Source organism: Luteibacter sp. (assembly GCF_036500425.1).
Classification (GTDB): Bacteria; Pseudomonadota; Gammaproteobacteria; order Xanthomonadales; family Rhodanobacteraceae; genus Luteibacter.
Map to the genome: position 1 here is coordinate 56,143 of NZ_DASYCB010000066.1, position 57,671 is coordinate 113,813.

At 61.6% G+C, this 57,671-nt stretch carries 49 protein-coding genes (2 of these 49 only partly in view); 28 read left to right on the forward strand and 21 right to left on the reverse strand.

Features of this window, described 5'->3' with window-relative positions:
* Positions 1 to 351, forward strand: the 3' portion of a protein-coding gene (locus VGN46_RS16505) for an ABC-type transport auxiliary lipoprotein family protein (protein ID WP_331645174.1). Its footprint begins 255 nt before the window's first position; only the last 351 of its 606 coding nucleotides appear in the window; the start codon falls outside the window, past its left edge; it ends in the stop codon at positions 349 to 351.
* A 95-nt stretch (positions 352 to 446) separates the two neighbouring features.
* Here VGN46_RS16505 and VGN46_RS16510 read toward each other — a convergent pair whose 3' ends face one another.
* Positions 447 to 1,850, reverse strand: coding sequence for an amidase (locus tag VGN46_RS16510; RefSeq protein ID WP_331645176.1), 1,404 nt, complete (start codon positions 1,848 to 1,850; stop codon positions 447 to 449).
* A 152-nt stretch (positions 1,851 to 2,002) separates the two neighbouring features.
* On the opposite strand from VGN46_RS16510, the gene VGN46_RS16515 reads away from it, so the two are divergent.
* The 3 genes from VGN46_RS16515 (at position 2,003) to VGN46_RS16525 (ending at position 7,897) form a co-directional block, all read left to right on the forward strand.
* Positions 2,003 to 3,610, forward strand: a complete 1,608-nt coding sequence (locus tag VGN46_RS16515) for an electron transfer flavoprotein-ubiquinone oxidoreductase (RefSeq protein WP_331645178.1) — start codon at positions 2,003 to 2,005, stop codon at positions 3,608 to 3,610.
* 254 nt (positions 3,611 to 3,864) lie between these two features.
* A complete protein-coding gene (locus tag VGN46_RS16520) occupies positions 3,865 to 4,866 on the forward strand; it encodes a glycosyltransferase (protein WP_331645180.1) in 1,002 nt (333 codons plus the stop codon).
* A gap of 229 nt (positions 4,867 to 5,095) precedes the next feature.
* Complete coding sequence (locus VGN46_RS16525; protein ID WP_331645182.1) at positions 5,096 to 7,897, forward strand: glycosyltransferase family 1 protein; 2,802 nt, start codon at positions 5,096 to 5,098, stop codon at positions 7,895 to 7,897.
* On the opposite strand, the gene VGN46_RS16530 is transcribed toward VGN46_RS16525, so the two are convergent.
* The 4 genes from VGN46_RS16530 to VGN46_RS16545 form a co-directional block, all read right to left on the reverse strand.
* Positions 7,894 to 10,053, reverse strand: a complete 2,160-nt coding sequence (locus tag VGN46_RS16530; RefSeq protein ID WP_331645184.1) for a hypothetical protein — start codon at positions 10,051 to 10,053, stop codon at positions 7,894 to 7,896. The genes VGN46_RS16525 and VGN46_RS16530 overlap by 4 nt on opposite strands.
* Positions 10,054 to 10,169: 116 nt before the next feature.
* Positions 10,170 to 11,054: a hypothetical protein gene (locus tag VGN46_RS16535; RefSeq protein ID WP_331645186.1), complete on the reverse strand. Its 885-nt coding sequence runs from the start codon at positions 11,052 to 11,054 to the stop codon at positions 10,170 to 10,172.
* Between the two features lie 2 nt (positions 11,055 to 11,056).
* Positions 11,057 to 11,701, reverse strand: coding sequence for a class I SAM-dependent methyltransferase (locus tag VGN46_RS16540; RefSeq protein ID WP_331645188.1), 645 nt, complete (start codon positions 11,699 to 11,701; stop codon positions 11,057 to 11,059).
* Positions 11,691 to 12,662 (reverse strand): glycosyltransferase family 2 protein, encoded by a 972-nt coding sequence (locus tag VGN46_RS16545; protein WP_331645190.1) that lies wholly within the window; start codon positions 12,660 to 12,662, stop codon positions 11,691 to 11,693. The genes VGN46_RS16540 and VGN46_RS16545 overlap by 11 nt, the downstream gene beginning before the upstream one ends.
* 281 nt (positions 12,663 to 12,943) lie before the next feature.
* On the opposite strand from VGN46_RS16545, the gene VGN46_RS16550 reads away from it, so the two are divergent.
* The 13 genes from VGN46_RS16550 (at position 12,944) to VGN46_RS16610 (ending at position 27,320) form a co-directional block, all read left to right on the forward strand.
* The gene (locus tag VGN46_RS16550; protein WP_331645192.1) at positions 12,944 to 13,690 is read left to right on the forward strand and encodes an electron transfer flavoprotein subunit beta/FixA family protein; all 747 of its coding nucleotides are present in this window, start codon (positions 12,944 to 12,946) and stop codon (positions 13,688 to 13,690) included.
* A gap of 24 nt (positions 13,691 to 13,714) precedes the next feature.
* Positions 13,715 to 14,653 carry an electron transfer flavoprotein subunit alpha/FixB family protein gene (locus VGN46_RS16555; protein ID WP_331645194.1) on the forward strand — a complete coding sequence of 313 codons (939 nt, stop codon included), beginning with the start codon at positions 13,715 to 13,717 and terminating at the stop codon, positions 14,651 to 14,653.
* A gap of 40 nt (positions 14,654 to 14,693) precedes the next feature.
* Positions 14,694 to 15,179 (forward strand): GtrA family protein, encoded by a 486-nt coding sequence (locus VGN46_RS16560; protein ID WP_331645196.1) that lies wholly within the window; start codon positions 14,694 to 14,696, stop codon positions 15,177 to 15,179.
* Positions 15,180 to 15,188: 9 nt separating this feature from the next.
* On the forward strand, positions 15,189 to 16,016 hold the full coding sequence (locus VGN46_RS16565; RefSeq protein WP_331645198.1) for a glycosyltransferase: 828 nt from the start codon (positions 15,189 to 15,191) through the stop codon (positions 16,014 to 16,016).
* Positions 16,013 to 17,530, forward strand: coding sequence for a hypothetical protein (locus VGN46_RS16570; RefSeq protein WP_331645200.1), 1,518 nt, complete (start codon positions 16,013 to 16,015; stop codon positions 17,528 to 17,530). The genes VGN46_RS16565 and VGN46_RS16570 overlap by 4 nt, the downstream gene beginning before the upstream one ends.
* A gap of 42 nt (positions 17,531 to 17,572) precedes the next feature.
* Positions 17,573 to 19,024 (forward strand): UbiA family prenyltransferase, encoded by a 1,452-nt coding sequence (locus VGN46_RS16575; RefSeq protein ID WP_331645202.1) that lies wholly within the window; start codon positions 17,573 to 17,575, stop codon positions 19,022 to 19,024.
* Complete coding sequence (locus VGN46_RS16580; protein ID WP_331645204.1) at positions 19,024 to 20,328, forward strand: FAD-binding oxidoreductase; 1,305 nt, start codon at positions 19,024 to 19,026, stop codon at positions 20,326 to 20,328. Before VGN46_RS16575 ends, VGN46_RS16580 begins: the two co-directional genes overlap by 1 nt.
* 2 nt (positions 20,329 to 20,330) lie before the next feature.
* Positions 20,331 to 21,068, forward strand: coding sequence for an SDR family oxidoreductase (locus VGN46_RS16585; RefSeq protein WP_331645206.1), 738 nt, complete (start codon positions 20,331 to 20,333; stop codon positions 21,066 to 21,068).
* Positions 21,069 to 21,071: 3 nt separating this feature from the next.
* Positions 21,072 to 22,016 (forward strand): NAD-dependent epimerase/dehydratase family protein, encoded by a 945-nt coding sequence (locus VGN46_RS16590; RefSeq protein WP_331645208.1) that lies wholly within the window; start codon positions 21,072 to 21,074, stop codon positions 22,014 to 22,016.
* A 22-nt stretch (positions 22,017 to 22,038) separates the two neighbouring features.
* On the forward strand, positions 22,039 to 23,337 hold the full coding sequence (locus VGN46_RS16595; RefSeq protein ID WP_331645209.1) for an NAD(P)/FAD-dependent oxidoreductase: 1,299 nt from the start codon (positions 22,039 to 22,041) through the stop codon (positions 23,335 to 23,337).
* Positions 23,334 to 23,762, forward strand: coding sequence for a GtrA family protein (locus VGN46_RS16600; RefSeq protein WP_331645211.1), 429 nt, complete (start codon positions 23,334 to 23,336; stop codon positions 23,760 to 23,762). Before VGN46_RS16595 ends, VGN46_RS16600 begins: the two co-directional genes overlap by 4 nt.
* Positions 23,763 to 23,785: 23 nt before the next feature.
* Entirely contained in the window at positions 23,786 to 25,816 is a 2,031-nt protein-coding gene (locus VGN46_RS16605; RefSeq protein WP_331645213.1) for a hypothetical protein, read from the forward strand.
* A 91-nt stretch (positions 25,817 to 25,907) separates the two neighbouring features.
* The gene (locus VGN46_RS16610) at positions 25,908 to 27,320 is read left to right on the forward strand and encodes a mannose-1-phosphate guanylyltransferase/mannose-6-phosphate isomerase (protein ID WP_331645215.1); all 1,413 of its coding nucleotides are present in this window, start codon (positions 25,908 to 25,910) and stop codon (positions 27,318 to 27,320) included.
* Positions 27,321 to 27,370: 50 nt separating this feature from the next.
* On the opposite strand, the gene VGN46_RS16615 is transcribed toward VGN46_RS16610, so the two are convergent.
* The 8 genes from VGN46_RS16615 to VGN46_RS16650 all read right to left on the reverse strand — a co-directional run bounded on the left by VGN46_RS16615 (position 27,371) and on the right by VGN46_RS16650 (position 38,800).
* Positions 27,371 to 28,723 (reverse strand): phosphomannomutase, encoded by a 1,353-nt coding sequence (locus VGN46_RS16615; protein ID WP_331645217.1) that lies wholly within the window; start codon positions 28,721 to 28,723, stop codon positions 27,371 to 27,373.
* An 18-nt stretch (positions 28,724 to 28,741) separates the two neighbouring features.
* Complete coding sequence (locus VGN46_RS16620; protein ID WP_331645219.1) at positions 28,742 to 29,665, reverse strand: NAD-dependent epimerase/dehydratase family protein; 924 nt, start codon at positions 29,663 to 29,665, stop codon at positions 28,742 to 28,744.
* On the reverse strand, positions 29,643 to 30,677 hold the full coding sequence (gmd, locus tag VGN46_RS16625; protein ID WP_331645221.1) for a GDP-mannose 4,6-dehydratase: 1,035 nt from the start codon (positions 30,675 to 30,677) through the stop codon (positions 29,643 to 29,645). The genes VGN46_RS16620 and gmd overlap by 23 nt, the downstream gene beginning before the upstream one ends.
* Before the next feature lie 74 nt (positions 30,678 to 30,751).
* Positions 30,752 to 34,003 carry a glycosyltransferase family 1 protein gene (locus VGN46_RS16630; protein ID WP_331645223.1) on the reverse strand — a complete coding sequence of 1,084 codons (3,252 nt, stop codon included), beginning with the start codon at positions 34,001 to 34,003 and terminating at the stop codon, positions 30,752 to 30,754.
* Between the two features lie 160 nt (positions 34,004 to 34,163).
* On the reverse strand, positions 34,164 to 35,609 hold the full coding sequence (locus VGN46_RS16635) for an FkbM family methyltransferase (protein WP_331645225.1): 1,446 nt from the start codon (positions 35,607 to 35,609) through the stop codon (positions 34,164 to 34,166).
* A complete protein-coding gene (locus tag VGN46_RS16640; protein ID WP_331645227.1) occupies positions 35,606 to 36,832 on the reverse strand; it encodes an ABC transporter ATP-binding protein in 1,227 nt (408 codons plus the stop codon). Before VGN46_RS16640 ends, VGN46_RS16635 begins: the two co-directional genes overlap by 4 nt.
* Positions 36,832 to 37,626, reverse strand: coding sequence for an ABC transporter permease (locus VGN46_RS16645; protein WP_331645229.1), 795 nt, complete (start codon positions 37,624 to 37,626; stop codon positions 36,832 to 36,834). The genes VGN46_RS16640 and VGN46_RS16645 overlap by 1 nt, the downstream gene beginning before the upstream one ends.
* Before the next feature lie 4 nt (positions 37,627 to 37,630).
* Complete coding sequence (locus VGN46_RS16650) at positions 37,631 to 38,800, reverse strand: PLP-dependent aspartate aminotransferase family protein (protein WP_331645231.1); 1,170 nt, start codon at positions 38,798 to 38,800, stop codon at positions 37,631 to 37,633.
* A gap of 198 nt (positions 38,801 to 38,998) precedes the next feature.
* Between VGN46_RS16650 and rfbB the strand changes: the two genes are divergently transcribed.
* Genes rfbB through rfbD form a run of 4 tightly spaced genes read left to right on the forward strand, consistent with a single transcriptional unit; the run spans position 38,999 to position 42,379 of the window.
* Positions 38,999 to 40,042 carry a dTDP-glucose 4,6-dehydratase gene (rfbB, locus tag VGN46_RS16655; RefSeq protein WP_331645233.1) on the forward strand — a complete coding sequence of 348 codons (1,044 nt, stop codon included), beginning with the start codon at positions 38,999 to 39,001 and terminating at the stop codon, positions 40,040 to 40,042.
* On the forward strand, positions 40,039 to 40,926 hold the full coding sequence (gene rfbA, locus VGN46_RS16660; RefSeq protein WP_331645234.1) for a glucose-1-phosphate thymidylyltransferase RfbA: 888 nt from the start codon (positions 40,039 to 40,041) through the stop codon (positions 40,924 to 40,926). Before rfbB ends, rfbA begins: the two co-directional genes overlap by 4 nt.
* Positions 40,923 to 41,480 carry a dTDP-4-dehydrorhamnose 3,5-epimerase gene (gene rfbC, locus VGN46_RS16665; RefSeq protein WP_331645236.1) on the forward strand — a complete coding sequence of 186 codons (558 nt, stop codon included), beginning with the start codon at positions 40,923 to 40,925 and terminating at the stop codon, positions 41,478 to 41,480. The genes rfbA and rfbC overlap by 4 nt, the downstream gene beginning before the upstream one ends.
* Positions 41,477 to 42,379 (forward strand): dTDP-4-dehydrorhamnose reductase, encoded by a 903-nt coding sequence (rfbD, locus tag VGN46_RS16670; RefSeq protein ID WP_331645238.1) that lies wholly within the window; start codon positions 41,477 to 41,479, stop codon positions 42,377 to 42,379. Before rfbC ends, rfbD begins: the two co-directional genes overlap by 4 nt.
* Here rfbD and VGN46_RS16675 read toward each other — a convergent pair.
* The 6 genes from VGN46_RS16675 to VGN46_RS16700 all read right to left on the reverse strand — a co-directional run bounded on the left by VGN46_RS16675 (position 42,366) and on the right by VGN46_RS16700 (position 48,092).
* Positions 42,366 to 42,752 carry a GtrA family protein gene (locus VGN46_RS16675; protein ID WP_331645240.1) on the reverse strand — a complete coding sequence of 129 codons (387 nt, stop codon included), beginning with the start codon at positions 42,750 to 42,752 and terminating at the stop codon, positions 42,366 to 42,368. The genes rfbD and VGN46_RS16675 overlap by 14 nt on opposite strands.
* 34 nt (positions 42,753 to 42,786) lie before the next feature.
* Positions 42,787 to 44,616 (reverse strand): glutamine--fructose-6-phosphate transaminase (isomerizing), encoded by a 1,830-nt coding sequence (gene glmS / locus VGN46_RS16680; protein WP_331645242.1) that lies wholly within the window; start codon positions 44,614 to 44,616, stop codon positions 42,787 to 42,789.
* Between the two features lie 18 nt (positions 44,617 to 44,634).
* Positions 44,635 to 46,005 carry a pyridoxal-phosphate dependent enzyme gene (locus VGN46_RS16685; RefSeq protein WP_331645244.1) on the reverse strand — a complete coding sequence of 457 codons (1,371 nt, stop codon included), beginning with the start codon at positions 46,003 to 46,005 and terminating at the stop codon, positions 44,635 to 44,637.
* Positions 46,006 to 46,256: 251 nt separating this feature from the next.
* Positions 46,257 to 46,487: a YdcH family protein gene (locus VGN46_RS16690; protein WP_331645246.1), complete on the reverse strand. Its 231-nt coding sequence runs from the start codon at positions 46,485 to 46,487 to the stop codon at positions 46,257 to 46,259.
* Positions 46,488 to 46,854: 367 nt separating this feature from the next.
* Complete coding sequence (locus VGN46_RS16695; protein ID WP_331645248.1) at positions 46,855 to 47,517, reverse strand: DUF4398 domain-containing protein; 663 nt, start codon at positions 47,515 to 47,517, stop codon at positions 46,855 to 46,857.
* Positions 47,517 to 48,092, reverse strand: a complete 576-nt coding sequence (locus tag VGN46_RS16700) for a DUF4398 domain-containing protein (RefSeq protein WP_331645250.1) — start codon at positions 48,090 to 48,092, stop codon at positions 47,517 to 47,519. Before VGN46_RS16700 ends, VGN46_RS16695 begins: the two co-directional genes overlap by 1 nt.
* A gap of 93 nt (positions 48,093 to 48,185) precedes the next feature.
* On the opposite strand from VGN46_RS16700, the gene VGN46_RS16705 reads away from it, so the two are divergent.
* The gene (locus VGN46_RS16705) at positions 48,186 to 49,295 is read left to right on the forward strand and encodes a PilT/PilU family type 4a pilus ATPase (RefSeq protein ID WP_331645252.1); all 1,110 of its coding nucleotides are present in this window, start codon (positions 48,186 to 48,188) and stop codon (positions 49,293 to 49,295) included.
* Positions 49,296 to 49,407: 112 nt separating this feature from the next.
* Here VGN46_RS16705 and maiA read toward each other — a convergent pair whose 3' ends face one another.
* Positions 49,408 to 50,055 (reverse strand): maleylacetoacetate isomerase, encoded by a 648-nt coding sequence (gene maiA, locus VGN46_RS16710; protein WP_331645254.1) that lies wholly within the window; start codon positions 50,053 to 50,055, stop codon positions 49,408 to 49,410.
* Between the two features lie 141 nt (positions 50,056 to 50,196).
* Between maiA and VGN46_RS16715 the strand changes: the two genes are divergently transcribed.
* The 5 genes from VGN46_RS16715 to VGN46_RS16735 all read left to right on the forward strand — a co-directional run bounded on the left by VGN46_RS16715 (position 50,197) and on the right by VGN46_RS16735 (position 54,889).
* The gene (locus VGN46_RS16715) at positions 50,197 to 51,378 is read left to right on the forward strand and encodes a phosphoglycerate kinase (protein WP_331645256.1); all 1,182 of its coding nucleotides are present in this window, start codon (positions 50,197 to 50,199) and stop codon (positions 51,376 to 51,378) included.
* Positions 51,378 to 52,028, forward strand: coding sequence for an HAD hydrolase-like protein (locus VGN46_RS16720; protein ID WP_331645258.1), 651 nt, complete (start codon positions 51,378 to 51,380; stop codon positions 52,026 to 52,028). The genes VGN46_RS16715 and VGN46_RS16720 overlap by 1 nt, the downstream gene beginning before the upstream one ends.
* Positions 52,029 to 52,164: 136 nt before the next feature.
* The gene (locus VGN46_RS16725) at positions 52,165 to 53,268 is read left to right on the forward strand and encodes a hypothetical protein (protein ID WP_331645260.1); all 1,104 of its coding nucleotides are present in this window, start codon (positions 52,165 to 52,167) and stop codon (positions 53,266 to 53,268) included.
* A 48-nt stretch (positions 53,269 to 53,316) separates the two neighbouring features.
* Positions 53,317 to 53,835, forward strand: a complete 519-nt coding sequence (locus VGN46_RS16730) for a hypothetical protein (protein WP_331645262.1) — start codon at positions 53,317 to 53,319, stop codon at positions 53,833 to 53,835.
* Between the two features lie 190 nt (positions 53,836 to 54,025).
* Positions 54,026 to 54,889, forward strand: coding sequence for a hypothetical protein (locus tag VGN46_RS16735; protein WP_331645264.1), 864 nt, complete (start codon positions 54,026 to 54,028; stop codon positions 54,887 to 54,889).
* A 38-nt stretch (positions 54,890 to 54,927) separates the two neighbouring features.
* Here the strand turns inward: VGN46_RS16735 and tkt are convergent, their stop codons facing one another.
* On the reverse strand, positions 54,928 to 56,940 hold the full coding sequence (gene tkt, locus VGN46_RS16740; RefSeq protein ID WP_331645266.1) for a transketolase: 2,013 nt from the start codon (positions 56,938 to 56,940) through the stop codon (positions 54,928 to 54,930).
* 227 nt (positions 56,941 to 57,167) lie between these two features.
* Between tkt and VGN46_RS16745 the strand changes: the two genes are divergently transcribed.
* Positions 57,168 to 57,671: the 5' portion of a porin family protein gene (locus tag VGN46_RS16745; RefSeq protein WP_331645268.1), read on the forward strand. 228 nt of this gene lie beyond the right edge of the window; 504 of the gene's 732 nt are visible here — the first part of the coding sequence; the start codon lies at positions 57,168 to 57,170; its stop codon lies beyond the right edge, outside the window.

Genomic DNA, 57,671 nt, shown 5'->3' on the forward strand with positions numbered 1-57,671 from the left:
AGCGCGCCGCACGTGTTCCGCGACCGCCTGGCCGATGCGTTCCGCGACAGCGGGCGCGTGCAGGCGCTCAGCACGGACGACAGCAACCTCGCGGCGGATTACGAACTAGGTGGCAACCTGGCTGACTTCCAGACCGATTATGCGGATGGCAAGCCCGAGGTCGTGATTCGCTTCGATGCCATGCTCGCCAATTCACGCCGGCACCAGATCGTCGCCAGCCAGCGCTTCGAAGTGCGCGAGCCGGTGGATGGGAAAGAGGTGCCGCAGGTGGTGCAGGCGTTTGGGCGGGCGATGGATAAGCTCTCGCGCGATGTGGTCAGCTGGACCTACAACGCTGCGCCCAAGCCGTAACTTCGATCTAAACCTCTCACCTGTAGGAGCGCGCTTGCGCGCGATGGGCCTTGCCGCGAGCACCCATCGCGCGCAAGCGCGCTCCTACATGGGCGTTATGGCTTGGGTTCCACCGGATACGCGGGCTCGGCGTCGAGCGACGAAGCGCAGACCGCCGCCAGTTCGAGCAGGCGCAGATCGGAACCGCGGGCACCGACGAGCTGCATGCCGATCGGCATGCCATTCGGCAAGGTGCCCATCGGGATGCTGACCGCGGGGCAGCCGGCCAGGCTGGCAAAGCTGCACAGGTCGGCCTGCGAGGCCGGCGCGGGCTGGTCGAGCGGAAACGCACCCTGCGAGGTGGTCGGCAGGACCAGCACATCCACCTGCGCGAACAAACGGCGCATCTTCAGGGTGGCCGCATCCAGCACGAGATCCGCGGCAACGTAATCGGCTGCAGACTTCTTCGCCGCGAAATCCACCATCTGGCGGAAGCCAGGCGAGACCGGATACGCCTCGTCGGCCAGTTCTTCGGCGAAGGTGTTCAGCATCTCCGCTTCCATCAGCAGCAAGCCAGCGCGGCGGGTGCGGGCGAAATCCCAGTCGGAGAAATCGACGGCGCGGCGCTCACCCAGCTCCCCCTTGAGTTGGGACAGGGCATTCTCGAAGACGTCGATCACGTCACGCTCTACGCCGACCGCCGCCAGGTCGGGCAGAAAACCGGTGCGCAGGTTGCCCGGCTCCCAGTCCGGCGGCTGGAACGCCACGCGGCGGCGGCGCGAACGCGCGTCGTCCGCGTCGTAACCCGCCAGGGTTTGCAGCAGCACGGTGAGGTCGTCGACGCCGCGTGCCAGCAAGCCCACCGCATCGAGGCGCCGCGCCGCGGGTACCAGGCCGCGTGCAGAGATCTCGCCATGGGTGGGCTTCAGTGCGTACACGCCGCAATAGCTGGCCGGGACGCGGACCGAGCCCAGCGTATCCGAGCCGATCGCCGCGACCGCCATGCCCGCAGCGACCGCCGCGGCGGCGCCACCGGAAGAGCCGCCGGCGGTGTAGCCAAGCCGGTGCGGATTGTGCGTTGCGCCATGGAACGGATTGTTCGTCGCCAGACCCAGCGCACCCTCGTCCATGTTGGTCTTACCCAACAGCACGGCACCGGAGGCGCGCAAGCGGGCGACCGCGTGGGCATCTTGCGCGGGGACTGCGGTGCGCCGCCGCATACCGGCTTTGGTGGGCACACCGGCGACATCGAAATTGTCCTTGATCGCGATAGGCAGGCCATCAAGGCGCCCCATCACACCATCGCGGCGGCGGCGATCTGCCGCCAGCGCCTGTTCCTGGATGAGGGAAACGCTGACATCGGTATAGGCATTGAGGACGGGATTCAGGCGCTCGATGGCGTCCTGGTACACGTCCGAAAGGGCCTGGGGCTGCGCCCGGCCGATCGCCAGCCAGTGCATGATCTGCAGCAGGCTGGCCCGGCGCATGTCCGTGGCGGAGACAGGCAACATCGTATTCATGGAATCTCCTTGCGCGTGGAGACGACTATAAACCCACTATGTGAAAGTCATGCAACCCCTTGTCCGGCCTGTTTCAAACGATGATTTGCCCGGTCTGTGGGGAAACGGGACAATAGGCGATTGATCCTGCCAGCCAGATTCGAGAGCCAGCGATGAGCGAACGCGAAACCATGGAATACGATCTCGTCGTCGTCGGGGCAGGCCCCGCCGGCCTCGCGTTCGCGATTCGTACGAAACAGCTCAATCCGGAGATCTCGGTCTGCGTGATCGAGAAGGCCTCGACCATTGGCGCGCAGATCCTTTCCGGCGCGGTGATCGAAACCGCCCCGCTCGACCGGCTGCTGCCGGAATGGCGCAAGGCGCCGCCGCCGATCTGCGTGCCGGTGACCAAGGACGAGTTCTGGTGGTTCCGCGATCACCAGTCGGGCATCAAGGCACCGGTCGCACCGCCGCAGATGAATAACCACGGCAATGTCATCGTCAGCCTGGGTGCGCTGTGCGCGTGGCTTGCACCGCAAGCCGAAGCGCTGGGTGTCGATGTATTCCCTGGCTACGCCGCCGCGGAGGCCCTGTTTGACGAAAGCGGCGCGGTCAACGGCGTGCGCATCGGTGACATGGGCATCGCGCGCGATGGCACGCACAAGCCTGGCTACACCGAAGGTATCGACATCCGCGCGAAGGTCACCGTACTGGCCGAGGGATGCCGCGGTCATATCAGCAAGGCGTTGATCAAGCAGTTTGACCTGGATGCGGAAAGCGATCCGCAGACCTACGGTATCGGCATCAAGGAACTCTGGCAGCTTCCGCCGGGCCGTGGTGAAGCGGGCAAGGTGGTGCATACCACCGGCTGGCCACTCGCGAACGATACGTATGGCGGCAGCTTCCTTTACCACCTGGATAATGATCGTGTGGCCGTTGGCTTCGTCGTCGGCCTGGATTATCCCGATCCGAATTTCTCGCCGTTCGAGGCCTTCCAGCAGTTCAAGCACCATCCGAACGTGAAGGGCCTGCTCGAGGGCGGCACCATCGTTTCGGCGGGCGCGCGCGCCATCATCGAAGGCGGCTTCCAGTCGCTGCCGAAGGTGGAAATGCCGGGAGCGATCCTCATCGGTGATTCGGCTGGTCTTGTGAATGTGCCGAAGATCAAGGGCACGCATCAGGCGATTGCCTCGGGCATGCTCGCCGCTGAGCACCTGGTGGCCACGCAGCTCAATCCTTCCGGCTGGGACGCCAAATTGCGCGGTTCGGCGGTCGTGGCCGAGCTTAAGCAGGTGCGCAATATCCGGCCGGGCTTCAACAAGGGGCTCTGGTTCGGACTGCTCAACGCCGCGTGGGAAACCATCACGTTCGGCAAATCGCCGTGGACGCTGAAGAACCACGCTGACTGGTCGTCGCTCGACAAGCTCGGCACGTATGAGGCGCCGAAGAAAGATTACGTCGACCGTACCCTGGCGCCGCGTGACCGCCTGGCCTCGGTGTATTTCGCCGCCACCGAGCACGATGAAGACCAGCCGGTTCATTTGAAGGTGGCTGATACGTCTATCTGTGTAGACCGATGCACGACGGAGTTTGGCAATCCTTGCCAGCGGTTCTGCCCGGCGGGGGTGTACGAGATGGTCGAGGATGAGGGCCGAAGGCGTTTGCAGATCAATGCGGCGAACTGCGTGCATTGCAAGACCTGCGATATTAAGGATCCGTATCAGATCATTACCTGGGTCACGCCTGAGGGTGGGTCTGGGCCGAATTATCAGGGTTTGTGATGGAGCTTGGGTGGAAGCTGCGGAGGCTGGTTCGGCTCGCTCAGCGGGTGAAAGGAAGTATCGCGATCCGTGGGTGGAGTGGCACGCTCCGGCGCGCACTGCGTCCCCGCGCTGGCGGCCACGCCACTCATTCTGAGATCGAGGTTCGCAAACCGGCTGTGGGCTTCCCTCACCGACGGATCCTGGTCATCGAAACGATGACGCCAGACCCTTCGCGCGATTCCGGCTCAGTGCGTCTGTCGCAAATTTTTTCCTTGCTCCGCGCCGACGGCTGGCAGGTCGATTTCATCGCCGACGATGGCGATGCGTCGGCTGCCGATGCGGTACGTCTGGGAGCTCTTGGGGTTCGCATAGTGCGCGAGCCGGCCCTGCGCTGGCTAGGCCGTGAAGGTGCTTCGCTTGATGCCGTAATGCTATGCCGCCTTCCCGTCGCTGACCAGTACATCGACGTCGTCCGTCGATTCGCGCCGCACGCGCGCACCGTCTTTGATACGGTGGACCTGCATTTCATTCGCGAACGTCGTGCTGCCGAACTCACCGGCAGCCCGCGGTTGCTCCGTCAAGCCAATCATTCGCGCGAGCGTGAGCTGGCCATGCTGGACCGCTGCGATATCACCCTGGTGGTCAGCGAAGAAGAGCGGGACGTTCTCGCGCGGGAAGCCCCGGGCGCCGACGTTGAAGTGTTGAGCAACATCCACGATGTACACGGCAGGTTGCGTCCGTTCGCCAGCCGCGACGGCATCCTGTTCGTCGGCGGTTTCGGTCACCCGCCCAATGAAGACGCCGTGCGCTGGTTCATCGCTGAGGTGTTGCCGCGCGTACAATTGACGCTGCCCGACATGCCCTTCCATGTCGTCGGCGATATCGATTCCACGGCGCGACGGGCTATCGAAGGCGATGGCGTCGTCGTGCACGGACGAGTCGCCGACCTTGGCCCACTTCATACTCAGACGCTGATATCGGTGGCACCCTTACGCTTCGGTGCCGGCGTGAAAGGTAAAGTAAATCAGGCGATGAGCTATGGGCTCCCCGTCGTGTTGACGACGATTGCTGCGGAAGGCATGCACTTGCGGAACGGCGTCGATGCCCTCGTGGCGGATACACCAGAAGCATTTGCTAACGCTATTGTCCGACTGGCCCGTGACGAAGCGACCTGGACCTCGGTATCGGATGCCAGCATCGAAAATGTCCGCCGCCATTTTTCAGTCGACAACGCCCGCCGTGCGCTACGCCTCGCCCTGGGTGTCCAGGTATGACAAAAGTGGCGCGCACGCTGCTGCGCTACCTGCTGGGCGGTGTAGCGCGGCGCCCCCGACTCAAGCGGGCTATGGTGGACCTCGCATACCGCATACCTTGGCTGGACACCCGCCTGCGCGACATGATCTACCGAGTGGAACACCCTGAGGCAGCACTTGATGTGGATCCGGCGCAACTAGCCGACGGAAGCAAACGGTGCCTGGCGCGCATGCGGTCACGGGCGTCGTGATGAAACTACTTATTGACATGCAAGGCGTGCAAACAGCCAGTCGCCATCGAGGGATTGGTCGGTACACCCACGCCACCACGCTCGAAGTCCTGCGAATCGCGGAAGGTCGGCATGACGTCGAGTTGATTTTCAACGCCGCGCTTGATGGCGTGGACGAGATGCTCGACGGACTGCTCAGCGCAGGCCTGCGTCCGCGACGACGCGCATACGGCCCCTTGCGCGACACCTCCGCGGACAAGGCTGGGAACAATGTGCGGCGGGAGGCTGCCGAACGCATCTTCGCACACGCACTGGACGTAAGCGGCGCGGATGTAATCTGGCTTAGTAGCTTGATCGAAGGCTTCGCTAGTGATGCGCTCGTGCCGCACACAATGCCGCGCCAGTTGACCGTGGCCACGCTCTATGACCTGATTCCACTGCATGACCTCGGCCAGCTCGGGCAATCGCGCGCGCGCGACTGGTACATGGGTCGCGTGGAGGTACTGCGATCCTGCGATCTCCTGCTCGCGATATCCGATTGGGTGCGCCTGGATGCTATCGAAAGACTTGGTATTGAGCCCGCACGGATCATCACGATCGGGGCGGGTGTCGATACAATGTTCAGGCCGAGCGAGCCGGGTACCGATCACCGAGAGCATCTGGCCCGGCAGTGGGGTATCGATCGTCCGTTCATCCTGTACAACGGTGGCACCGACTCACGTAAAAACGTCGAGACGCTATTCCCCGCGTTCGCCCGATTGCCCCAAGCGATGCGCGAGCGCTACCAGCTGGTGATCACTGGAAGCGTTGACGAGGCCACGCGGGCACGCTTTGATGCGGCGATCCATGGTGCCCGCCTGCTCCCTCAAGATGTCCGGTTTACAGGATTCGTGGCCGATGCGGATCTGTTACGGTTTTACCAATCGTGCGAACTCTTCGTCTTTCCTTCGGCAAGCGAAGGTTTCGGCCTGCCGCCACTGGAAGCCATGGCATGTGGCGCGCCAACGATCGTGAACGACGCCACTAGCCTGACTGAGGTCGTAGGGGATCCGGCCGCACTGTTCAATGCGGATGACCCGGATTCACTGGCCAGCACGATGCACCGGGTCCTTGATGACCCGGCATTTGCCGCGGCACTGCGTAAATCCGGGCGCTCGCGCGCCGAACACTTCACATGGGCAAAGGTCGCGTCGCGGGCACTCACGGCGATCGAAGGCGCCATAGCCACGCGCATAAAGGTGCGTCCACCAACTAACCCCGCCTGGCAGGCCGTCACGCCGCCCGCTGGCCCCGACACAAACGTACAACTACCGATATACCTCGCACAGGCCGCAAATGCAGGGCCGTTGCTTGCGAGCCTTCGTGATTGGCCGGGTCTTGTCGAGTGGGAGGGTCCGCTGCCACCTGCCGAGGCAATAAGACCATTGGATGCCTACCGCGCGTGCGGATGGCAAGCGGTCCTGTCAGCGGACACGGCTGACTGGATCGCCGTCCTGGCGGACCAGGCGATCGGCATGCGGACAGTAACGACGCAGGTCGATCGGGAGGCTTCCCGGGCGACCTGGTCATCAGGCTTTGCCGACCACCCCATGGTGCGCCAGCGCATGGTCGAAGAGAGTATTGCCACACAGCTCGCCTCACGCCTCACCGAGGACGATCTGGCCCGGGCAGCCGATGCGCTGGACCGTGTCCGTCCACGCCCACTGCAGCGGTGGCTGGTCGATGTTACGCACATCTCCCACAACGATCTCAAGACCGGTGTACAGCGTGTTGTGCGCAATATTCTGTCGCGGTGGCTGGCCTCACCGCCAGCGAGCGTACGGATCGAACCCATAGCGTTCCGTGATGGGCGTTATGAACACGCACATGCCTACGCGGCGTACCTGCTCGATGTCGAGGTCCCGGCAGCGCTTGCGGCCGATACTATTGCAATCACAGATAATGATGTGTTCGTAGGCCTCGACTGGGCCATGGAGAGCTTACCGTCCAGCGCCCCGCTGTTGCGCACATGGCGACGAGCTGGCGTGCCCATCCATTTCATCGCCCACGACCTCCTGCCGGTGACGCTCCCCAGCGCATTTCATCCGCAAACGCGCGAAGCTTTTCTGCGCTGGTTACAAGCCGTGGCGAGTCTGGCTGATGTCGTCCACTGTGTGTCGCAAAGCACTGCCGATGATTTTTCTCACTGGTTCAACACGACCTATCCCGGTCACCCGCCACGTCTTTCCGTGTTCTCCCCAGGCGTGACACCCTTGGCGCCAATCATTCCTGGCACGCTATCGCCTAAGACAAAAAGTGCGCTCGCAGCACGCCCTACACTCCTAATGGTGGGGACCATCGAGCCGCGCAAGGGCCATGAACAGACACTCGACGCCTTCGAATTGTTGTGGGCATCCAACGCCAACCTCAACCTTGCCATCGTGGGTAAACGGGGCTGGCTTGTCGGGCCTCTGATTGAGCGTATCGAGCAACATACGGAGCGTGGCAACCGCCTGTTCTGGTTCGAGGGTTGCGACGATGCCACCCTGGACGCCATCTACGAGGCAAGCACAGCCCTACTCGCTCCTTCGCTTGGCGAAGGGTTTGGTTTGCCCATCATCGAGGCCGCCCAACGCGGCAAGCCTATTATTGCCCGGTCCCTTAAAGTGTTTCAGGAAGTGGCTGGGGATTATCCATCCTACTTCTCGGGGACCTCGCCAGCTTCGCTTGCTACGCACGTCGCCCGATGGCTGACGGAACGTCCTTCGCCGCGACTCGACATCGCCTGGCCGGACTGGGATCATTCCGCGGCGACGCTGGCTCAACACATCCTTTCGTCCTAGGGGCGCACGTCAACGCTGCGCAAGCTCACGCCGAGCACCCGTCCATCGGCGCTCACGCCCAGAGCGGCGGGAGATGTCGCCTCCGGGATGTCCATGGCGATATGGAATACATCCAGGTTGTGAGGCAAGTTCAGGATCAGTTCGTGCTCGGCCTCGTCGGCGATCGTCGTTGTCGCCGTGGATGTAGCGTCGTCAAGCGAGCGGACGGTTACCTTCACCGGGCGCCCAGTTGACGCCGCGAATACCGAAAAAGTGAAGACAGCCTTGCACGGCTTGTCCTTGCATGTGGCGGGGGCTGGCAGCGTGACGCGTGCCCGCGGAAGCGACCAGCGATTTTGCGGCTCTTCCGGGTGCCATCCGCTGGCGAGTACGATGCGTGCAGCGGCAACATCGCCCGCCACATTCACCGGGTACTTGACCAGAGCGGCTCCCGCCAGACGCTGGGCTTCCCTTGCGGACTCGGTGGCGTAGGCGGGCTTCAAGGTAGCAACCGCAAAGAGCGGCTGCTCGACGACATTCACATAAGGTGACGCCCTCAGGTTTTGGATCGTCGCGGCGTAACGCTGCCGGGCGTCATTGACGCAATCGGACGACACGCCCTTCGTGTTGATCCCTACCCCGTACTGCAGGTATTCCCAGGGACACGGCCACGCATGGGCCGCCCAGAGCAAATCAACGTAAGGAATGACGACATGCTCAGCCGTGTCTCCCAGAAGGAAGGCTTCGATCGTGCCAGCAGCGGCGGGCTGGGATGGGTCGGTGAGGTTCACCATGGCAGCCGGCCATTCGGACATGGCTTGCTCAACGTTCTTGTCGCCGCCGATATTGAACGTCACCACGTTCAACCGAGCCGCGGCGTACGCCGCAAGAAAATCATTGCCATGCGGTGCGAATGCGACCTTCGGCCCTATGCCAGCGCTTCGAAGTGAGTCAACCCATTCGCTATCAATGGACCGGGCCATGCCGAGGAACACGCGTCCTTCGATGAATTTCTGGCCAGGGTGTGGCAGAAACATGAGGATAAGCAGGGCCACGATGATCGTATCCGCCTTGCGGAAGCGCTCCTCGCGTTTCCCGCAGGCCAACACGATAAGGATCCAGCACGCGCAGTACCCAAGGCCTGCCCAACGATAAGGCGCCCGCATGAGACGAAGGCCCGGAGCATGACGCCAAAGGACCGCTGAACCCGTTGACATGCTCGAGGCCTTCGCTGGCATGGAGGTATCGACGACATCGGCCGGCTTGTGCGCATCGATTTTCAAGGACGGGCCGAGCGACAGGTAAAGCGCAAGTACCGCCATGAGCGCAAACCAGCGTGTGGCTTTGTGCGTACGTGCACGCCACGCCGACCACGCGGCGGCGACGAGTAAGGGTGCTGCGAAAGTGGTCAGCCAAACGGATGCATCACCGTAGAGCACATCCTTGTCGCGGTACGACGCAAGATGTGCCATATCCCAGAACCAGAACTCCCCAGCCGTCGGAACCAACGCGAAGTGAACGTCCAGCCCCCAAGCACGAAACATCGAAAGCGGAACAGCCTCGTAGCCTCCGCCGTGAACGTATGCCTTATATAAAAGAATGGCGACGACGAATGCCACGCCATGCACCGCCAGCACGCCAAGAACACGGCGGCGCGCCTCATCCGATCCGCGCACTGAACGCAACGTGCCGAGACACAAGAGCGCCGCACCTGCGACATACATTACAAACGTGTATCCGTCCATGAATACCGCGCAAACGGCCGTCGCGACGAGAAGCACGGCGGAGCCACGACTTAGCGCATCAAGCGAGCGAACCGTTACCCACAGGTAGGTCGGAAGAAGTGCCATGCCGAGGCCAAGCATGCTGTACGAGGCATGCATCCATGCCATGGGGAGACAAAGCCAGAGCGCCGCAAGCATGCAAGACAGCGCAAAGCCATTGCCCAGGCGCCGACACATGGCTATCGCACCGATGTAAGCGACGGCCAGCCAGCCAGCAACCATCGCGGTGTAGGCGATGAAGGGCGTCAGACCGGCCTTGATCAGCCAGGCAAGAGGCAGTGCACCAGAAAGGCCGAACGCTATGCCTGCGGGGAGCGGCGCTCCAATATTGTGTGCGTAGATGCTCAGCAGGCCTTGGTTCGCAAACGATTGGGCGAACGCGGCCGTCCACACGGCCTGACCCAGGGTCGGAAGGGTGACTCCGGGTATAGCCCCATGGACAAGGAGGACGCCAAAAAAAATCACTAGCGCGTACGGCCCTGCGAGCAACATCGACCATCGAACTGGAGTCATGCGGCGGCGCCCCCTGGTAACCTGCGTAGAAATAGACCCAGTGCGCAAGCAAGTGCGTCAGCGCACACACTGGTGATTCGCGTCCCTAACACGGCAAACAACAGGATAGCCGCGTCCACGGACCCCCTCAGGAAGAAAAGTACGACCGCTTCGCGGACGCCAAGTCCTGCGGGAGCACCTGGAGCCAGCATGCCGATAAGCCACGCGACGATGTAGGCGGCCCCAAAAGCGACGACATCCTGGGACTGAAACGTCTGGAACGAACCGCGCAAAGCGATGAATGCGAGGAAGGTCAGCCCGGACATCACCAGATAGGCCGTATACAAAGCCAACGCTTCCGCGAGACGTCGGCCGCCCAGGCGAAAAACCACCCCTAATGTGACGATCACCAGGATCATGGCCGTCAGCCGCCACCATAAGGCATCGAGTTCAGGTATCACGAGCGGGGCCGCGAACAGCCCAAGGAGCGCGCCGCACGATGCCACCATGGCAAGCTCCATGAAAGACGCGCGAGCCAGGGCCCTGGCTGGCAAACCTGCGGCCATGCCTACGGCTTGGCGGCCGGCGTAATGAAAAATGTTGCCGGGAACATAGCGAGCAACATGTGTGATCGCGTAGGTCGCGATCGCCCATCGCGCGTCGACACGTACTGCATTCCACGCCAGCACCGCACGCCAGGCCAGCCCAAGGCACGCATTCATGCAGATGCCCAGCAAGGACAAGCATGCAAACGCCAGCCAGTCGTTCGAACTCAGGCCCTTTAAATCCATCGCCGCCCCGTATCGACGCAGTTGCGCAACGAGGAATGCAATGCCTGCGATACCCAGGATACCGCCGGCGATGTTCGCCAGCCGCTTCCAGTTCGCGTGCTTAGAGCCCATCGTCAGGCACGTGCCCGGGCAAGCACCATCGTCCAGGGCAGCGGCGCCCTCACTTCGATGACATCGAAGTATTGCTCGACAAGTTTGCGGAAAGAGCCCGAACTCCAGTGCTGGATGTGGCCAGGGGTATTTCCGAGCTTTGTGACGTACTTGCCACGCACCATGTTGAGAACACGCCACAAGGGCTCGCGGGGTACGCTCAGGATGATGTACCCACTGGCAATGTCACGAAGCGCTCTTAGCCCCCGCTCGGGGTCATCGATGTGCTCCAGGACCTCGCAGCACACCACCAGCTCCCCTGCGGCCCGTGATCCCCGTACATCGTAGATACTCCGTACCTCGAAGGTATCCGGTGATAGTCCCATGGCTGCCGTGTTCTCCCGGGCAAGCGCCACGACTTCCGGTGAGATGTCGCATCCCGAGGCGGCAAGCCCCCGCGACCACCATTGAGCGATCCAGTAGCCCTCACCGCAGCCGACCTCGTAGATCGCGGATGGATTCGCCGCTCCTACAAGATCATCCAACGCGTCGTGGAAACCCGCCATCAACTGCTTGACGACAAAGTTTCGGGAGCCGTACTTGTCGTAAGTGTTCCCGATAACCAGGCCCTGCTCGTCGACTACCCCGCCCGCAACCTTATGCCCCATGGCCAGCGTCCTCATGCGTTTGCTGCTGGTCTGCCGCGACAGCTTGCTTGAATCGCACGTCTTCGAGCAAGCGACGGTTGGCCGCCAGAAGGTCTGCGATGAAGGCGATGAGCATCGTCTGAAAGCCCATGCCCAGCAGGATAGCCGCCAGGATCAGGGACTGGATGTGTCCGTCACCGTCGCCCTGGAGGTACTTCGTCACAAACCGGATGCCAGGGATCATGCCCGCCACAAAGAGCACGGCACCGATCGACGCGAAGAACCGGAAGGGACGGTAGACGACAAAGATCCGGACGATCGTGACGATGCTTCGCCGGACGTAAGACGGGATGCTCCGCACCAGCCGCGAAGGCCGGAGTTCGCCATTGACATGGACAGGAACCGATACCAGCGTGATGCCTTTCTGGCCGGCCTGGATGATGGTCTCAAGCGTGTACGTATAACGATTGAAAACCACGAGCTGCTGGGCCGCACACCGACTGATGGCGCGAAAGCCACTGGGCGCGTCCGTCACATCGGAGCCGCTTGCCAGGCGGACGACTTTGCTACCCATGCCCTGGAGGAACTTCTTCACTTTGGAAAAATGATCAATCGTGCCGATCGGACGCGAGCCAATGACCATCTCCGCCTTTCCGGTCGTTATCGGTGCGGTCAGAACGGGAATGTCAGTCGCCGCGTACTGGTTGTCGGCATCCGTGTTTACAATGACATCCGCCCCCAGGTGCAGGCACGCCTCGATGCCCGACATGAATGCCCGGGCAAGGCCCTGGTTACAGGGGTGGCTCACCACATGGTCGACGCCGTGAGCCTTGGCGACTTCAACGGTCCGGTCGGAACTACCGTCGTCGATGATGAGCCATTCGACGCTGTCGAAGCCTTCGACCGTACGCGGGAGCTCGTCGAGTGCAATCCCCAGCGTGCCCTCTTCATTTAGGCACGGGATTTGAATGATTAGTTTCATTGTAATGCCCTGGTTGCAGCGCTTCCCGCGCAGCAAAAACGAAAGCTAACAGAAAGGTTCCTTGTCACACAAACGCAATACCCTCGATTTGGATGACAATAAGTTCATCATTGCTGCCTAGGCAGCCAACCGCGGACCGGGGCCCCTTTCTACTGGCCCCAGCTGGCCGCCGTCCTAGCCATCCCGCATCGCCGCAACCCTCGGTCCGAAGATTCGCTAGAATGGCGGGTCAACCCTAGAGGCGGCCGTGGATCTGGCTGCGCCACGTACAGGAACCGTTAATGAAGATTCTGGTCGGCTACAAGCGAGTCGTGGACTACAACGTCCGCATCCAGGTGAAACCGGATGGCACGGGCGTCGTCACTGATGGCGTGAAACTCTCTGCCAACCCCTTCGATGACATCGCCCTGGAAGAAGCCCTGCGCCTGCGCGAGAAGGGCGTGGCCGAAGAAGTGATCGTGGTCGGCATCGGTCCGGCTGACCTCACCGCCCACCTGCGCAACGGCCTGGCCATGGGCGCCAACCGGGCCATCCACGTGCAGACCACCGAGGCCGTCTCGCCCCTGACGGCCGCACGCACCTTTCTCAAGCTCGTTGAGAAAGAGAACCCCGGCTTGGTCATCCTGGGCAAGCAGGCTATCGATGATGACGCGAACCAGACGGGCCAGATGCTGGCCGCCCTGTGGGATCGCCCGCAGGCTACCTTTGCCGGCAAGGTCGAGATTGCCGACGGCAAGGCCACGGTGACCCGTGAAGTCGATGCCGGCCTCGAGACCATCGAGGCCGATCTGCCCGCAGTGATCACCACCGACCTGCGCCTCAACGAGCCGCGCTTCATCAAGCTGCCGGACATCATGAAGGCCAAGTCCAAGCCGATCGACGTGGTGGAGCTCGGCTCCCTGGGCGTCGATGCAGCCGATCATGTGAAGACCACCCACTTCGCCGCGCCGCCCAAGCGCAGCAAGGGCGTAATGGTCAAGGATGCCGCCGAGCTGGTCGCGGCCCTCAAGCAGAAGGGCCTGCTGTAAGGCAGCCGCACAGGAGCACATACCATGAGCAAGATCCTCGTTATCGCCGAGCACCTGGACGGCAAGCTCAACGGCTCAACCGCGCGCGCCGTGAGCGCCGCCGCAGCCGTCAAGCCGGAAACGATCGACGTCATCGTCCTCTCCGATGCCCCCGACGCCATCGCTGCGGAAGCCGCGAAGATCGATGGCGTCAGCAAAGTGCTGACCGTCGCCCGCGCTGAGAATGCCCACGCCTTGGCCGCGATCATCGCGCCGCAGGTCGCCCGGGCCGCCGCCGGCTACAGCCACGTCTTTGCCCCGTCGACCACGTTTGGCAAGGATGTTGCCCCGCGTATCGCCGCCCTGCTGGGCGTCTCGCAGGTCAGCGATGTCATGACCGTGGAAGGCCCGCACAGCTTCAAGCGCCCGATCTATGCGGGCAACGCCGTCGTCACCGTCGAGGTCGATGCCGGCTCCACGGTGGTAGCCACCATCCGTACGGCCTCGTGGCCGGCCGCCGGCAGTTCTGGCAGCGCCCCGGTCGAAGCCCTCGCGCTCGATGTCGCCCTGCCCTCGCACACCCGCTTCGTGAACCTGCAGCAGGGCAAGAGCGACCGCCCGGACCTCCAGGGCGCCAGCAAGGTCGTTTCCGGCGGCCGTGGCGTGGGCTCGAAAGAGAACTTCGAGGTCATCTACAAGTTCGCCGACAAGATCGGCGCAGCCGTAGGTGCCTCGCGCGCCGCCGTGGATGCCGGCTACGTGCCGAATGAAATGCAGGTCGGCCAGACCGGCAAGATTATTGCGCCGGAGCTGTACATCGCTGTGGGTATCTCGGGCGCCATCCAGCATCTGACGGGCATAAAGGATGCCGGGACGATCGTGGCCATCAACAAGGATGGCGAAGCGCCGATCTTCGAGATCGCCGATATCGGCTTGGTGGGCGATCTCTTCAAGATACTCCCGGAACTGGAGCAGGCTCTCTGATGGATGCTTCGAAAGCGCTGCGAAGAGCGGAAGCGAAACGATGATCAAGTTCATCGGGCGTCTTGCGCGCCTGGGTGTCCGATTGACCATGGGCATCCTTCCCGAGTCGCTGATCTCGTTCTTGATCGTAGGTTCTCTGGGCGTTGTGGTTCACGTCGCCGTACTGAAGACGGCCATGGCGATTCACGACACGCCGTTCAAATGGGCGAACCTCTGCGCGATGCTTGTGGCTGCCACGTTCAACTATCTGATGAACAACGAGTCAACTTTCCGGCACACCGGGCTCGCGGGACGTAGCGCATTCTTCGGCTATTTTTTCTACCTCGGGATCACATCGCTCGGCATGCTCCTCAGCCTGGGCGTGTCAACGCATGTCTACGAGTGGCACAAGGGCCCCATCCTGGCAGCTCTCGCGGGCATCGTTGTTGGCTCCCTGTGGAATTACTGCATGTCGTATACCTTCGTCTGGAAGCTACTGACCCGAGTCACCCGCGCCAAGTCGCCCGCCGAACCACCCTCCACCTGATCCTTCCGCATGCCTAAGACACTCATTTTTTTTGCGACGTATAACGAGGCCGGCAACGTCGGCCCCTTGCTTACCGATATCGCCGCCCATGCGGCAGACGCGGACGTCCTGGTCGTGGACGACAACAGCAAGGATGGAACAGTCGAGGCGATCCAGGCCTTGGGCATGCCGCGGGTTACGATCCTTCAGCGCAAGGGCAAGTTAGGGTTGGGCACTGCGCACTTGCTCGCGCTTGCTTACGCCATCCATCACCGCTATGAGGTCGTCGTGACCATGGACGGCGATCTCTCGCATGACCCAGCTCACTTGCCAGCTCTCCTCGGTCGCGTCCAGGCTGGTGCTGATATGGCTGTCGGGTCGCGGTACATGCCGGGTGGATCCTGCGACTACACAGGTTATCGTCTCAATATCAGCCGCGCTGCGAACGTCGCTGCACGGGCGCTGCTGGGCATTCGCATGCATGAGTTCACCACCAGCTATCGCGCATTTCGCGTATCCGCACTGTCTCGCGCCAACTTCACATCCCTATTGGTGGGCGGCTATTCGTTCTTCCTCTCGATGGTCGTCGAAGCCAGCGAGCGAGGGTTCGTCCTCGCCGAAACGCCGATTCATTTCAGGGAGCGTGGATACGGCACCTCCAAGATCCCTCCGCTGGAGGTCTTTCGCGGCATGGCGAACCTCCTTCGCCTCGCGCTGAAGAAGGCACTGGGTCGCGTGCGCGCCGCGCGGGCAAGCCACTTCGCGGCGTGCCCGCAGTGCCGCACACCTTATTCTCTTATTGTTCCCGCCGACCGATCAGTACCGACCTGCGTGTACTGCGGGAGCCACAACGCATGATGGGTGCCGAGCCTGTCGATTCGCGGGGCAGTGCTTATTGGACGCTCGCGCTGTGGCTCATCGCGTTGACCGGGGCTGCAGCCTACCCGTTCGCCCGCTCCCTTGCCGGCTTTCAGGATGGCGATGGGCTGATGACAGCCCTGATCTCCACACAAAAGCTGACATGGTACTTTTGGGGACAAGATCGCCTCCTGAACTTCATTCCGGCGCTGGCTTCGCCATTTAGCGATCTGGAAACAAATCTACGTGTGCAGATCTTCTTGCGCACTCTTTTCGCGTTCCTCGCGCCCGCCGGCATCCTTTGCTTCCTGACCGACAACCGACGGACACAGGCTCTGGGCGTCATGATGACGACCGGCATCATGACCCTCGCCCTCTCGGCCTACGGCGCTTTCAATCTTTTTGTCCAGCACAACCCCTTCGCCACGTCGCTCGTACTAACGTGGTTTGCGTGGCGTCTTTTCCAACGAGGCGGTATCGCTGCACAAATCGTTGTGGTGCCATTAATGGCGATCGCATACGCCGTTAATCTCGCGCTGTTCGCAGTAACGGTTCCGTTGATGGGCCTTATCTTCGTCCTAGGCTCACATCCCAGGCTGAAAGTCCTCGCGTTCGGCCTGCTCAATGTTGTGGCTCTTTATATTGCCGTACGCCACGCAGCGATCTACGGCGATATGCACGGGACGAGCTTCGGTCTGTCGGTCAGTGTCGATGCGATGCGTAGCGGTTATACCTCTGTTGCCAATGCCGTCGCCTGGCCGTGGGTCCTCACGGCTTGCTTGATCATGCTTGCCGTCGGTACATGGCGCGGTGTGCCGAGGACGCTTACTGCACTCGGCATTGTCTTCGGGTTCGTCCTGATGATCGGCGTCCTTTCCTGTGCGTCGTGGGCGCAGGATAACGGTTTCAACATTCGTTACTACCTTGTATTCGTACTTGCTGTGGTATCGGCCTCTGTCTACATGCTGTTCGCGGCCGAGGAGCATTCGCCGTTGCCGTCGATCGTTGCGCCCGCCGCATGCGGTCTTTTGCTTATCGTGGGCTTTTTCGCAGGGCTCGGCGGGATTTCGTCAACGCCCCATGCCATGCTTCAGCCGCCCTGGCGTAATGAATCACCGCCCATCGCCGCGCTCGCCATCCAGGAGCGAACACCTCTCATCGTGGGCAGCTTCTGGGATGCGTGGTCCGCCGTCTACGAGGTGAATATCCGCGCGGACAAGCCATTCGTCGCTTATGGCGGTGCCATGCGCGGCAGAGACCTTCGGGATCGCGTTGCGGCAATGGCCTCGCCAGATGGGACCATCCGGGCGCTGTGCTTCCTGGATACACCTCAAGCCTGCGCCGGCCAGGCATCCAATGGCCTTAAGACCCCCATGACGCCGGTCGCTGGAGATCCGGGTAAAGTTGTCACGACAGGTGGGAAAACCGTTCTCATCCTTGCGCTACGCTTCGTAGATCCGGCGGCGGCCCGTCGCCCTGCCATCGGCCCCTGGGGCCGGCCGTACAAGCAGTAAGCCGGCACGCCCAAGGCCGGCCACCGACCAGGTATGCCGCACATGACTCAATCGTTACACGCCACGGAAGATTCGGGCGCAACGGGCATCCCGCTTTGCGTGGACCTCGATGGCACCCTCATCCACTCCGATCTTCTGATCGAGTCGGCCCTCGCCCTCGTGTCGCGACAACCACTCGTCGTATTTGCAATGCTGCTCTGGTTGCTACGCGGCAAGGCGCACTTGAAACGGAAAATCGCGGAGCGCGTTGAACTCGACCCTGCCACCTTGCCGTATAACCAGGAACTGATCGCGTGGCTTCACACGCAACGGGGGTTCCGCCCAGTCATCCTTTGCACTGCATCGGACTCGGGACTCGTGCACCCGGTGGCCACGCATGTAGGTGTGTTCGATGACGTACTTGCGAGTGATGGCAGGACCAACCTGAGCGGCTCAAACAAAGCCAAGCTACTGGTTGAGCGCTACGGCGAACGCGGCTTCGACTACATTGGTAATGCGCCCGTTGACCTTGCGGTCTGGAAGCGGGCGAATGCCGCCCTTGTTGTTGAGCACGGCCACGCCTTATCCGCCGCCGCATCCAGAGTGACCAGCCTGGGGCGGCGCTTTGAGGTTCGGCGTGGAGGCTTGCGCACATGGGCCAAGGCGTTGCGCTTGCATCAGTGGGTGAAAAACGTCCTTGTGTTCTTACCGCTACTCGCATCGCACCGTGTTTTCGAAGTCAATGCCGTCATCGCATCAATCGTGGGCTTTTTTTGCTTCGGGCTTTGCGCGTCCAGCGTATACCTCACGAATGATCTGCTAGACCTTGCTTCGGATCGGCAGCACCACCGCAAGCGTAATCGTCCGTTCGCGGCCGGAACCCTTCCGTTGATCGCTGGCCCTATTGTCGCCCTGTTGCTTCTGGTCGCGGGCTTTGCCCTCGCCCTCACGCTATCTACCGGATTCGTGGCCGTCTTGCTGGGTTATTTTGTCCTTACGTCGGCTTACTCTTTTCAGTTGAAGCGCGTCATGATGCTTGACGTGGTCATCCTCGCCACGCTTTACACCACGCGAATCCTCGCAGGCACTGCCGCCATTGCTTCGAGTCCATCCTTCTGGCTGCTTGCGTTCTCGATGTTCATCTTCCTCAGCCTGGCCATGGTGAAGCGATACGTCGAGCTACTAACGCTCCAAACCAGCGGCAAGGTCACGGCGAGCGGGCGCGGTTACGATGTCGACGATATTCCACTGATCCAATCACTGGGAGCATCGAGCGGTTACCTCGCCGTACTCGTCCTGGCCCTGTACGTCGACAGCACGGCAAGCATGAAGCTGTACACCCATCCACACTATCTCTGGATGCTGTGTCCGCTGCTGCTCTACTGGATAAGTCGCACGTGGGCGGTGGCACATCGCGGCGTGATGCACGACGATCCGGTGGTATTCGCTGTCATGGATCGCACGAGCAGGATCATCGGCGTCATTGCCGCCATGGTCGTGGCGTTCGCCGTCTAATGGCTAGCACGGGACGCTCCTGGGGCCGCTACCCGATAACACGGGAGACGGTAATCTCACTGTCCGATCGCCACGCGCGTCTTCCCCATGGGGCATACCCCGCGCTCCCGCTGGGCAATGCACGCAGCTATGGAGACAGCTGCCTCAATGATGGCGGTATCCTCCTGGCAACGCGCGGGCTGGACCATTTCATCGCGTTCGACCCAGGTACAGGCGTCCTGACCTGCGAAGCGGGCGTGCTGTTCGCGGAGATTCTCGATCTAGTCGTCCCGCAAGGCTGGTTCATTCCGGTCACCCCGGGGACACGCTTTGTCACGGTAGGTGGCGCCATCGGTAACGACGTCCACGGCAAGAACCATCACCGTGCCGGGACATTTGGCCACCATGTACTCGCGTTTGAGCTGTTGCGGACGGATGGCGCGCGCATGCGCTGCTCCCCTGACGAGAATCCCGACTGGTTTGACGCCACGATTGGCGGGCTCGGGCTGACCGGTGTAATCACATGGGCCACCATTCAATTACGTCGTATTAGCGGACCCTGGATATCCGCAGAAAGCCATCGCTTCTCTAACCTTGGCGAATTCTTCGCGCTATCCCGCGATTCCGACCGCGACTACGAGTACACGGTTTCCTGGATCGACTGCGCAGCGAAGGGCAAGGTGCTGGGCAGGGGGCTATTTAGTCGTGGCAACCATGCGCCGGCAAGGCCGGATCGCCGACCGGCTGCGCCGTCGGGTCGACTGGCCATGCCAGTTACGCCTCCTATTTCGCTAGTGAATCCGCTCAGTCTGCGGGCGTTTAACCATCTCTATTATCATCGTCAGCGCAAGCCGGTAGTCCATGCGACCACACACTACGCACCGTTCTTCTATCCACTGGATGGAATTGCGCAGTGGAACCGCATGTATGGCCCGCGCGGCTTTCTGCAATACCAGTGCGTAGTGCCACCTGAGGCCTCCGAAACCGCCATGGCCGAGCTGATACGCACCATCGCAGAGGGCGGTGGCGGGTCGTTCCTGGCCGTATTGAAGCAATTCGGTGATCGCCCATCCCGCGGAATGCTCTCATTCCCACGCCCTGGCGCGACCCTGGCACTCGATTTTCCAAACAGTGGCGCTAGCACATTCGCGCTTCTCGACCGCCTGGACGTCATCGTCGACGCCGCTGGCGGCGCAGTCTACCCGGCTAAGGATGCGCGCATGTCCGGCGAACATTTCCGCAAGTACTTCCCTCGCTGGGAAGCCTTCACCCGGTTCATCGATCCGGGCATGTCATCAAGTTTCTGGCGCAGGGTCATGGAGTAAGCATGCAACGAGTTCTGATTATCGGTGCCACCTCGGCCATCGCGGAAGCCACCGCTCGCATCTATGCTGAGCGTGGTTCCCGTCTGCACCTTGTGGCCCGCACGCCAGCCCGCCTTGACACCATCGCTGAGGACCTGCGCATTCGTGGGGCCGTCGACGTCGGCAGCGACTCGCTTGATGTCAACGATCTCGCCCGGCATGAGACTGTCCTCGAAGCCGCCTGGACCGCTCTCGGCGATGTCGATGTGGTGCTCGTCGCACACGGAACGCTCCCAGACCAGAAAGCCTGCGAAGTTTCCGTTGAAACGGCCATGGCAGAATTCGCCACGAACGCGACATCGACCATTGCACTGCTCACACTGCTCGCCAATCGCATGGACAAGGCCGGTCGGGGTACGATCGCGGTGATCTCGTCAGTGGCAGGCGATCGCGGCCGTGCGAGCAACTACCTCTACGGATCAGCCAAGGCTGCCGTCAGCACCTTTCTTAGCGGCCTGCGCCAGCGGCTTTCAAAGCGGGGGGTGGATGTGGTGACGATCAAGCCGGGCTTTGTCGATACGCCCATGACACGCGATTTCAAGAAGGGCGCCCTCTGGGCCAAGCCCGAGGCCGTCGCGGCGGGCATCGTCAAGGCGGTAGACAAGGGCACACCCGTTGCCTATTTGCCGAAATTCTGGGTCATCATCATGGGCATCATCCGTGCTGTCCCCGAGTTCATTTTCAAGCGAATCAGTCTCTAAGCCATGCCCGAAAAGCACGAAAAAATCGTTCTCACCGGTGCCGCTGGGCTCGTCGGCCAGAATCTCATCGTCGAACTGAAGTCACAGGGTTTTACCAACCTGGTGGCGATCGACAAGCATGCCTACAACATGGGCATCCTGCGCAAGCTCCATCCCGACGTCGTTGCCATCGAGGCAGACGTCGCCGAGCGCGGCAACTGGGAACATGTCTTTGAAGGTGCAGCCTGCGTAGTGCAGCTCCACGCGCAGATCACCAGCAAGTACCCTGAAGAATTCGCGCGCAACAACATTGAAGCCACGAAGGTTGTGCTTGATGCATTCAAGCATCATGCCGTGCCTTACATGGTCCACATTAGCTCTTCGGTAGTGGTGTCTGTCGCACAGGACGACTACACCAACACAAAGAAGGCCCAGGAGAAGCTCGTCGTCGAATCCGGCATCCGCCATACCGTCCTGCGACCCACTCTGATGTTTGGCTGGTTTGATCCAAAACATTTTGGGTGGCTCTCGCGCTTCATGGCGAAGACACCTGTGTTCCCGATCCCTGGCGACGGCCGCTATATGCGCCAGCCGCTTTACGAGCGCGACTTTTGTCGCTGCATTGCCGACTGCATCATCCGTGAACGTAACGGTGAGATTTACGATGTCGTCGGAGATACTCGCATCGACTACGTCGACATCATCCATACGATCAAGCGAGCAAAAGGCCTGCACACCTGGATCCTACATATCCCTTACGGATTCTTCGGCTTCCTGCTTCGCGTCTACGCGCTCTTTAGCGGAAAACCACCCTTCACTGCCGACCAGCTAAAGGCGCTGAGCGCAGGCGATGATTTCAAGGGTGTAGACACGCAAGCCGTTTTCGGTGTCAGACAGACTCCATTTGCGGATGCCGTGCGCGAAAGCTACTGCGACCCGCGCTATTCCGACATCGTGCTTAAGCGCTGATGCGCTACAAAGGATTGACGCCATGACTCACCCACAACGCATTGCGATCCTTGGAGCTGGCCCCATGGGCCTTGCCGTGGCCTATCAGCTTGCACGCGATGGCCATCAGCCCGTCGTGTTTGAAGCGGATGATCGTGTCGGCGGCATGACGGCTTGTTTCGACTTCAATGGCCTCAGCATCGAGCGCTACTACCACTTCCATTGTATCTCCGATGCAGGCTTCCTCCAGATGCTTGACGAGCTCGGCCTTGCCGATCGCATGCGCTGGACCGAGACAAAGATGGGCTACTGGTACAAGAAGAGACTGCAGCCTTGGGGAAACCCTATCGCGCTCCTCAAGTTCAAGGGTCTTGGGCTTGTCGCCAAGGTGCGTTATGGCCTGCATGCGTTCCTCTCGACAAAACGCAAGCGTGAAGACTGGCGCCCTCTGGACCACGTTGAAGCCACTAGCTGGATTCGGCGCTGGGTGGGCGCCGAGGCGTGGAATGTCCTGTGGAAACGCCTGTTCGATTACAAGTTCTACGATTACAGCGATAACCTTTCGGCAGCCTGGATCTGGAGCCGCATCCGTCGCATTGGTACGTCACGCTACAGCATGTTCCGTGAGAAGCTAGGCTATCTCGATGGAGGCTCTGACACGCTGCTCAATGGCATGAAGGGCTGGATCGAATCGCACGGCGGAGATATCCGTCTGTCGACGCCTGTGCACAAGGTCCTGATCGAGGGTGGCATCGTGACGGGCGTCGAGACTGCCGCCGGAGTCGAACGCTTCGACAAAGTCATAAGTACCGTACCGCTCCCCTTTGTGCCGCGCCTGATTCCCGACCTCCCCGCCGATATTGCTTCAAAGTTCTCGGCACTGAAGAACGTGGCCGTTGTCTGCGTCATCGCAAAACTAAAGAAGCAGGTCACCGAAAACTTCTGGCTCAACACCAATGACGACGACATGGACATCCCAGGGCTCGTCGAATACACCAACCTGCGTCCGCTGGACCAGCATGTGGTCTACGTTCCGTTCTACATGCCGGGTGAGCATCCCAAGTACGCCGAGTCAGATGAGGTATTTACCGGCAAGGTGCGACGTTACCTGAAGATGATCAATCCTTCGCTCAGCGACGACGACTTCATCGATATTCGTGCAAGCCGATACCGGTACGCGCAGCCGATCTGCCCACCCGGCTACCTGGAGAGCATCCCGCCGCGCGAGCTGCCGATCAAGGGGCTTTGGGTCGCAGACACCTCGCACTACTATCCGGAAGACCGAGGGATTTCGGAGAGCATTGACTTCGGCCGAATGATGGCTCGCGAGGCCACGGCGTGACCACGGAAACCACACCAAGCGGAGGCTTTGGTGGGCTAGTACGCTCCCAATTCGCATTGTTCATCCTTGTAGGAGGCACTGCCGCCGCAGTGAACTTCGGCTCGCGGATCGCGCTCAGCCTCTGGTTTTCCTACCCGGCCGCCATCGTACTTGCCTACCTGCTCGGCATGATTACTGCGTTCTTGTTGAACCGCATGTTCGTGTTCCGGGAAACACGCTCGAGGCTTCACCACCAGATGATGTGGTTCGTCATCGTGAATGTTTTCGCTGTCGTGCAGACCTTGGCTATCAGCCTGCTTCTTGCCCGCTGGCTGTTTCCCGCCATCGGGTGGTCCCTCAAGCCTGAGCTATGCGCCCACGCCGTAGGCGTGGTGGTACCCGTTGTAACTAGCTACCTCGGCCACAAACATCTCTCGTTCCGATGAAACCTGCATTCGAATCGCACTCTATGGCCGCCGATGAACGCATCCGCTTTTCGTGGATGGCATTCGCCCTTTTTACCGTGGCGATCGCGGCATTCGCAATTTTCCAGGGCCACGTCTTTCTATTTGGCCCCCCCGTCATCGAAACGGGCGATTTTGCCGCCAACGCCCTCGAGATCACCGATGCACGCTCGTTCATCGATATCTACGGAAACTATTCGCGCTGGGGTTTCAATCACCCAGGGCCGTTCTTTTTCTATTGGTATGCCGCTGGCGAGTGGTTGTTCCATGATCTCTTGCATGTCGTTGCTTCCGCTCATCAGGCGCACGTCCTTGCTGGAATACTCCTGCAGTCCACTCTGATCTCGGCTGCGCTGGCGTTTATGGCGGGCCTATCCCGTCGGCCCTTCGTGCCCTTGCTACTCCTGGCAACTGCTGCAGCGGTATTACTCCAGGCAGGTAACGGCGTTTCGAGCATCTGGATGCCGCATGTGTTGCTCGGCCCCTACCTGCTCTTGATAGTTTCCAGTGCTTTCGTGTCCCTGGGCGACCGGCGGCTGCTCCCGGTCGCCGTGCTGATGACATGCATCCTGTGCCATGGGCACGTCGCGCAGCCATTGATGACCTTTCCGCTGCTCGGCATCGCCATCGGCGGTTTGGTGCTCGAAGCGCGTCGACGCGACGATGGCTGGGCGGTATTCGGTAGGACCATCATGCCCGTGGCTATCGTCTCCATGGTCATCGCCGCTGTCTTCCTGGTCCCGTTACTGGTGGATGCGATGCGCTGCCCAGACTGCAATGTGCATCGCATCCTGGCTTACATGCATCAGGACCACGGCAAACTTCCCAACTGGCGCCAAGCAGTAAATTCAATCGCAGCTTTGTTTGTCTTCGACCATGCTCCCGAGTTGGCGACTGCTGACCGACACGTGCCGTGGCTTTCGGGGCGCATCCTTGCAATGCTGGCGGTTGTATGTATTGCATCCGTTAGCGCAAGGCTTGCTTCGCGACGTGCGGCGGCACCCGGCGCGAGGCACCTCCCACGCGTCGTCTCCTTCGCCGTACTGTCACTCGTCTTGGCTTGTGTGTGGGCTCACCGCATTACGGGGCCGCTATTCGAGTTCAATTCGTACTTCGTCTATGCGATTTACATGGTGCTTGCGGTTGCGACGGTGACGTCGCTTGCGATGCTCGCACCACGCGCGGTAGATCACCCGGGTAGCGCGGCGGTAGCGGCGGTACTGGTTTGCTTGGTCGTTGCGTGGGCGCCTTCGTTGCCGGTATTCAGCCAGGCTTACACAGCCCCGAACGCTGCGCCTGACGCCTCGAACAAGGGTCGCGTCGCGTTACTGAATCTGCACGTTCCGAGTGACTGGCCGACGATGGCAGCCCTCGCCGTCTGGGCTCACCGCACCGGCGATGCCTATTTGGTGCCGCCCGACTGGCGTTTCGTTTATGGATGGGACCACGGTGTGACGCCCGAGCGCATCGCCGCGGCAGGCGCTGCCCTGGACATCTGGGAACCAGGCAACGCCGCTGGCCTGATGGGTAAAGCCGGCTTCTCGCCCGACTTGTATTGCCACATCAGTGATCGATCCCCATGGCCGCCTTCGGATGCGAGTTCGACACTTTCCGCTTCGAGAAAGGCTTGCCAGATCGCCTTTTATGGACTGGAGATGGCACCCGACGCGCCCTTCACCTGGGCAGTGCGTGGCGGCGCCGTCATGCAGGTGCGCGCGCGGCACACGGACGGCCCCGTGGCCCTGGAGCTCCGCGCACAGCCATTTTTAGCCAATGGCAAACTGCGGGTGCAGCGGGTGGACATACGCGTCAATGGTCGGGATGTGGGCACCATGCCGTTCAGCACCGATCAAGTGAATGAGCTCGCCATTCCTGCCGCGGTATGGAATGAACGGCCCGTCGCCACCGTCGAGTTCGCCTTCCCCGATGCTATTTCACCCGAAGAGGCAGGCGTGTCCCCCGATCCCCGGCCTATCGCCGTCGGGATGCAGGGCATCGGGGTCCGCTACCCGAAAGATGCCTTGCCTGCCCCCTAACCGAGAGGCGTGTGAGGCCATATCGCTTAGCAGCAACGGGCGTCCAGCCCACAAGTTATCATTGTCCTGAATACCACCCTGGAGTTTCCCCATGATCATTCCGGTCATCCTAAGTGGCGGCAGCGGAACCCGCCTCTGGCCGTTGTCCCGCAAGAACCGGCCTAAGCAGTTTCTGGCGCTGGCGGGTGACGACACGCTGTTCCAGCAGACAGTAGACCGCACCTTCCAGCTCGGCAATGCCGCCGCGCCCATCGTCGTGTGTAGCGAAGACCATCGCTTCACTGTCGCGGAGCAGCTCCAGGAGCTCAAGGTAACGAATGCCTCGATCCTGCTTGAGCCTGCCGCTCGCAACACAGCGCCCGCTATCGCATTGGCCGCCATGCGCGCCGTCGAGCTTGATCCCGAATCCGTTATGCTGGTCCTTCCTGCGGATCATCTGATCGGCGATAAGAACAGCTTTGTCGACGCGGTAAGGCTCGCGGAGCCTCTCGCTCATGACGGTTGGCTAGTCACATTTGGCATCCGCCCGGAAGCTCCCGAGACCGGCTTTGGATACATCAAGCGTGCCGATCACGTCTCCGACCACGGCTACAAGGTGGGCCAGTTCGTCGAGAAGCCCAACGCAGAGACGGCTGAACGCTACGTTGCCAGCGGCGACTTTGACTGGAACTCGGGTATGTTCCTGTTTCGCGCTGGCCGCTTTCTGGAAGAGCTGCAAAAGCTTTCCCCCGCCATTCACACGGCAGCCGCCGCCGTTTATGCGACCGCCCAGACCGATCTCGACTTCGTCCGCTTTGACAAGGGCGCCATGCTCGCCGTGCCGGAGGATTCGATCGACTATGCCGTCATGGAGAAAACGGACCGCGCAGCCGTCGTCCCCGTGAGCTGCCGCTGGAGCGATATCGGCTCCTGGTCTGCCCTGTGGGAGGCATCTGAGAAGGATGCCGACGGTAACGCGACCGAGGGCGATGTGATCACCCTCGATACCCGCAATACGCTCATTCGCACGCATGATCGCCACATGGTCGCTACCATCGGCCTTGAGGACATCGTGATCGTGGCAACGCCCGATGCAACGCTCGTCGCCGCGCGAGACCAGGTCCAGCAGGTGAAGAAGATCGTCGATACCCTGAGCGATGCGGGACGTGGCGAACACCTTGCTCATCGCCAGGTCTACCGCCCCTGGGGCAGCTATGACTCGATCGACATGGGTGAGCGCTTCCAGGTCAAGCGCATCGTGGTCAAGCCAGGCTCCGTACTGAGCCTGCAGATGCACCACCACCGTGCAGAGCACTGGATCGTCGTGTCTGGAACGGCCGAAGTGACCTGCGGTGAGAAGGTCTTCCTCCTCACGGAGAATCAGAGCACGTACATCCCGCTCGGCGTGACCCATCGACTGCGCAACGTCGGCAAGGTCCCGCTTGAGCTTATTGAAGTGCAGTCGGGCAGCTACCTCGGCGAAGACGATATCGTGCGTTTCGAGGATGTGTACGGGCGGACCTGACTACACCCGAGCTGACCCCAAAAAAAAGCGGGCCAGGCGGCCCGCTTTTTTTATGCCGGCGTGCCGCCGATCAGACGCCGCAACGCCTCAGTCTTTTCTTCCATCAACGTCGCTTCGCCGCGCGCTTCGACGTTCAGGCGCAGCAGGGGCTCGGTATTCGACGAACGAAGATTAAACCGCCAGTTGCCGAACGACATGCTTACGCCATCAACATTCTCGATGCTCGCCGCCGCCGCGCGGAAGTGCTCCACGATCTGTGCGACGGTCGACGCCGCATCCTCCACGCGGAAATTGATTTCACCGCTGCACGGATAAGCGGCCATGCGCTCAACGAGCATATCGGTTAACGACGTACTGGTCTTGCCGATACGTTCTGCCACCAGCAACCACGGAATCATCCCCGAATCGCAATAGGCAAAATCGCGGAAGTAGTGGTGCGCGCTCATCTCGCCGCCATAGACCGCATCTTCCGCACGCATGCGTTCCTTGATGAACGCATGCCCCGTCTTGCTCTGCACGGCGATACCGCCGGCCGACTCCACCATCTCGACCGTGTTCCAGGTGAGCCGTGGATCGTGAATGATCCGCGCGCCCTTGTGTTTCTCGAGCATCTGCGCAGCCAGAAGGCCCACGATATAGTAGCCTTCGATGAATTTCCCCTGGGCGTCGAACAGGAAGCAGCGATCAAAATCGCCATCCCACGCGATACCCATGTCTGCTCCGGAAGCAACAACAGCACGCGCTGTCGCATCGCGGTTTTCCGGGAGAAGGGGATTGGGAATGCCGCTGGGAAAGCGGCCATCCGGCTCGTGATTGACCCGCACAAAGGTAAAAGGAAGGTGTGATTCGAGCAGGTCGACGATGGCGCCCGCGCCACCATTACCCGCGTTGACCACGATCTTGAGCGGCTTCAGCGCTGAGACGTCGATGTAAGCCAGGAGATGCTGGATATACGCCGTTTTGTCGTGATCGCGGCGCAATGTACCCCGCGCGGCGACCGCATCACCAAATGCGTCATCTTCAACCATGCGCTCGATATCACGCAATCCCGTGTCGCCGCTGATCGGACGCGCATCTTCACGAACCAGCTTCATGCCGTTGTAGTCGATCGGATTATGGCTGGCTGTGACCATGATGCCGCCGGCGACACCACGATGTGCTGTCTGGAAATAGACCTCTTCGGTGCCGCACAGGCCGATATCGATGGCGTTACGCCCTTCGTCCATCAAGCCCCTGGCCACTTCCGCGGCGAACGTCGGGCTATCGAGTCGAATGTCGTAGCCGACCACCACATCGCCCTCGCCCACCGCCCGCGCGAATGCGCGTCCAATACGATAAGCGATATCGGCATTCAGCTCGTCAGGCACCCGGCCGCGGATGTCATAGGCCTTGAAACACTTCATGGTGTGATCCTTGGCGCCTCAGCGCGCCGGCGTAGAGTTTGCGTACATCCATTCCAGGGTAGTACGCAGGGGGATAATATCGAGCGGCCCGATGAGCGAGCGGAGACGACGATTGTCACCTGTGAGGCGTGCAACCTCATTGCCGCGAACGAAGGCAGGGTTCACACGGACCTCGATCTGGTAGCCCGCGATGTCCTGCATCATGCCGATGACCTCCATCAACGAAACCGAAGTTCCGGAGCAAAGATTCGCAGTAATCCCGGCCGCGTCGGACGCGAGCAGGCGGGTGTATGCATCGGCAACGAAACGCACATCCTGAAAATCGCGCGCCACGTCGATATTACCGAGCTCGATGACGTCTGCCCGGCGCTGAAAATGCGACACGATCTTCGGCAACAGGAAGTTTTCCGCCTGGCCAACACCGGTGTAATTGAAGGGCCGCGCCAGGGTGATCGGTAAACGGTCCATCCACAGCGTGGCCATGTATTCCATGGCAAGCTTGCTAACGGCGTAGTCGTTGGCTGGCGAAGCCACAACGCTCTCGTCAAGAAGCTCGACATCACTGTTGCCATAGACGTTAGCGCTGCTCGCCAGTAGAACGGCGCGTGGTGCCTGCGCCTGTACGGCGAGCGCTTCGAGCAGGTTACGCGTGCCGACGACGTTGGTCCGGTACATCTCTTCGGCATCGCCATGCGCCACAAAGGCGATGGCGGCAAGGTGCACGACCGCGTCGGGCCGCGCTTCCTCAACCGCGCGGCGCACCGCCGCACGGTCAAGAAGATCGACACCAGGCGCGGCAAGGTCCGCCGGCTGGGTAGAAAGGCCAAGCACCTCATGGCCAGCCGCGCGTAGCGCGGCCGTCACATAATGACCCGTAAAACCCCGATGGCCGGTTACAAGGACCCGACCCGGGGTACCATCAGAACGACGCGTCACGTTCATTACGACGCAGGTCAGCGTCGACCATCATCTTGCACAGCTGCTCGAGGGTGGTGTCCGGCTTCCAGCCGAGCGTCTCGAACGCCTTGGCCGGGTCGCCGATGAGCAGCTCCACTTCCGCGGGGCGGTAGAACTTGGGATTGATACGGACGAGCGTCTTGCCGGTCGCTTTGTCGACGCCGGTCTCACCTTCATCTTTACCCTTCCACTCAATCTCGATATCGACGGCCTTGAACGCCAGCGTCACGAAATCACGCACGGTCTCGGTACGGTTGGTGGCGAGTACGAAGGTATCCGGCTCGTCGGCCTGGAGCATGCGCCACATGCCTTCCACATACTCTTTCGCAAAACCCCAGTCGCGCTTGGCATCGAGATTGCCCAACTCAAGGGTTTCGAGCTTGCCCAGCTTGATCTTGGCGACAGCGTCGGTGATCTTGCGGGTGACGAACTCACGGCCGCGCAGCGGCGATTCGTGGTTGAAAAGGATGCCGCTCGAGCCAAAGATGCCGTAAGACTCGCGATAGTTCACCGTGATCCAGTGGGCATAGAGCTTGGCCACGCCGTAAGGGCTACGCGGATAGAACGGCGTGTCTTCCTTCTGCGGCACCGCCTGCACCTTACCGAACATCTCCGAGGTCGACGCCTGGTAAAAGCGGATCTTCGGGTTGACGATTCGGATGGCCTCGAGCAGATGCAGCGCGCCGACGCCGGTGATGGCGGCCGTCGTGGCTGGTTGGTCGAACGACACGCCTACAAAGCTCTGCGCCGCGAGGTTGTAGACCTCGGTGGCACCGGTTTGCTGCAGGAGGCGGATGGCGGAACCACCATCAGTCAGGTCGAATTCGACCAGCTCAAGGTTCGGGTGATTCTGGATACCCAGCTCCTCGATCCGCCAGAAATTGACCGAGCTGGTGCGCCGATAGGTACCGTAGACACGGTAGCCCTTCTCAAGGAGTAGCTCCGCGAGGTAGGCGCCGTCCTGGCCCGAGATTCCGGTGATGAGTGCTGTTTTCATTGGCTTCCGTCGCGACAAATGGTTGATTTAACTGAATTACCGATCGTCAATTGTCCATGACGACGGCCAGATGCTCAAGTAGGGTTGTTTATGGGCGCGCCGCCGGGTGTAACGGGCGTGAAAGTTATGCCAGCCACGGCCAACTGGGCTTGTGCGTCTACGACAACCCGGATACGCAGATCGGGCACATCGTCCTCGAGCATCAGATCGACCGTGCCGATAACGCCGACGCCGCTTGCGAGCGATGCCGATGCCAGGCGCCAGGCGCCATCGGATGCTTCCACGTCGATGCGAGCCTCGCCCTGTACCTCGAGACGCTCCCCGGAGACGTCGATACGGTAATGTCCCGCCGCGACCTGCACCGGGACCGTCCCCATCAGGATGCCACGGCGCTGGTCTGTCACCCGGCGCCCTCGCGAAAGCTCGCCCGTGGTCGACTGGACACGGTAGTCGGATGCAGCAAAATGGCGCAAGACACCCGGCAGCCAGGTGGAAAGCCACTGACCGCCGACCGATACATCGATAAGCTGTGCCGCGCTCTCCTTCCATGTCAGCCAAGGCATGGCTGCCGATTCACGGACCCCGCCTTCACGATTGGTCTCAAGCCACGCAACCACGGCATCTGCCAGGCCGGACGGCGCCATGCCGCTAAAATAGCTGGCGTGGTCGCCCGCCACCTCCTTGAATACCGGTAAGTCACGGACCAGAAGCGGGATGCCATACTGCGCCGCCTCAATGAGCGGAAGGCCAAAGCCCTCGCCCTCGGATGCCGCCAACAAAGCGGAAGAGGCGCGGTACATCGCGACAAGGTGTGCATCGGACGCCTGCTCGAACCAGAACAGGCGGCGATGGAGTTCAGGATGCGCGCGCAGTGATGCCACGAGACGATCGACCCGCCAGCCGGCCTTGCCGACGATCGCCAGGTTTACATCAACACCCCGGCGCCAAAGCACCTCGAACGCGGCAATGGCCTGGGCATGGCCTTTGCGTGGCTCGATCGTTCCCACCATCAGGAATGTCGGTCGGCCGCCATCGTCATAAGGCAACGCTGTTTCATGCGGCGTACGCGGGCGACTGGCCATGTCAGCGCCCAGATGAAACCAGCCAATGCGCAATGGCCTACCGCGTTCCGGCATGGATTGCGCCAGCCAGTGCGTGAACTCCTCGGCTACCGTTCGGGAGATACAGATGATTCCATCGCCCAGTTCCGCAATGGCCTCGTACCAGGCGCGAAAGGACGGCAGACCCATCTCGTCGAAACAATCCGGCCGCAGTAGCGGTAGCAGATCGTACACAACGAACTGGATCTCGACGCCACGGCTGCGCATGCGCAGGTAGTGCTCGCGCATGGCCGGCACCAGGTGGGCAGCAAGGTCCAGGCCCAGAAAGATATCGCCCTGGCGGAAGTCCACGGGGGTATCGGCTGGCACGCTTGCATCGGGGTAGAAGCGCTCCACGGTGAACTGGCGCGCGTAACGGAACACGTCACCCATGCGCACATAAACGGGCTCGACACGAAAGCCGGCGGGCGGGTTTGCGAGCAGTTCCGCCAGGATATGCCGTACCACGCGCTGGATTCCCGTGCCTGCATCCGTGATGGCAAGCTGTGAGATATCGACGTACAACGTGCGTTCCGCGTGCTTCGGCGGCTGATTTGAGGCCAGTGCCGAGGCCAGCCGTGCCATGTCGCCCGCGTCCCAGCGATCCAGCCCAGGCACGGCCGCAAGGCGCCGGATTAAAGAATCGGCAGCGCGGGTCGGGGGTGACTTGCCAGGCAGTGCCGCGTGCCAGGCGGGCGAACCCGCAGCGAGCCACGCCGAACGGAATCCCGTATCGAATGCCCATTCGAGGGCATGGAAGCCACAGGCGCGATACACCATGGTCGATGCGAGTCCCGGCGCAACGGAGCGCAGCCGTTCGTAAACCTGACTGGCGTCGGCATCCTCCAAGACCAGCGTGGCATCGCCATCGTCAAGTGCCAGCAGCAAGTCGGCAGTGGCCGGCGTGTTTCGGACAAGGACAATTACCTCATCGAACGAGGCAGAGTCGAACGTGGACAGCGGATGACGCTTCCAGCCCGACGGGAACGCGGCCTGCGCGAACGGCGACGAGCCCGTATCACCAAACACGTCCACGCGTTCGCAGCCACCGGAAATGACACCCCGCAAGGACTCGGCCTCGACTCCAGACGTTGTAAGGATCGCCACGCGCGCTGACGTATCGATCTCGGCAGCGCCCCGCTCACGGTGAACAGGCGAAGCGACGGCCTGCTCGATGCCGCTCCAGGCGAGGCGAGCACTCTTCGCCCATGAGAACTTCCTGATCTGATCGACTGAATGATCACGCAGCCGCCGACGAAACTCACGGTCAGTGAGGGCCTTGACCAGATGCGCAGTAATGCTGGCCACGTCGTACGGATCGAACAGCGCTTCGTCCAGACCGACCACCTCAGGCAGACTCGTCGTGTTTGACGCAATGACGACGGCACCACAAGACATGGCCTCTAGCGCAGGCAAGCCGAACCCTTCATGGGTCGAAGGAAAAGCGTACGCGGCACAGGTGTTGTAGAGCCGAACAAGGTCCGGGTCATTGACGTAGCCGGTGAACACCAGGTCGCCGGGCGCCAGACCGGCAGCCGACCTCGCGGCGGTCAATGCCTCGCGCTCGGGTGCACCAATGCCGCCAACGAAGACAAGCTGATGGGTGGAGCGAAGGTCAGCTGGCAGTGCTGCGTAGGCCTCGATCAGCCGCACGAGATTCTTGCGTGAGTCGTAGCCGCCGGCATACATGACGAACGGCCGGAGGATGCCGAAGCGACGACTCACGGAACCGTTGTCCTGCTCCTCGAGTGGGCGGAAATCCTCGCTGACGGCTGCGGATATGTTGACGACTTCAGTGGCATCACGGTCGAGGAGTTGCATGCCCTCCTCCGTGGTGAAGTGCGAGATTCCCAAGAGCAGGTCGCAACGCCGCAGGTGCTCGAGCTTACTCATATACCATTCGGCCACCCGCCCATCAGGCAGGTAGGTCGCGGGCATCTGCAACGGAATCAGGTCGAATAGGATGCCGACTTGCAATGCCGACGACCGCTCACGTACCGAGGTCACGACTGAATCGCCCCAGCCGTCGAACATACTCGCCGTCAGGATGACATCGGCGTCCAATTGCTCAAGAAACGCCTCGCGCAACTGTTCGGCGGCCAGCGAGCGCGAGCGGTTCGCCTCATACATCGAAGCGGTCTGACCGAGGCTATCCCAGGCGACGATTCGCTCAGGGGGCAGTACGCCCGCGAAACAATCGCGGAGAAACCCCACCGACTCAGGCATCGCACCATTAAGTGCGATCCATATTTCGTGCTCGCGCGCAGTACGCGCCATCGCAAGCGACAGGGCAAGGCAATACCGCCCAACCCCTCGAATGCGCCCCCCTGGTGATTGGCATGCCTGAAGATCGATGACTACGCGCATTATTTTCGATCCACCAGGTTCAAGTCTTAGGTCGGCGGTTGATGGCGGCCCGGAGGCGCGCTTCGACGGCTACAGCGTCTTCGGTCATCGCGGTGGGTCCCCCAAAAGCATCCACAGGTTGCATGGTGACACCTCCGCCGAGAAACATGCGTGCACGGCGGCCGAGGCGTGTCTGCGGCCCCAGCAGAGCGCCGCCGAAGCGGCGGATGGCGGGGACGCGTAGCAGGCGCCTGAACAGTGGTCTCAGAGCCCTCGCCAGCCGAACGACCAAAGGGCGTGCCACACGCCAGCCCAGGCGAAGTACGTGCGACAGCAGCAGCTTCGCCCCACGCACCGGCGCGGTGATCCGCCAGGAGGTGCTAGCCAGAAAATTCCTGATTTGCGCATCTTGCTGGCCAAGCATCTCTACCAGATGGCTTGCCTCACGCTCTCTTGCTTCCGCGCGACTGCGCAGCGCTGCGATCTCTTCCGCGACCTCGCGGCGAACATGCATCCGGAAGTGAGCCTCGTCAGCCTGCAGCCTGGATAGCTCCGCCTCAACCGAGGGAAGGCGCTCGGCGCGCTCGGCATATCTCGCCCGCTCCTGCTCCAGCCGAGCAACGTGCTCCTTGGTTTCGGCGTGCCATGCATCATAGTGCCGGGTCACATCCGCCAGCGAGCGTGACAACTGTCCGTTCATCTCGCGCGTGGTGACGAGCTCGCCTTGGGTGACGTTGTGCGATTCGCGTGCGGATTCGAGCGCGGCGTGCGTGCGCTCAAGCGCATCGCGAACGCGCGCTTCGCTCGCAAGTGCGAAGTTGTCAAAGACGTTGGGTGGCAAGCGGAAGGCGTCTATCAGGTCGGCGTGTTCATTTGCGACATAGAAAAGGTTCAACCCATCGGCATAAGCCCGCACGTAGCCGCGATCGGCAAGCAGGTATTCCCACTGGTCGTGCACGCTCACCTGGCTACGCGGTTCGGTCGCCTCGACAAGGACGATCCACGGCCGCACCGACTCAAACGAACAAGAGGCGAGCGCGGCCTTCTCGGCGCCTTCGCAATCGACTTTCAGGAAGTGAACTTCCTTGACACCGTTTTGCTCAAACACCGAGTCCAAGGTGATTGTCGGGACACGGCGCTCCGTGACAGTGAAACCATCTGCCCGGTGGCGTTCAGCAAACTCAGCGTCCGTCGTTGACAGCCCCGTGCCCTCAACCTCGAACAGGTCCAGGGAATCGCCGTCTCTGTCCGACACGGCCATATTGAGGTTGATGTCATGAGGACGATCCTGCTCCAGCATATCGAACCAATGCTTGACCGGCTCAATATTGATGCCGCGCCAACCTGCGATTGAGAACGCCTTGGTGACAGAGTCGATTTCGGGATGCTGGGCCCCTACATCAACGTAGAAACCTTCTGTAACGCCCGCAAGGGCGCGACGAAGCATCACATCTTCGAAATTCTGGGCGTAGCTGGTTAAGGTCATGTCAGGACATTCATCTCTATCTTCGGCGGTATCCAGGCAGTGCCGACGAAATGCGACTTGGAGTGGTTCGCCACGGTAAAGATCAGTGCCAGGTCACGCCATTCGTAGTTATCGACCAGATGGGTATCGCTGCTGACCAGCGCGGTGGATATCGAATAGGTGCCCGGCCCGAGATCCATACGGAAACGAGCCACGTACGCAACACGATCGCCGCTGCGCACATTCTCCAGGACTTGCCCGGTGTGATGGGTGTTGGTTCCAAAGACCGCCTGCCCTAACCGATCTTTGATCATGTAACCAAGCACCAGCCGCGGGATGTCGGCGCGTACGTCGACATCAACCCGCAGTTCGATATCCTGCCCGACATCGATGAACTCAATGGCCTCGCCGTCGGTGCCGTGCAGCGCAATGCTGTCGACCACAGCCTCGAGCGAGCCCGAAATCGTTTGAGTCTGCCCCGTTTCGAGGCGCTCGACCTTCATGGTCGAATTTTCACGCTCGGCGATAAGCGCGTTGTATGCATCCATCACTACCACGGGGTCGCCATCCTGAAGCACCCGCCCCTGATTCAGCAGGATGGCGCGGTCACACAAGCCCTGGATAGCGCCGCTATCGTGCGACACGATCATGAGGCTAGTACCCTGCTCACGAAATTCCTTGATGCGCTTGAAGCACTTGTGCTGGAAGTACGCATCGCCCACCGACAACGCCTCATCGACGATGAGAATGTCAGGGCGGAAGGCCGTGGCCACGCTAAAGGCGACGCGCATCTGCATACCACTGGAGTACGTGCGCACGTGCTCATCGAAGTAATCGCCAATTTCGGCGAAGGCTTCTATCTCCGGCATGGCCGTATCGATCTGTTCGCGCGAGAAGCCCATGAGGCCCGCGGCGTGGTGCACATTCTGACGACCGGTAAGGTCAGCGCTGAATCCCATGCCAAGCTCAAGAATCGCTGCTATGCGCCCGTGCACGGCAACCGTTCCCTCACTGGGCATCAGCGTACGGGTGATTAGCTTGAGCAAGGTGCTCTTGCCCGCGCCGTTCTGGCCAACGATGCCGATAGCCTCGCCGCGTCCAACCGCGAAACTGATATCGCGCAACACCCAGTGTTCATCACGCGGCTTGACCTTCATGCCGAACCACGTAGCGAAACGCTTGAATTCGCTGCCATAGTCGCGGAACGCCTTTCCGAGTCCGTTGACTTCAAGGACATTGGGCATCACAGGACATCCACCATTTCAGGCGCCGCACGGCGAAACATCAGAAAGCCAAGGCCGAGCAATACGAGACTACCGACGGCCGTCCACGTCAACGGCACAAGATCGGGGGTGCGTCCATTGAGCAGGACGTCCTGGTATGCCTTTACCACGTAATACATGGGGTTGGCGGCGATGACTTTTGCAAAGCCACCGGGCAGGATCGAGGGCATGTATACAATGGGCGTGACCCAGAACCAGAGCTGGAACACCACGGTCATCACTTGGCCGACATCACGGACGAACACGTTCACGACGCCCAATACCAAGCCAAGGCCAAGCGAGAATGCGACGAGTACCGCCACGAGCAGGGGCAGCCACGCAAGCGCCAGTGTGGGCATATGCCCAACGATTGCGAAGATCGCCAGGGTAGCTACCAACAACAACAGATTGCTAACCAAGGCCGAGCCTACGGCAATGAATGGCAATGTCGCTCTTGGGAAGAAAATTTTCTTCATGAGGTTGCCGTTGTCTACAAACAGCGTCAGCGAACGTGTAACCACCTCGGAGAACAGCGACCATGCCAACATGCCTGACATGAGATAGATCGAGTAAGCGTACTCGTTGGTAATACCCGGAAGCTTTGCACCCATGACCCGAGATAGCACCACCGAATAAATGGCAACCTGCGCGAGCGGCTGCAGGATCATCCATGCCGCACCCAACCGGCTACGCGCAAAACGCGCCTTGAGGTCGTTTCGCACAGATGACGAAATAAAATGACGGTAGCGCCATACAGCGCGCAGCAGGTCGCTCATGACATCAACGACCTAGGGCCGAGCCAAGCTCAGCGCGTAGGTCTTCCACATCCTCAACACCGACGGAAAGGCGGATCAAACCATCGCTGATCCCTAGCCGCTTGCGTGTAGCCGGCGGAATCGACGCATGCGTCATGATTGCCGGATGTTCGATAAGGCTCTCGACGCCACCAAGCGACTCAGCCAGCGCGAACAACTCGCAACGCTCGAGCATCTTCCGGGCAGCACGCAGACCACCCTTCACTTCCGCCGAAATGATGCCGCCAAAGCCATCCATCTGCCGGCGCGCAAGCGCGTGCTGGGGATGCGACTTCAGGCCCGGGTAGATGACGCGATCGATACCCGGATGCTTCTCAAGCCAACGGGCGATATCCAGCGCCGATTCGCAGTGACCCTTCATACGCAAATGCAGCGTCTTCAGGCCACGCATCGCCAGGAACGAGTCGAACGGGCCCGACACCGCGCCGACAGAGTTCTGCAGGAACGCCATCTGTTCGGCCATTTCCTTGTTCGCGGCAACAACAATGCCGCCGACCATGTCCGAATGACCGTTGAGGTACTTGGTCGCCGAATGCAGCACGAGATCCGCGCCATATTCGATCGGGCGCTGCAGGATCGGCGAGCAGAAGGTGTTATCGACGACAAGAATAAGCCCGTGCTTCTTCGCAAAGGCCGACAACTTGGCCAGGTCGACCAGCTTCAGCATCGGGTTCGTGGGCGTCTCTGCCCAAATCATGCGGGTGTTCGGTTTCAGCGCTGCCTTGAGCGCCGCGGTGTCGTTCAGATCGACGAAGCTGAAATCCAGGCCGGCGGAGCGGCGACGAACGCGCTCGAACAACCGGTAGGTGCCACCGTAAAGGTCATCCATAGCGATGACGTGGCTGCCCGTATCGAGCATGTCGAGCACGGTAGCGGCGCCCGCCAGCCCGGAACCGAATGCAAACCCGGCGACGCCGCCTTCAAGCGCGGCCACGCACGCCTCGTAGGCCATGCGTGTCGGGTTCTGCGTCCGCGAATACTCGTAACCCTTATGCACGCCCGGGCTCGACTGGACGTAGGTGGAGGTCGCGTAGATCGGGGTCATGATCGCCCCGGTGGACGGATCCGGGTGCTGGCCGGCATGGATGGCAAGGGTGCCCAAGCCGTACGCGCGAGGAGTCTTTTTGGAAGCCATTGTTTTTCCCGGAAATCCTGACCGAACCCCCATGCAGGGGGCGGAGCAAAGCGTCCTATATTACCGTTTCGCTGGGTCGGAATTCCGTAAGCGGCTGAAGCGGCATTCATCTACGGCACGCACGCACGGTCCGTGCGCCTTCGGTCATAATCCGCGCGCCCCTTGCCGCAATGCCGTGGCCAGGCCATAAGGTTTTCCATGGATACTCTGCTCGTTACTGGCGGCGCCGGCTTTATTGGCGGTAACTTCGTCCATATGGCCGTGAACGCCGGCCATCGTGTCGTTAACCTGGACAAATTGACCTACGCGGGCAACCTCGCGACCCTGTCCAGCCTCGATGGGGATCAGGATCACCGGTTCATCCACGGTGATATTGGCGACAAGGCGCTGGTGGCCGCGCTGCTTCGCGACCATCGCCCGGCGGCGATCGTGAATTTCGCGGCCGAATCGCACGTCGACCGCTCCATCGATGGCCCGGCCGCCTTCGTTGAAACCAACGTCAATGGCACCCTGGCCTTGCTGGAGGCCGCGCGCGAGCATCTGGGCACCCTCTCGGCGGCCGAGGCCGCCGCCTTCCGCTTCCTTCACATCTCTACCGATGAAGTCTACGGCTCGCTTGGCAACGAAGGGCGCTTCAGCGAACACACACCGTACGCCCCCAACTCCCCGTACTCGGCGAGCAAGGCCGCATCGGACCATCTGGTCCGCGCCTTCCACCACACCTACGGATTGCCGACCTTGACCACGAATTGCTCGAACAATTATGGGCCCTGGCAGTTTCCCGAAAAGCTGATCCCCCTGGTCGTACAGAAGGCGCTGGCAGGTGAAGCCTTGCCGGTATACGGCGACGGCCGCAATGTGCGCGACTGGCTATACGTGGAGGATCACTGTGAAGCGATCTTCGCGGTACTCGCGGGCGGCCGCCCGGGCGAAACCTACAACGTGGGCGGCGACAGCGAGCGCATGAACATCGACGTGGTGCACGCCATCTGTGACCTGCTCGACGAGCGCCGGCCCGCCACGACGCCGCGCCGGGAACTGATTCGTTTTGTGCGTGATCGCCCCGGTCACGACCGCCGCTACGCGATCGACGCGAGCAAGATCCAGAACGAGCTCGGCTGGCGCCCCCGCCACGATTTCGCCAGCGGCCTCAACCGCACCATCGACTGGTACCTCGCCAACCAGCCCTGGGTGGCCGGGATACTGGATGGCAGCTATCGCATGGAGCGGCTCGGCGCATGAAAGCACGCAAAGGCATCCTCCTGGCCGGTGGCGCAGGCACCCGGCTGCACCCGATTACCCAGGCGGTGAGCAAGCAGCTCCTGCCGGTGTACGACAAGCCTATGATCTACTACCCGCTGGGCACGCTGATGCTCGCGGGTATCCGCGACATCCTCGTGATCAACACGCCGCACGAACAGCATATGTTCCAGCGCTTGTTAGGGGATGGCTCGCAATGGGGCATCGCCATCCGCTATGCGGTGCAGCCTTCGCCGGACGGGCTCGCCCAAGCCCTGCTTATCGGTCGGGATTTCCTGGACGGCGCGCCGAGCACCCTGGTGCTTGGCGATAATATTTTCTATGGCGATGGCCTCGTTGAGCGCATGCGCCGCGCATCGGCTCGCGACCATGGCGCAACGATCTTTGGCTATCAGGTGAAGGATCCGGAGCGATACGGCGTGGCGTCGTTCGATGCCGACGGCAGGGTCATTGAAATCGAGGAAAAACCGACGCACCCGCGTTCGAACTATGCCGTGACGGGCCTCTATTTCTACGACGAGCACGCCCCGGCTTATGCCGCGGAGCTCACACCCTCGCCGCGCGGCGAGCTCGAAATCACCGACCTGAACCGCCACTACCTGCGCGCGGGCCAGTTGAACATGGAGCAGCTTGGTCGCGGCCACGCATGGCTCGACACCGGCACGCACGAGTCCCTCATGGAAGCGGGCAACTACATCCAGACCATCGAGAATCGCCAGGGCCTCAAGATCTGCTGCCCCGAGGAGATCGCTTTCGTCAACGGCTGGATCGACCGGCAGCAGTTGGAAGCACTCGCGGCACCGCTGGCGAAGATCGGCTATGGACAGTACCTGCTACGCCTGGCCGAACAAGGGCCGACCCGATGAAGTGCCACGATACCGAGCTGCCGGGCGTGATCCTGATTGAACCGACCGTGTTCGGCGACGAGCGTGGCTTCTTCTATGAGGGATTCAATCAGGCGCGCTTCGCTGAAGCAGGCATTGACGCGGCGTTCGTCCAGTCGAATGTTTCGCGCTCAAGCCGTGGCGTACTGCGCGGCCTGCACTACCAGTGGCCCAACCCGCAAGGCAAACTCGTCAGCGTGCTGGAGGGCGAGGTCTACGACGTCGCCGTGGATATCCGCCCCACGTCACCCACCTTAGGACGTTACGTCGGCATCATGCTCTCTGCCGACAACAAGCGGCATCTGTGGATTCCGCCCGGCTACGCCCACGGATTCTGCGTGGTCTCGGAACACGCCACGTTCACCTACCAGTGCACCACGGCTTACGATCGCGCAGGCGATGCTGCGATTCGCTGGGACGATGCCCGCTTCGCGATCGACTGGCCGTTGAGCAACCCGGAACTTTCGGAAAAGGATCGCCGCGCACCGTTCTTTGACGAGGTTCCGCTCGAGCGGCTGCCGGACTATCCAGGGTGAAGATCGTTCTCCTGGGCGGCGACGGCCAGCTTGGCTGGTACCTGCGAGCATCGCTTGCCCCGCTGGGCACGGTCACCACAGTGACGCGGTGCGGCCTGAATGGCGACATCGCTTGCGACCTGTCGGATCTCAGCGCGGTGCGCGCCACGATCCTTGCCGAGCGCCCCGCCTTGGTCGTGAACGCTGCCGCCTATACCGCGGTGGATGCCGCGGAGGACGACCTCACCGCCGCCGAAACCATGAATTCGCTGCTACCGGGCGCACTCGGCGAGGTATGCCACCGCTTGGGCGCTGCGGTCATTCACTACTCCACGGATTACGTGTTCGCTGGCGACTCGTCACGCCCGTACCGGGAAGATGACGCCACGGCACCCCTCAATGTTTACGGGCGGACGAAGTTGGCCGGCGAAGAGGCGCTCGCGGCGAGTGGCGCAGATCACCTCGTGCTACGCACCGCGTGGGTGTATAGCCTGCGAGCCCGCAACTTCCTCACCACGATGTTGCGGCTGGCGAAAGAGCGCGATGAGCTACGTGTAGTCTCCGATCAGCATGGGTGCCCTACCAGCGCGCCCCTGCTTGCCGACACTACGGCGCGCATTGCTTCCAACTGGATGGCCAGGCGCGACCGCAGGCAGGGCATTTACCACCTCACCGCGACCGGCGGCACGACATGGCATGGTTTTGCCGAGGTCATCGTTGAACGAGCCGCCGCGTTGGGTGCGTTACCGCACCGCGTACCCGTGCGCGCCATCCGCAGCGCCGACTTCCCTACTCCGGCGAAGCGTCCCGCGTGGTCGCTACTGGAAACGCAGCGAGTGCGTCACGACTTCGCGCTCACCCTACCCACGTGGGAAGACGACCTTATCCATGTGTTGGCACCGCTGGCTAGCGGTGCCTGAAAACCCAGAACTTCGCGCCAATGAAGTTGAAGACAAGACCAGCGCCGACGCCCACCGCTACCGCGATCAAGGGTGACCATGTCGACCGTGGAAGCGTCAGGATGGCTACGCTGTAAACTCCATAGTTGACAACCGCGCCTACGGACATCGCCGCAAGATAGTGAATGAACTCGGCCAGTAGTCCGCGACCTTCGGGGGGCCGGAATGTGAATGTGCGGTTGATCAGCCACGTGGTGACGACCGCGCACGAAAACGAAAGCGCGCGTCCCGCAAAGGGCCCCATACCGATCGCAAGCGCGACATAGAGAACACCGGCATCAACGATAAAGGCGACTGCGCCAGCGGTCGCAAAGAAAGCGAACTGGCGCCTCAACGCAAGTAGCCCCGCCGAGCAGCTTGCCTGGTCCTCACTCCACCGTCACCGACTTGGCCAGATTACGCGGCTGATCCACATCCGTACCCCGCTGAACCGCCACGTGATACGCAAGCAACTGCATCGGCACTGTAAACACGGCGGGTGCAATCAGGTCACCACCGCCGTCGACAAGCACCGTGGCGAGCCGCTCCGTATCGGTATCCATTTCGACACGCTCGTCGGCAAACACAATCAGCTCACCACCACGCGCCCGTACTTCCTGCAGGTTCGACTTCAGCTTATCGAGCAGCGGCCCGTTCGGCGCCACCGCCACGATCGGCATGTTCTCATCGACCAGGGCTAGCGGACCGTGCTTCAGCTCACCCGCCGGATACGCTTCAGCGTGGATGTAGGAAATTTCCTTGAGTTTGAGCGAGCCTTCCAGCGCCACCGGGTATTGAGCGCCACGGCCGAGGAACAGGGCGTGCTGCTTCGCCGCGAAGTGCTCGGCGATAGCGACGATCTGGTCTTCGCTCTTAAGCGCGTTCTCGATATAACGGGGCAGCGACTGTAACTCCTGGCACTGCGCCAGGTATTTCGCCTGATCCAGACCGCGCCGGCGCCCCAGATCCAGCGCTAGCAGGGCGAAGGCGGCAAGCTGCGTGGTGAAGGCCTTCGTTGAGGCCACGCCAATTTCCGGGCCCGCGCGCGTCATCAGGCGCAGATCCGATTCGCGCACCACCGACGACTCCGGCACGTTGCAGATGGCAAACGTGGCCAGATAACCGCGGCGGCGCGATTCGCGCATGGCGGCCAGGGTGTCGGCCGTCTCGCCTGACTGGGAAATCGCGACGAACAAGGTGTCTTCGGGCACCACGACATCGCGATAGCGGTATTCACTAGCCACTTCGACCACGACGGGAATGCGCGCGAGGTCTTCGATCCAGTACTTGGCCACCATGCCAGCGTGGTAGCTGGTACCGCAGGCCACGATGTGGATGCCACGGGTCTTGTCGAGGATCGGATCGGCATCGATACCGAAGATGTTGGGCAGGACACCGTGCGGGCCAATGCGTCCTTCCAGGGTATCGGCGACCGCACGCGGCTGCTCGAAGATTTCCTTCTGCATGTAATGGCGGTATTCGCCACGCTCGACGGCATCGGCACTGATCTCGCTTTCGTGTGCCGCGCGATCGACCGCATTACCTTCGATATCAAACACCTCGACACCGTTCCGGGTGATCTCGACGATGTCGTCTTCTTCCAGGTACATCATCCGGTTGGTGACCTTGATCAGCGCCTGCGCGTCGGAGCCAAGGAAGTGCTCACCGATGCCAATGCCGACCAGTAGCGGACAGCCACGGCGCGCACCCACGATGCGGCCCGGCTCATCCAGGCTCATGACCGCGATGGCATACGCGCCTTCCAGCTCGCGCACGGCGGCGGTGACGGCATCGCGCAGCGACTTGCCGGCCTGAACATGTTCATCGATGACCGCGCCCATCACTTCCGTATCGGTCTGCGAATGGAAGGTACGGCCCTTGGCCTGCAGGCCTTCGCGCAGGCTGGCGTAATTCTCGATGATGCCGTTATGCACGATGGCAATACGGCCCTGGACGTGCGGGTGGGCATTCACCTCGCTGGGCACGCCATGCGTGGCCCAGCGCGTGTGCGCGATGCCCGTGCCCCCGGGGATCGGATCGGCGTCGTACAGGGCTTCCATCTCGCGCACTTTGCCCTTGGCGCGTACGCGGCGGATTTCACCTTCGTCGGCAATGGCCATGCCCGCGGAATCGTATCCGCGGTACTCCAGGGCCTTGAGGCCCGCGATGAGGATGGGCGCAATGTCACGCTGTGCGACGGCAGCAACGATTCCACACATGGTCTTTCCCCTTGATCCTTAATTGACCTTGCGGCGCAGGTAGTTGAGCAAGTCGATACGGGTAATGAGGCCGAGGAACTGTTCACCATCGACGACGATGGCGACGTGGCCCTTTTCGAACACCGACATCAGCGACTCAATCGATGAGGTCACCTGGATCATTTCGGGCGAGGCGATCATCGCCGTCGATACCGGGTCGCGGAACTTCGTTTCATCGGCGTGTACGTGCAACAGCACGTCCGATTCGTCGAGGATACCGACGATGCGATCGCCCTCCATGACCGGGAGCTGCGAGACGTCGTACAGCTTCATACGGTTGTAAGCAGTGACCAGCATGTCATCCGGCTTGACGACCACAGTGTCGCGGCGTGCATAAGGGCGAAGGATGAGGTCGCGCAGATCGCCGTAGTGCTCGCGCTCAATGAAGCCGTTATCGAGCATCCAGTAGTCGTTGTACATCTTCGATAGGTATTTGTTGCCGGTATCACAGACCAGGGTCACCACGCGCTTCGGCTCGGTCTGTTCGCGGCAGTACTTGAGCGCGGCCGACAACAGAGTGCCCGTCGAAGAGCCACCGAGCACGCCCTCTTTCGCCAGCAGTTCGCGCGCCGCAAGGAAGCTCTCCTTGTCAGAAATCGCATAAGCCTTCTCGACCATCGAGAAATCACTGATCGACGGCAGGAAATCTTCGCCAATACCTTCCACCATCCACGAGCCAGACTTCTCGGAGAGCGTGCCCTCGTTGATGTACTCGGCCAGGATCGAGCCGACGGGATCGGCAAGGATGATCCTGGTGTTCGGCGAGTGCTCGCGCAGGTAAGCGGTGAGTCCGCTCATGGTCCCGGATGAGCCGCAACCGACGACGATGGCGTCGACCTTGCCATCGAGCTGGTCGAGGATTTCCGGGCCGGTCGTCTGCACGTGGGCCAGCGGGTTGTCCGGATTGCCGAACTGGTTGATGAAATACGCACCCGGGGTTTCGCGCGCGATGCGCTCGGCCATGTCCTGGTAATACTCGGGGTGACCCTTGGCCACATCGGAACGCGTGAGCACGACCTCGGCACCCATCGCCTTCAGGTTGAAGATCTTTTCGCGACTCATCTTGTCGGGCACGACCAGGATCAGGCGGTAGCCCTTCTGCTGGGCGACCAGCGCCAGGCCCAGGCCGGTATTGCCGGCCGTGCCTTCGACCAGCGTGTCGCCCGGCTTGATCTTTCCTGCGCGCTCGGCGCCTTCGATCATCGACATGCCGATGCGGTCCTTGACCGAACCGCCGGGGTTGGCGCTTTCCAGCTTCAGGAACAGCTCGCAACGGCCGGTATCCAGGTGCTGGGCGCGCACCATGGGGGTGCGGCCGATCAGATCGAGGACGCTGTCATGAACCTTCATTCGAACTCCATAGGTAAGCCGGCGGAGCCCCTTCGACCCCGCCCTTTGGGTGCCCATGATAGTGGGTGGCGCGGCGGTTCGATCCCCCGCTGTTAAGGCTACGGCGAAAGGATGTAGGCGAGACCTCGTATTCGGCGAGCGGTTCCCGGGCGCCGGGCAACAAAAAGGGCGCGACATGCGCGCCCTTTCCTTTACTGCCTGCGGTGCTTCCGGGTGCCGGTCGCGCGCAAGCGCGCTCCTACATGACTTTCTCAATGAGATCTTGAGGCTTGCCAGGAATCCCACATTCGTTCGAGTTTTTCCTTAGCGTGCAGCTTATCCCGCTTCATCTGGGTGAGGTCTCGGTCGCTTAATGGAAGACATCCGCGGCCGGCTTCCTCGAGCTTCTTGTTCAGTTCCTGATGTTGGGAATAGAGACGACGGGTTTCGACGTTGGCATGGATGAACTTCTCGACGTCGTCACGCTGCTGGTTTTCGAACATTGCAGATCTCCTCGCGTTAGGGCCGGCCCGCGGCGCGGGACGGTCGTGAGGGGAGCCATGCGGGCACGGCTTGGCATCGGGAAAGCTGAGGATTCGCGATGGGCGTGCCTGGTGAACTTCAACGCATGCTCCGGCAGGAACCCGTCACGTGTTTTTTGAGTGACGGGAGATCCAAGCTACTCCCCCGCCAAGGGGGCTGCAAGAGAGAATTTTCGCAAAACCTCGCGTAAAAAAAGTTGCATCGGCAACGACTTACGCGGCAGGTGGGCGCCAGGCGTTGCGCCGGGCGGGCGGCGGCCATCGCGTGCAAGCACGCTCCTACAACTGCCGCCTGTAGGAGCGCGCTTGCGCGCGATGCGCTCGGGGGTCAGTTACCGCCCGAGGACTTCTTCTTCGACGAGCCAGTGGCTGGCGTATTGGCCGGGGCGCCGCCGTCGGACGAGTTCAGGTCGCGCATGGCGCGGGCCGCAGATTCAGCCAGCGCGGCCTGCTTCTTGGCGGCGTTCGCCACCCTGGCCTGCGCGGCCGCGACCTGGCGGGCTTTCTCGCCCTCGGCCTTGGCCTGATCAAGGGCCTGGGAGTACTCGACGCCCTGCTGCTGCAGGCGGGCGGCCTCTTCCTGGATCATCTGGTTCTGCTGACGCTGCTGCTCGAGCTGGCGGCGGGCCATCTCGGTATCGAGGCGGCTGGCCTCGAGCAGGATGGCGTCGTGCTCGCGGTCGAGCTGGGCGCTCTTGGCCTGGGCATCCTGGAACTGCGCCATGGCCTTCGCGATGTCGACGCGACGCTCGGCGATGTACAGGTAGTGGGCGTGCTGCTTGTCCTTCGGCTTGAACTGGGACATCTGGCCGATGGCTTCGCGGGCACGGGACTGCTCGGCCTGCGCATAGGCGCCCAGGACGGGATCCGACGAAAGCTGGTCCAGGCTGGTGTTCAGGCGGCGGACGTCGAGGTCATCCGTGGCGGCCACGGCCGCGCCGGCCGAAACGACCAGGGCAAGGCTGGAGAGGAGGATCGTGTAGCGCTTCATCACTGGCCTCCCTGGTTGTTCGGCTGCGGCTGGTCGTTCTGCGGCTGGATGTAACCGCCGCCGTTATCGTTCAGCGGCTGGGTCTGGCCGCCGACCGGCGGCGGGGTGTTGTCCGTGGCCTCGGGCAGGACGGATTCCGTCTCCTGCACGTTGTTCGGGATCGCCACCGTGTCGTTCTGGTGGTTGTCGATCATTTCCACGCGCATCTGCGCGTTTTCCTTGCTCTTTGACGAATTCTGGGCACGTGCGGCGCCCAGGCGTGACTTGGCACGGGCCAGCTCGCTATCCGCGCGCGACTCCTCGGCTAGCACGACGGCGTCGTCATATTTCTTCGATGCCATGGCTGCCTGCGCCTGGCGGAACTTACTTTGGGCATAATCGAGGTCCACCGGCGCGTAATCGGCAGCACCGGCATCGCGAGCGGCCTGTAACTGGGCCAGGGCCTGGTTCATGGAGCCATCGGGCGGGGGGGTGCTTGCGCAGCCCGCCAGGGTGGCGAAAACCAGGGCCAGAGCGGCCTGGGCAAGGAGCCGGCGGCCCTTTGGCAGGGCGTTCGACGGCAAGTTGTGCACCATCACTCGTTCCTCTTACAGCTTTGCGAGATATTGTCGATATAGAAGGTCGGGAGACCGTCGTCTCGATTGTAATGCGAACCAACGGGGGTTTAGGTGGATATCGGTTATTTCCTGAAGCTGATGGTGGACAAGGGCGCGTCGGATATGTTCCTGACGACCGGTGCCCCTGTGAACATCAAGGTGGAAGGTAAGCTTTACCCGCTTGGTAACACGGGCCTGCCCAGCGGCATGGTCAAGAAGATCGCCTATTCCCTGATGGATGAAGGCCAGGTGCCCCAGTTCGAGCGCGACCTCGAACTGAACATGGCGCTGGCCGTGAAGGAGGCCGGCCGCTTCCGTATCAACGTTTTCAAGCAGCGTGGCGAGATCGGCATGGTCATCCGTGCGATCAAGAGCGAGATTCCTTCGCTGGAAGAGCTCCAGTTGCCGGGTATCTTCCGTGAGCTGATCATGGAGCCGCGCGGCCTTATCCTGGTTGTCGGTGCCACCGGCTCGGGTAAGTCCACCACCCTGGCGGCCATGCTCGACCACCGCAATACCAATAGCTCGGGCCATATCCTCACGATCGAGGATCCGATCGAGTACCTGCACCGGCACAAGCGTTCCATCGTGAACCAGCGCGAGGTGGGCCTCGATACCCACAGCTATCACGAGGCGCTGAAGAACGCGATGCGTGAAGCGCCGGATGTCATCATGATCGGCGAAATTCGCGACACCGAGACGATGGAAGCCGCGATTTCCTTCTCCGAAACCGGCCATCTGTGCCTGGCGACCCTGCACTCCAATAATGCTGACCAGACGCTGGAGCGCATCCTCAACTTCTTCCCGGAATCAGCACACAAGAACGTGCTGATGAACCTCGCGCTGAACCTGCGCGCGGTGATCAGCCAGCGCCTGGTCATCGGCAAGGACGGCCGCCGCATGCCGGCCACGGAAGTCCTGCTCAACACCCCGCTGATTCGCGACATGGTCCGCCGAGGCCAGATCCACGAGGTGAAGGACGCCATGGACCGCAGCCTGCAGGAAGGCATGCAGACCTTCGACCAATCGCTGTACCGCCTCTACAAGGAAGGCCAGATCACCCTCGAGGAATGCCTCAACAAGGCCGACTCGCGCGACGGCCTGGCGTTGAAGATCCGCTTGTCCGAGGGCTCCACTGGCAACGAGTTCGCTTCCAGCGACCCGTACGGCATCGGGGTCTGACGCACCCCTGGATCGCCTTGTAGGAGCGCGCCCTGCGCGCGAGAGCTTTTCGCGGAGAACCACAGGCCCTGTTGCTCCAGGCCTCAAAAGCTGTCGCGCGCAGGGCGCGCTCCTACGGGGCGTCCGGCTGCACTTCGGGGGCGGCCTTTCGAAATGCCTCCAGCGCCTGGCAAGCCTCGACCACCCGCCGGATTGTCGGATACGGCGTCAGGTCCACGCCCCAGCGCACGGCGTTGTAGTGCTGCGGCACGAGGCACGCATCGGCGAGGCTGGGCGCATCCCCGTAACTGAAACGACCCGCCGTCCCATCGGCCAGCAGCTTCTCGAGCCCGTCGAAGCCCTGCGAAATCCAACGCCGCGACCAGGCCTCCTTCCCCGCCTGATCGGCACCGAACTCCGCTTCGATCGCCTTCAATACGCGCAGGTTTCCCACAGGGTGGATATCCGTGCCCACGGCCTGCATGAGCTCGCGCACCTTCGCCCTGCCCGGCGCGTCCTTCGGCATCAGCGCCGGCTCGGGTCGGGTTTCGTCGAGGTATTCCATGATCGCCATCGACTGGCGCACCACACGCCCATTGTCGAGCAGCGTGGGGAGCTGAGCCTGCGGCGACAAGGCACGGTAATCGGGCTTGAGGTGCTGGCCGCCCTCGTTGACGAGGTGCACCGGCCGCGCCTCGTAGTCAAGGCCCTTCAGGTTCAGCACGATGCGAACCCGGTAGGCGGCACTGGAGCGCCAGTAGGTATAAAGGACGAGGGACATACAGGCTTTCCTTCGGGGTTGACGGGATTCTAGCCGGGCCTACGCGCGAAGCCTTGCCGCGCTGCCGCGACCGCCGGATTTGCGCCGGTCCGTCCCCGCCAAGGACAATAGCGGCCTTCGTCCCGAGCGCTGGAGCCCAACGTGTCCGTCATCCGCATGCAAGACCTCGACCTGCGCGGCAAGCGCGTGCTGATCCGCGAGGACCTGAACGTCCCCGTGGAGAACGGAAAGATCACTTCCACCCAGCGCCTGGACGCCTCGCTGCCCACCATCGTCGCCGCTCGCGACGCCGGCGCGAAGGTCATGGTCATCTCGCACCTGGGCCGGCCGAAGGAAGGCGAGTTCGACGAAGCGTCCTCGCTGAAGCCTGTCGCCGATTGGCTCGGCGCGAAGCTCGGCAAGGACGTGCGCCTGGTGCGCGACTACCTCGGCGGCGTGGACGTCGCGGAGGGTGAGGTCGTGGTGCTGGAGAATTGCCGCATGAACGTTGGAGAAGGCAAGGACGACGAGGGTCTTTCGAAGAAGTACGCCGCGCTGTGCGACGTCTTCGTCATGGACGCGTTCGGCACCGCGCATCGCGCCCAGGCGTCGACCCATGGCGTGATCCGCTTCGCGCCGGTCGCCGCAGCAGGCCCGCTGCTGGCGAAGGAGCTCGATGCACTGGGTAAGGCGCTCGAGAATCCCAACCACCCGCTGCTCGCCATCGTTGCCGGCTCCAAGGTGTCCACCAAGCTTGAACTGCTACAGAACCTCGTCGATCGCGTCGACCAGCTCATCGTCGGCGGCGGTATCGCCAACACCTTCATCCTGGCCGCGGGCCACACGATCGGCAAATCGCTGGTCGAGGCCGACCTGCTCGATACCGCGAAGAAAATCATGGCCGATGCCAAGGCACGCGGCGCCGACGTGCCCGTGCCCACCGATGTCGTGGTCGCCACCGAGTTCTCGGCGAGCGCGAAGGCCACCGTGAAGGCCGTGGACCAGGTGGGCGACGACGAGATGATCCTCGACATCGGTCCCGACACATCGAGGCGCTATGCCGACCTGATCGCCAAGGCGGGCACCGTGGTCTGGAACGGCCCGGTCGGCGTGTTCGAATTCGACGCGTTCGGCAAAGGCACGGAAACCTTGGCTCGCGCCATCGCCGCATCCAAGGCCTTCTCGATCGCCGGCGGCGGCGACACGCTCGCCGCCGTCGACAAATACGGCATCGAGGACGGCGTCTCGTACATCTCCACCGGCGGCGGCGCGTTCCTCGAGTTCCTCGAAGGCAAGGAACTGCCAGCCGTGGCCGCGCTCAAGGCCAGGGCGGAAGCGAAGTAATGCTCGTCCTGTTCGATCTCGACGGCACCCTTATCGACTCGGAACTCGGCATCCTCTCCGGCGTTCGCCACTCACTGGCAAGTGTCGGCGCGGAGGCCCCGGACGACCGCATTCTCCGCTCCTGGATCGGCCCGCCGCTGCGGGTAAGCTTCGGCGCGGTGCTGGACGGCGACAGCGATCGCGTGGAAGCCGCTGTCGCGGCGTACTCGCAACGCTTCCGCGAGATCGGCTGGTCCGAGCACACCGTCTACGACGGCATCGGTGACATGGTCGCCGCTTTGGTCGATGCAGGGCACCGTCTCGCGGTGGTCACGAGCAAGGTGCGCGCGCATGCCGAACCGATCCTCGCCCACCTGCCCTTCGGCCACCTGTTCGAACGCCTCTACGCACCGCCGCCGGCCACCGCGCATAGCGAAAAAGCGGAGATGATCGCAGCCGCGCTGGCCGATTTCGGTCACCCCGCCGACGATACGCTGATGATCGGCGACCGCCTGTTCGATATCGAGGGCGCGGTAGCCAACGGCGTGCGTGGTGTCGGCGTGCTTTGGGGCTTTGGCGACAGGGAAGAACTGGAAGCTGCCGGCGCGTGGAAGGTTGTCGAGACACCCGCCGAAATCGTCTTGCTTGCGGGCGAAGTTATCGCCGGCTGAGCCACTCTAATAACCTGCAGGAAGCACGCTCATCGACATGCCTCTCGATTCCTCCCCTGCCCTTCCGCGCCCTGTCATCCGGCGCCGTCGGGTAGCATTGCCTCGTTCTCTCAGGCGGGCCGTTCTGCCGTTCTTGGTGAGTCGTCTCCTGATCCTCATCATTCTCGCCGCCGTACCGGCCTTTTCCCACATCCCTGCTGAGCGCTGGAAACAAGACGACCGGACGACCATCAAATTGTCCGGCCAGCAATTGGCCGATGCCGTGAGAAGGGTCGCCATCGTCAACGACGCGGGCTGGTACTGGGCCGTCGCACGCGACGGATATGAAAAACGTCCCTTCGATACCTCGCGCCAGGCAAGTTGGGCATTCTTCCCTCTGCATCCCCTGCTCTGGCGCCAGGCAGCGGCAATAACCGGTGAGTGGATCTGGTCCGGGGTGCTGGTTGCCAACCTGTCGTTCCTGCTCGCCCTTGTCTTGCTCTGGCGACTCGTGCTGAACCTGACAGATAACCCACGCCTCGCGGACAGCGCCGTCGTCTTCGCGTGTTTCTGGCCCGCGACCTACTTCATGTCGCTTCCCCATACCGAGCCCTTATTCTTTGCGCTTGTCTGCGCATCGATGCTGGCGGGTTCGTACAGATCATGGGGCTTTGCGGGAACGCTTGGCGCATTTGCATCCGCCGCGCGGTTCAATGGCATTTTCCTCGCACCGGCCTTCGCGGCAGTGTGGTTGCGCGGTGAGCGAAGGCTGCGCGACTTGATTGCACTGGCGCCAATCGCGGGCGGACTGATCGCCTATATGGCCTATCTTTGGCTGATCACGGGCAATCCTCTCGCCTTCAAGGACATCCAGGTAGCCTGGGGACGCCAGTTGACCGTTCCCTGGTCCGCTCTCCTGCAATATCTTAGTCACCCGCACAAGATCGTCAGACCGTGGAACCCGGAAATCCTGAATTTTTCCGCGGCGATCCTCGCCATCGCCAGCGTCGTCACCTGTTGGCGTAAAGGGTGGCGAGACATGGCGATATTTACGGGGCTGACCTTGCTGGCACCGTTATCCACCGGCACCCTCACGTCGATGACGCGCTATCTGAGCGTGGCGCCAGGCATGTTCCTCGCGCTTGCCGTCTGGACAGAGGGCTGGCCACGTCTTGGGCAGATGCTCACGGCAGGCTTCTGCATCGCTCTTGCGATCATGTGCATACTCTTCGTCCTCGGCTCGAATATCGCTGGGGCCTAGGATCTACTGCCTCCTTGTCCATGGGCCACTCCTACGCAATGACACGGTATGAGCCCGATACTACGACTGGGCCAGACGACCTATTATCGATCAAAGCAAGCTTTCGCCTTTTCCGGAAAACCTATGTATCTGCGCACGGTCGTGTTTGCTGCCCTCGGCAGCACCGTATTCTGCCCGACGGCTAAAGCGTCTGACGTTATGCCTGATACCGCGGCCCATACATCATGGGTGGCTGGTGGACACAATCGATTAAGCATCTCCTCGCCCCCCGTCGCGCTCGGCCATCAAGCGCCCGCGACGCCATGGAACATCAGATCGCCGGTCTTCGCAGGTAGCGATCTACCCAGAACCTACCGCCCTGAACACGTAAGATCTCCGCTGATGACCATCCCGCCACGCCACGCCACGCCAGCGACGCAGTTGATTACCAATGCCGCCCTCCTGATCCTCAGCGCCATCGGCAAGGTAAGAGGTTACGGTCGTGACACCATGGCCGACATAGGGAAACCACCACTCGGCATTCGCCCCGATTCTTATGTGCCAGCCGTCCAAGGCTCGATAAAATAATTGCGAGAGATCATTCCTCGACCTCTCAAGCGTGCAGTCCCGCCATTCCCGCTCCTTCGATCACTCAGGGATCGCCGACGCAAAGAAACCGACTTCTCGCACTTATTCATGCTGGAAACCTTGCTCGGTTTGAGCATGCGCCTATCTAACATCCATTTTGCCACTGACGGCCATGAATGGATAAAAGAGCATGTTGATGCAATTCAAAATCGCTGCGCTGATGACAGCACTCGGGAGCGCCATCGCCCTACAAGCGGAAGCTGCGGTCCTTCGGGGTGGTGAATCACTCACTCAGGGCCAGAGGCTCTATTCAGACAGCGGTAAATACTTCGCTACTCTGCAGACAGATGGAAATTTCATCATCTATCGCAACGACGGACACCTGGTATGGGCAACGTACACGCACGGGAAGGGTGCTGTGCGTGCAATCATGCAAACAGACGGAAATTTTGTTCTCTATAACGGTGAAGGTCATGCTGTCTGGTCGACCGGAACACAAGGCGAATGGCACATGTTCGCGGTCACCGAGCTCGGTCGAGCGATGATCCTGAAACCCAGGGACTGGTGGCAATCGAGAACCGGAAACGACTACTTTGCCCAAGGCAATCCCTTGATATTTCCGTACGGCTTCACTTTCAAACGAGGGCAAGTGCATCATACGGGAGGACCTCACGCAATCGCATTTCAGCACGACGGAAACATGGTGCTAACGCGCAACGGACAGGCAATTTGGACCTCGAATACGGTAGGTGCAACGGAAGCGAAAGTCGGTCATGGATTAGTTATCACACATGGGAATGACATACGGTTTCAAGCAAAAAAGCCCCGAAAGGAGATTAGTAATTCAGGCACCGTACTCGACCACACTCTCGGCTACGTTGCGGTGTTCCCTAATGGGAATCTGGTTGCGTATCGCGCTGTCCCCGTCTGGTCTGCGAATGAATTCGATTGGAAGCCTGGAAGCAAGGGAGACCTACCTTACTGCGCAGGCAATCCGAATGTCTGCGGGGACAAGTTGCACAGGTGGAAAGGACACTGGACTATACGCCCCTGATATGAAGAGGCCCCTTTCGGGGCCTCTTTTTGCAACGTTTACTTGATCACGCTCTTCACCGCATCCACCACCGCCGTGGTGGTGATACCGAAGTGCTCGAACAACTTGTCGATCGGAGCCGACGCACCAAAGGTGGTCATACCTACCGTCTTTCCGTCGAGGCCGACGTACTTCCCCCAGTAGTCTTCGGTGGCCGCTTCCACCGCCACGCGCGCGCGGCACCAGGAAGGCAGCACCCCTTCGCGGTATTCGATCGGCTGCACGTCGAATTCTTCCGTACAGGGCATGGAAACGACACGGATGGGCACGCCCTGGTCACCAAGCGCATGGGCGGCTTCGACAGCGATGCCCACTTCCGAGCCCGTGGCGATGATGATCGCCTTGAACTTCTCCGTCGGCTCGAAGAGGACGTAGCCGCCCTTTTCGATGTCTGCCACCTGCTGTTCCGTGCGCTGGTTGTGCTTGAGATTCTGGCGCGAGAAGACCAGGCAGGACGGATTGCCTGCGCGCTCGATCGCCTTCTTCCAGCACACCGCGGACTCTACGGCGTCGGCGGGACGCCAAACGCGGTTGTTCGGAATGAGGCGCAGCGAGCCGAGGTGCTCGACGGGCTGGTGGGTCGGGCCGTCTTCGCCAAGGCCGATCGAATCGTGCGTGTACACGTGGATGACGTGGGCCGGAATCAGCGCCGACATGCGCACGCCGTTACGGGCGTAGTCCGAGAACACCAGGAAGGTGGCGTCATACGGGAGGAAGCCGCCATGCAGCGCGATACCGTTGGAGATCGCGCTCATACCGAACTCGCGCACGCCGTAGTGGATGTAGTTGCCTTCCCCACCACCTGTCGCGACGTTCTTCGAGCCCTTCCAGATCGTGAGGTTCGACGGAGCGAGGTCGGCGGAACCGCCGATCAGCTCGGGCAGCAGCGGGCCGAACGCGTCGAGGGCCATCTGCGAGGCCTTGCGTGACGCGACCACGGGGCCTTCGGCCTGCATCTTCCTGATGTAAGCGTCGGCGCCTTCCTTCCAGCCTGCCGGCAACTCGCCGGCGAAACGGCGCTTCAGCTCGGCGGCGAGATCTGGATGCGCCTTCGCGTAAGCGTCGAACTTATCGTTCCAGGCCTGCTCGGCCTTGCCGCCGGCGTCCTTCGCGTTCCACGAGGCGTACATCTCCTGCGGGATTTCGAAGGGGCCGTACTTCCAGCCGAGCTTCTCGCGCGCAGCCTTCACTTCGTCGGGACCGAGCGCCGCGCCGTGCGAGGATTCCTTACCTTCCTTGTTCGGCGCGCCGAAACCGATCACGGTCTTGCAGATCACCAGCGAGGGTTTCTCGCTCTGCGCCGTGGCGGCCGTGATCGCCTTCTTGACAGCGTCGGCGTCATGACCGTCGACCGGCTTGCCGTCGTCGCCCATGACCACGTTCCAGCCATACGCGCGGAAGCGCGCAGGGGTGTCGTCGGTGAACCAGTCATGGACTTCGCCGTCGATGGAAATGCCGTTGTCATCGTAGACAGCGACGAGCTTGCCCAGCTTCAGCGTGCCGGCAAGCGATGACACTTCATGGGAAATGCCTTCCATCAAGCAGCCGTCGCCGACGAACACATAGGTGTGATGGTCGACGATGTCGTGGCCCGGCCGGTTGAAGCGCGCCGCGAGCACTTTCTCGGCGAGCGCGAAACCCACGGCGTTGGCGAGGCCCTGGCCCAGCGGACCGGTGGTCGTCTCGATGCCCGGGGTGTGGTGGAACTCCGGGTGGCCGGCCGTGCGGAAGCCCAGCTGGCGGAAATGCTTGAGGTCCTCGATGCCGAGGTCGTAGCCGGTGAGGTGGAGAAGAGCGTACTGCAACATCGAGCCGTGGCCGTTCGAGAGCACGAAGCGATCCCGGTTCGGCCAATGCGGATTGGACGGGTTGTGATGCAGGAAGTCGCCCCAGAGGACTTCGGCGATGTCGGCCATGCCCATCGGCATGCCCGGATGGCCGGATTTGGCGGCCTCCACGCTATCCATGGCCAGGGCGCGGATCGCGTTAGCGCGTTCGCGGCGTGTCGTCATCGGCATTCTCCAGTAAGTGGCAGCGGAAAAAACGCGATTGTGGCGCATTGCCTGCCTGCTTGTCGTGGACGTACCTGCCGTGGCCCGGGAAGTTAACCCCGCCTTAATCTTTAGACCGCGTTTTTTGAATCTCTTCAGGTAGGGGTAGCTCTAATGGACCACGGCCACCGACCTTCCCCTCCCCTTCAACGGATGGTGGCCGCCCCGAAAAGAAAAGGAACATCCCCATGAAAAAGGCAGCTCTTGCCCTTGCGGTTTCTTGCGTCTCGTTTTCGGCCATTCCGGCCTTCGCCCAGGACAGCAATCCCGCCGTCTCCGGCAATTACCAGCCCAGCCAGGCCGTCGGTAGCGGTAACTGGTTCATCGGCGCCAACGTCGGCCGCACCAACGGCAGCGACACCGGCGGCTTCGGCAGCAACTCCGATGGATTCAATTTCCTGCGTGGCGAGAAAGGTCGCCGCACGGGTTACGGCCTGCTCGGCGGTTATCGCTGGAAGGTCGGCCCGGATCTCGGCCTCGGTCTGGAGGCCGGCTACGCGGACCTCGGTAATTACCGTGTCAAGAACGCTTTGGAGTCCGGCCAGGATGTCGACCAGAAGTCGACACGCAATGCGCTGCGCGGCTGGATGGTCGGCGTGAATGGCAAGATCAACCTCGTGCCGCAGTGGTACATCAGCGCGCACGGCGGTTACTTCCGCGCCAACGACAACAACCAGAACTACAACAACAGT

Coding starts and splice junctions, on each gene's coding strand:
- VGN46_RS16700 (WP_331645250.1), bottom strand. CDS start 48,092: ATGGTGCACAACTTGCCGTCGAACGCCCTGCCAAAGGGCCGCCGGCTC.
- VGN46_RS16570 (WP_331645200.1), top strand. CDS start 16,013: ATGATGGGTGCCGAGCCTGTCGATTCGCGGGGCAGTGCTTATTGGACG.
- VGN46_RS16620 (WP_331645219.1), bottom strand. CDS start 29,665: ATGAACGTGACGCGTCGTTCTGATGGTACCCCGGGTCGGGTCCTTGTA.
- VGN46_RS16545 (WP_331645190.1), bottom strand. CDS start 12,662: ATGAAACTAATCATTCAAATCCCGTGCCTAAATGAAGAGGGCACGCTG.
- VGN46_RS16635 (WP_331645225.1), bottom strand. CDS start 35,609: ATGACCTTAACCAGCTACGCCCAGAATTTCGAAGATGTGATGCTTCGT.
- VGN46_RS16695 (WP_331645248.1), bottom strand. CDS start 47,517: ATGAAGCGCTACACGATCCTCCTCTCCAGCCTTGCCCTGGTCGTTTCG.
- VGN46_RS16565 (WP_331645198.1), top strand. CDS start 15,189: ATGCCTAAGACACTCATTTTTTTTGCGACGTATAACGAGGCCGGCAAC.
- maiA (WP_331645254.1), bottom strand. CDS start 50,055: ATGTCCCTCGTCCTTTATACCTACTGGCGCTCCAGTGCCGCCTACCGG.
- VGN46_RS16525 (WP_331645182.1), top strand. CDS start 5,096: ATGAAACTACTTATTGACATGCAAGGCGTGCAAACAGCCAGTCGCCAT.
- VGN46_RS16735 (WP_331645264.1), top strand. CDS start 54,026: ATGTTGATGCAATTCAAAATCGCTGCGCTGATGACAGCACTCGGGAGC.
- VGN46_RS16550 (WP_331645192.1), top strand. CDS start 12,944: ATGAAGATTCTGGTCGGCTACAAGCGAGTCGTGGACTACAACGTCCGC.
- VGN46_RS16540 (WP_331645188.1), bottom strand. CDS start 11,701: ATGGGGCATAAGGTTGCGGGCGGGGTAGTCGACGAGCAGGGCCTGGTT.
- glmS (WP_331645242.1), bottom strand. CDS start 44,616: ATGTGTGGAATCGTTGCTGCCGTCGCACAGCGTGACATTGCGCCCATC.
- VGN46_RS16605 (WP_331645213.1), top strand. CDS start 23,786: ATGGCCGCCGATGAACGCATCCGCTTTTCGTGGATGGCATTCGCCCTT.
- VGN46_RS16640 (WP_331645227.1), bottom strand. CDS start 36,832: ATGCCCAATGTCCTTGAAGTCAACGGACTCGGAAAGGCGTTCCGCGAC.
- tkt (WP_331645266.1), bottom strand. CDS start 56,940: ATGACGACACGCCGCGAACGCGCTAACGCGATCCGCGCCCTGGCCATG.
- VGN46_RS16595 (WP_331645209.1), top strand. CDS start 22,039: ATGACTCACCCACAACGCATTGCGATCCTTGGAGCTGGCCCCATGGGC.
- VGN46_RS16590 (WP_331645208.1), top strand. CDS start 21,072: ATGCCCGAAAAGCACGAAAAAATCGTTCTCACCGGTGCCGCTGGGCTC.
- VGN46_RS16615 (WP_331645217.1), bottom strand. CDS start 28,723: ATGAAGTGTTTCAAGGCCTATGACATCCGCGGCCGGGTGCCTGACGAG.
- VGN46_RS16645 (WP_331645229.1), bottom strand. CDS start 37,626: ATGAGCGACCTGCTGCGCGCTGTATGGCGCTACCGTCATTTTATTTCG.
- VGN46_RS16580 (WP_331645204.1), top strand. CDS start 19,024: ATGGCTAGCACGGGACGCTCCTGGGGCCGCTACCCGATAACACGGGAG.
- rfbB (WP_331645233.1), top strand. CDS start 38,999: ATGGATACTCTGCTCGTTACTGGCGGCGCCGGCTTTATTGGCGGTAAC.
- rfbA (WP_331645234.1), top strand. CDS start 40,039: ATGAAAGCACGCAAAGGCATCCTCCTGGCCGGTGGCGCAGGCACCCGG.
- VGN46_RS16720 (WP_331645258.1), top strand. CDS start 51,378: ATGCTCGTCCTGTTCGATCTCGACGGCACCCTTATCGACTCGGAACTC.
- VGN46_RS16690 (WP_331645246.1), bottom strand. CDS start 46,487: ATGTTCGAAAACCAGCAGCGTGACGACGTCGAGAAGTTCATCCATGCC.
- VGN46_RS16585 (WP_331645206.1), top strand. CDS start 20,331: ATGCAACGAGTTCTGATTATCGGTGCCACCTCGGCCATCGCGGAAGCC.
- VGN46_RS16560 (WP_331645196.1), top strand. CDS start 14,694: ATGATCAAGTTCATCGGGCGTCTTGCGCGCCTGGGTGTCCGATTGACC.
- VGN46_RS16610 (WP_331645215.1), top strand. CDS start 25,908: ATGATCATTCCGGTCATCCTAAGTGGCGGCAGCGGAACCCGCCTCTGG.
- VGN46_RS16685 (WP_331645244.1), bottom strand. CDS start 46,005: ATGAAGGTTCATGACAGCGTCCTCGATCTGATCGGCCGCACCCCCATG.
- VGN46_RS16515 (WP_331645178.1), top strand. CDS start 2,003: ATGAGCGAACGCGAAACCATGGAATACGATCTCGTCGTCGTCGGGGCA.
- VGN46_RS16575 (WP_331645202.1), top strand. CDS start 17,573: ATGACTCAATCGTTACACGCCACGGAAGATTCGGGCGCAACGGGCATC.
- VGN46_RS16630 (WP_331645223.1), bottom strand. CDS start 34,003: ATGCCTGAGTCGGTGGGGTTTCTCCGCGATTGTTTCGCGGGCGTACTG.
- gmd (WP_331645221.1), bottom strand. CDS start 30,677: ATGAAAACAGCACTCATCACCGGAATCTCGGGCCAGGACGGCGCCTAC.
- VGN46_RS16555 (WP_331645194.1), top strand. CDS start 13,715: ATGAGCAAGATCCTCGTTATCGCCGAGCACCTGGACGGCAAGCTCAAC.
- VGN46_RS16730 (WP_331645262.1), top strand. CDS start 53,317: ATGAGCCCGATACTACGACTGGGCCAGACGACCTATTATCGATCAAAG.
- rfbC (WP_331645236.1), top strand. CDS start 40,923: ATGAAGTGCCACGATACCGAGCTGCCGGGCGTGATCCTGATTGAACCG.
- VGN46_RS16510 (WP_331645176.1), bottom strand. CDS start 1,850: ATGAATACGATGTTGCCTGTCTCCGCCACGGACATGCGCCGGGCCAGC.
- VGN46_RS16535 (WP_331645186.1), bottom strand. CDS start 11,054: ATGGGCTCTAAGCACGCGAACTGGAAGCGGCTGGCGAACATCGCCGGC.
- VGN46_RS16650 (WP_331645231.1), bottom strand. CDS start 38,800: ATGGCTTCCAAAAAGACTCCTCGCGCGTACGGCTTGGGCACCCTTGCC.